Here is a 57,671-nt window from a genome sequence, read left to right as displayed (position 1 = left end):
GAACTGGTGCGATTTGTTGTAATTTTGCCCGCAGCTGATAGGGAATATAGGCTTCCATTGCATCCATATCTTGTGACCTTATGTTGGATGATACAAGTGATTTTTAACCGCTGTTCTACACCACATTTAAAGCGTGATTATTATAGTGAAAACCCTAGATTTTTTGTGACTTATTTTACTTTTTTTTGACGAGTTGTTGGTTGTGTTGGTTTTTAACAGGAAAAAGAAAACCCGATCATATAAAACAAAAAGACAGAATTTGACGCGTTGTGATTCTTAATGCCCTTGTGCCCTATGCCGATGCGGCATAGCATAAGGCTTTCCTCCTATAATGATGAATCAGGATTATTGGTTGTTATGACGAGCCTTGCGCATCATGCGACAGAAAACCGTTCCGTAGCCGAGTTTACCGAACAAGCGTACCTCAACTATGCCATGTATGTGATCATGGACCGTGCTTTACCGCATATCAGTGATGGTTTGAAGCCGGTACAGCGCCGGATCGTTTATGCCATGAGCGAGTTGGGCTTGAAGCATAGCGGAAAACCTAAAAAGTCGGCTCGTACCGTCGGGGATGTACTGGGTAAATACCATCCGCATGGCGATTCGGCCTGTTATGAGGCGATGGTGCTGATGGCACAGCCATTTAGCTATCGTTATCCCTTTATTGAGGGACAGGGGAACTGGGGTTCGCCAGATGATCCGAAATCCTTTGCCGCAATGCGTTATACCGAAGCCAAGCTGTCGCAGTTTAGTGAGTTGCTGTTGTCTGAATTGGGTCAGGGCACCTGTGACTGGCAGGATAACTTTGATGGTTCACTCAAAGAGCCGGTGACTTTACCAGCCCGTGTACCCAATATCCTGCTGAATGGTACGACAGGCATTGCTGTGGGGATGGCAACCGATATTCCACCGCACAACCTGCGTGAAGTGGTGAAAGGCACCATCGCCCTGATTCGCAATCCGCAGTTGAGTGACAGCAAACTGGCGGAGTTTATTCCGGGACCCGATCTGCCTACGCAGGCGGAAATCATTACACCACCAGATGAATTGTTGAAAATTCAATCTACCGGCCGTGGCAGCTACCGTATGCGTGCGGTGTATACGGTGGAAAAAAATGAAATCATTATCAGTGAATTGCCGTATCAGGTGTCTGGTTCCAAGGTGATTAGCCAGATCGCTGACCAGATGCAGGCGAAAAAGTTACCTTTGGTCACCGACATTCGTGATGAGTCCGATCATACTCAGCCAACCCGCTTGGTGATTGTGCTGCGCTCGAACCGCATTGATGCCGATGCTGTGATGAGCCATCTGTTCGCCACCACAGATCTCGAATCCAGTTATCGCGTCAACCTGAATATGATTGGGGCAGATGCCCGACCTCAGGTGAAATCGGTACGACAAATTCTGTTGGAATGGATTGAGATCCGTAAACAAACTGTCACGCGCCGTCTGCAATATCACCTGAATAAAATTGAGAAACGCTTACATATTCTCGCCGGTCTGTTAATTGCCTATTTAGATATTGATACGGTGATTAAAATTATCCGTGAAGAAGACCAGCCCAAACCGGTGTTAATGTCGCATTTCAATATTGATGACATTCAGGCTGAAGCCATTCTTGAACTGAAATTGCGTCATCTGGCCAAGCTGGAAGAAATGGAAATCCGTCAGGAGCAGGATGAGCTTGCAGCCCGGGCAGCGGTGATTCGTGAACAGTTGGCCAATCCTGAATCTTTGAAAAACCTGATTATTCAGGAACTCAAAGACGACGCGAAAAAGTTTGGGGATGATCGCCGTTCACCGATCGTGCAGCGTCAGGAAGCGGTACAAATCAAGGAGCAGGATTTACTACCTGCCGAAGCAGTGACGGTGGTTTTGTCCGAAGCAGGTTGGATTCGTGCCGCGAAAGGAGCGGAAGTTGATGCCGCTAACCTGAACTATCGTGCTGGAGACCAGTACCTGAGCCACGCATCTGGTAAGTCCAACCAGCGGGTCTACGTACTGGATCAAACCGGGCGCAGTTATGCACTGGCGATTAATCAGCTGCCATCGGCACGTGGTTTGGGCGAACCATTAAGCTCCAAACTGTCACCAGCCAATGGGGTTTCGTTTATTCAGGTGCTGATTGCCGAGGATGAAAAAGAACTGTTGGCGATCAGCTCAAATGCCTATGGTTTCAAAACTCAGGCCAAACAGCTGGATACCAGTGCCAAGGCCGGTAAAGCCTTCCTGACCGTGGCAGAATCTGCTCAGGCTCTGCCAGTGCTGCCTGTGGAGAATGAGCAGAGCCATCTGGCCTTGCTGAGTTCGGCTGGGCGTTTATTGCTGGTCGAATTGTCAGAATTGCCAATGCTGAATAAAGGCAAAGGGAATAAGTTAATGCAATTAGAGGATGGTGAATCACTGCTTTGCATGACGACCCTGAATCTCAACGAGGTACTTCAGGTGGCAGCGGGACAGCAGCAGTTAAAACTGAAGGGTGATGACCTGAGAAAATATATCGGCAAACGTGCAGGTAAAGGACAGCTTTTACCGCGTGGCTATCAGAAAGCCAATAAACTCTGGGTTCAAAGATAGTACTGGTGTATTTTTCTAGAAATAGGCTATATATGAGCTTATTCATAGGAAATGGATGTAAGAGTGAGCAGAAACAAAGCGAACAACGAAGCTCACATTAAGAAAATAGCGTTGAAAAACTAAGGATTACTGATTGGAGATTTTGGCATTATGGAAAAAATTTGGTTCGCTGAATACCAAAAAACAGGGATTCCGGAAACAGTAGAATTACCTCCAGAAAATAGCTCTTTACTCGATGTTTTCGAGCGTAATTTTCAGAAATTTGGTACTCGTGATGCTTTTATCTTCATGGATAAAACGCTCAGCTTTAATGAGTTAGAGCTGGCTAGCCGTAAATTTGCAGCTTATTTGCAAAGTCTGGGTCTGGTTAAGGGAACCCGTGTTGCAGTCATGATGCCGAATGTCTTGCAGTATCCGGTCGTGGCTTTGGGTGTGTTCCGTGCTGGTCTGGTGTTGGTTAATGTCAACCCACTGTATACCGCACGTGAGCTTGAGCATCAGCTGAATGACTCGGGTGCCGAAGTTTTGGTGATTATTGAAAACTTTGCCACCGTCTATCAAAGCATCATTGGAAAAACACCGGTCAAGCACGTGATCATTGCGACCGTGGGCGATATGCTCGGCACCCTAAAAGGGACTTTGGTTAATTTCGTGCTACGTTCCGTACGTAAACAGATTCCGGCTTGGAACATTCCGGGCCATGTCAAATTCAATACAGCCATTAATAAGGTGAGCCCAAGCCAATACAAACGTCCGAACCTGACCCTCAGTGATACTGCTGTATTGCAATATACAGGGGGGACGACGGGTGTTTCTAAAGGGGCTGAGCTGACCCATCGCAATCTTGTGGCGAATATGCTGCAGTGTGATGGGATTTTCCAGAGCAAGTTTGGCAACAAAGATGGCGACAAAGACGATCGTATTTTCTGTGCCTTACCGCTCTATCACATCTTTGCTTTTATGGTGTGTGCTTTATACGGCATGTATAAAGGTCAGGCCAATGTACTGATTCCGAACCCGCGTGACTTGCCTGCGGTGATTAAAGAGCTGTGTAAATACCAGCCCACGTTCTTCCCGGCGGTCAATACATTATTTAATGCGCTGGTCAATAATGAAGAATTCCAACAGCTGGATCACAGTAAACTGAAAATGGCGATGGGCGGCGGTATGGCTGTTCTGCCATCAACGGCAGCGGCTTGGAAAAAGATTACCGGCACCACGATTATTGAAGGTTATGGCCTGTCAGAAACTTCTCCGGTTGCAACGGCGAATCCTCCAGCCTCGGAAGAGTTTAGTGGCACTATCGGTATTCCGTTGCCGCTGACTGAACTGGCGATTCTCGATGATGACGGTAACGAAGTACCCTTGGGCGAACAGGGTGAAATCTGTATCCGTGGTCCACAGGTCATGCGAGGCTACTGGAACCGTCCGGATGAAACAGCCAAGTCCATGACAGCGAATGGTTTCTTCCGCACGGGGGATATCGGGGTGATGAATGAGCGTGGCTATACCAAGATCGTTGATCGCAAAAAAGACATGATTCTAGTATCGGGCTTTAACGTCTATCCTTCTGAAATTGAAGAAGTCATCGCCAAACATCCAAAAGTACTGGAAGTCGCTGCGATTGGTGTGCCGGATGAAAAATCAGGCGAAGTGCCAAAACTGTTTGTGGTGAAAAAAGATCCATCATTGACCACTGAAGAAGTGCTGTCCTATGCCAAGCAGAATCTGACGGGCTATAAACGTCCACGTTATGTGGAATTTATGGATGAATTGCCAAAATCCAATGTCGGCAAGATTCTGCGTAAAGATCTGCGTAAATCGGCTTAATGATTTGATAAAAAAAGCGCCTCAAAGGCGCTTTTTTTATTTCCGCATTAACCAGCGATCAAAATAAGGGCGACCCACCCCAACAATTCCGACAAAAATAAACAGGGTGCCGAACTGGCGGCTAAAACCGGAGATATTAAACTGCCCATAACTGAGCAGATTGTCGCTCAGGCAGTAAATCAGGATAACCAGCAACCAGTGCCAAAGTGGAAGGCGTTTAATTCCCACCGCAAAAAATGCCATTACCAGTACGACAAAGGTGCCGATCAGTGAACCAATATTCATATTGGCGCAAATGACGGCAAGCAAAAAAGCGGTAATCGGCAAGACAATTTTCATGACACGGTCGACTTGAAGCTGATGCTGGCGCTGCTTTTCTAGCACCTCGAACATTTCTTGTTGTTCAGGATTGACCATGTCTATATTCCTATCTGAGCTGGTAATCAAAACACTATATTTAACAAAATTTATTTGCCAAACGCCATGCTATGATAAGGCGCTGAAGAAAAATTGAAGAGAATAATCGACATGCAGGGCATTAGCGGCATTATTTATCTCATTCTGGCAGCCTGTTTACTGCCTTATGTTTTTGCCATCATTGCCAAGATGACAGGCGGATTTAAACCGCATGATAACCAGAATCCCCGTGAGTTTTTGGCGAAAACCACCGGTTTGGCAGCACGTGCCAATGCCGCACAGCAAAACAGTTTTGAAGGACTGCCGCTATTTATAGCCGCAATTTTGATGGCGGAATATATGGTGGTGCCACAGGCAATTATCATGAACCTAGGGATCGCCTATCTGGTTTTTCGTGTGCTCTACGGGATTTGCTATCTGGCCAACTGGGCAACCTTACGTTCCATTATCTGGTTACTATCGCTGTTGTGCCCGATTTTTCTGCTGGTCATTACTGTGAAAATGACTTAACTGTGCAGCATTGCGAAATCTTGTCAAATTTTTCCAGCTAAACGGTATAATCACTGCGAAGTTTGCAGGACTGTAATCTGCGATCAAAATTTATCTCTATCATTTATATAGTCAAAGAGTGTTGCTATGAGCTACAACAATATCCCGCCGGGTAAAGATGCACCAAACGATATCTATGTGATCATTGAAATTCCTGCCAATGCAGCGCCAATCAAATACGAAATCGATAAAGACTCTGATGCGTTATTTGTAGACCGTTTCATGGGTACCGCAATGTTCTATCCAGCGAACTACGGTTATGTGCCAAATACCCTGTCTGAAGATGGTGACCCATTAGATGTGTTGGTTGTAACTCCACATCCAGTCGCACCAGGTTCAGTGATTCGTTGCCGTCCAGTGGGCAAATTGAACATGGAAGATGATGGTGGCGTTGATGCGAAACTTGTAGCTGTTCCACACGAAAAATTAACTCCGTTGTATAAAGATGTTCAGGAATATACGGATCTTCCAAAACTGTTGATCAGTCAAATTGAACATTTCTTCCAACACTACAAAGATTTAGAGCCAGGCAAATGGGTGAAAATCAGTGGTTGGGAAGGTGCTGATGTTGCGAAAGCTGAAGTATTGAAATCAATCGAAGCTGCGAAAAAATAATCATGAATTAACTGTTTGGTTAATTTTATGGTGTTATAAGAGGTTCGCTTTTGCGAGCCTTTTTTTATTTAAATAAATTAACCATTTGGTAAATAAATTCACTTGAGCATATTTTAAACTGTATTTTTTCTGACTATAATCGCGCCTTCTTCGCTGTTCCTCTCTTTTTCGCTCATGAATAAATTTTCTGTTTTGCTTGGCAGTCTTGCCTTAAGCCCTGCATTGCTGTTTGCGCAAGAACCGGAATCACAAGATCAGGTTAAATTTTCTGGTTGGCTCAGTGTTGTTTCTGCCTATGTCTCTCGTGGTGGTACCAATAGTCCAGAAAATGATGACACCGTGTTGCAAGGCTACGTCAATGCCAACTACAAAGGTCTGTATGCAGCGTATTGGATGTCAAAACTGGGTTATTCATTTAGTGAAATTCAGGACAAGGCGGCAATTGGCTCCGATTCACAATTGTCGGATAAGCAGAAACAACAGTCCTTGGCAGATTTAAAAACACCATCTTCCGACTACTATGAACATGATTTCTTTGTCGGTTATAGCAATAAATACAAAGACTGGAATTATGACCTGAATGTCGCGACTTATTATTATCCAGGCAGTGACCATACGACGGGTGTCGAAGCAGGTGTCAGTGCAGGTCGCACCCTTAATCCGGCAATTGGTAACAGTTTCCGTGTCGGAGCACAAACCTATTTCAATGACACCGTGTATATGAACCAATGGGACAGTTATTTTAGTCTGGACTACAGTCATCCATTGCCGCAGGGCTTTCAGCTGGATTTATCCACTGGTGTTTCGTATTACCAGGATGATGGCAAGTTTGAGGGTGGAACCTTTTTGAATACTGAAAAAGACTGGGTTTTCCGTCACGCATCAGCACAAGTGTCACATTCCTTGTTTAATAATGACAAAGCACGTGGCTGGCTCAAATATGTCGTAGGTGGTGAAAACCGGGCGGGTGTAGACCAGAAAAATATGCTTGTTGCGGGAATGCGTTACCATTTCTAAGACGGTTTTTTCGATCAGTGCATAAGTTGAATAAAATTTATGCACTTTTTTTATGCATAAAAAATGGCATGGCTCAAAAAAGAGCAACAATAGTTCAAGAAAAGCCTTTTTGTGATAGCGGATCCCTGGCTGAACTTGGCACAGCAATTGCTAATACTAGAGTGGATAAACCACTTTTCGCAAAAACAGCAAAAACCAATGATTAAAATTGGGGGAGAGCAAAAATGAAAAAATTGGCATTGAAAACACTGAGTTTAGGTGTCTTGGCGAGTACTTCAGTGATGGCAATGGCCGAAGACAAACCATCGCTTTATGGGGTCACCGCTTCAGGTAACGTTGCGGTCACTACAGATTATCGCTTCCGTGGTATTTCACAATCTTCGAATGATGCCGCTATTCAAGGAGGTTTGACCTTTAACCACAAATCTGGTGCTTATTTGGCTTTATGGGGCTCTAGTATTAAGTTTGATGGTTATGAAGGGGTGTCTACTGAAACTGATGCAACTCTCGGTTATACCAACACCCTGAAGCTGTCGGAAAGTTTTGCACCAACCTATGATGTTGGGGTTACTCACTATGGCTATATTGGCTCGGATTCTGAATTTGAGAACAATGGCGATACCGGGATGGCCTTTACCGAAGTGTTCGGTAAGTTAACCTTTGCGGAAACACTGTTCAAAGGGGATGCCTTAAGTCTGGGTGTAGCCTATTCTGATGATTATTGGGGTCACAGCGATGAATTCTGGTATTTTAACGCAGGTTATTCAGCACCAATCGCCAATACCGGGTTTAATGGAGTTGCTTCTGTCGGCTACAATAAATTGAAAAATAAGGAATCCTTGCTGGTCGTTGCGGGTGGTCCAGGCAAAGACGATGACTATATCGATTATAAAGTGGGCGTAAACTATAACGTGCTTGGAATTACCGCGCAATTAGATGTGGTCGGTACCAATATCAGTACGACAGGGATGACGGATGCACAGAAGAAACTATATGACACGGGTGCTGTCTTTACCTTGACGAAAACCTTCTAATTCTTGGTATTCAATGAAAGCGAGAGTTGAACTCTCGCTTTTTTATGCCTGGCTGCCGCGATAGGACAACGCTTCACTTAAATGCACATTCTGGATCTGTTCACTTTCTGCCAAATCAGCAATAGTACGGGCGACACGCAACACCCGATGATAGCCACGAGCGGATAAATTTAAACGCTGTTGGGCGAGTTCAATTAAATGTAGTGCTGCTGAATCGAGTGAAGCGAAGCGCTGTAGTTGCTGCGGAGAAAGTTGATGATTCAGCCCATTTTGTCGCTGTATTTGTCGTTCATAAGCCTGCACGACACGGCCACGAACGCTGGCTGAGCTTTCTGCCGGAGCGGTTGATTGTAACTCCTGACTAGAGAGTGGCGGGACATCAATATGCAAATCGATTCGATCCAGAAGCGGTCCCGAGATCCGGTTCTGATAGCGTTTAATTGCCTCGGTTGAACATTGGCAACGGTTGTCCTGATGAAAGGCATAACCACAAGGACAGGGGTTCATGGCGGCAATTAACTGAAAGTTGGCCGGAAAGGTCATTTGTCGCGACGCACGTGAAATGATAATTTCCTTGGATTCTAGCGGCTGACGTAAGACCTCAAGTACCTTGCGATCGAATTCTGGCAACTCATCCAGAAACAGCACACCTAAATGGGCCAAAGTGATTTCTCCCGGTTTGGGGGAAGAACCTCCGCCGACCAAGGCAATTGCAGAAGCCGTATGGTGTGGTGCACGGAAAGGACGTTGCCCAAAACGGTAGGGAGTATTAGCAATTGAATAGATACGGGCCACCTGCAAATTTTCCTGTGCAGAGAGCGGTGGCAAAATACCGGCAAGTCGTGAGGCTAGCAAGGTTTTTCCAGTGCCAGGTGGGCCGCGAAAAAGCAGTGAATGGCCCCCAGCGGCTGCTATTTCCAGCGCACGACGCGGCCGTAACTGACCTTTGACATCGGCCAGATCGGGTGCTTGTGGTTCTTCGACGGATTGCGGTGGTGCACTAACGGCACAAATTTTTTCTTGTTTTAAGAAATGTGCACAGACTTGTTTCAAGTGCTGAACCGGATAAACCGGAAAATCCGGTAATTGTGCTGCCTCACTTGCATTCAAAGCGGGCAACATCAGTTGGCGACCACTGTGCTGACAGGCCATCGCGATACTTAAAATCCCGCTGACCGGACGGAGGTGCCCATCAAGGGCCAGTTCGCCAATAAATTCAAACTCATCTGTCACTCCTTCAGGTACTTGTCCTGAAGCGATCAGGATGCCCAACGCAATCGCCAGATCCAGACGTGCACCTTCTTTGGGCAGATCTGCAGGTGCCAGATTAATCGTCAGGCGTTTACTCGGAAACTGAAAACCACTGTTCAAAATTGCCGAACGTACCCGATCCTTACTTTCACGCACCGCTGCTTCTGGCAATCCGACAATTGTTAATGACGGTAAACCCTGGCTGACATGGACTTCAACCTCAATTGGAGGGGCTTGCAGCCCCAACAGGCTGCGTGTCTGAATTTTGGCAAAAGACATATTATTTTTCCGTTATTCTGCTTTATTTTTAATCGGTTTTGTCATATTGCACTTATTCGGTGCTTAATTTTTGTTCTGTAATAAGCTTTCGAGGGTTTTAATTTGCTCGTTGAGATCATTGAGACGTTGATTGGCATTTTGTAACGCTGTTTGTTGGCGTTCCAGTTCTTCTTTAGTCACCAGATCCATTTTGGTGACAGCTTCACTGAGTAAAGCACGCAGGTTGTGTTCCAGATCTTTTTTCGGTTGATCCAGCTGTTGCAGAATGGCTTGTAATAAGGTTTCGATCATAACATGGGCAATCCGGTGAAATTTTCAGGCTTGAGTTTAACACTGCTCTACCTGCGACCATAGCCCTGATGAGGAAAAGAAAATGTAGATCTGAACGCAGGAAGAATGTTGAGTCTAAAGGTCGAATTTTTAAAAAGCCGCTACATTTCCCGTCACAAAATAAGGTATAAAGAGCTTTCATGTACACCGCTTCTAATCTCCCCCAACTTTTAGAAGTCTTGGCATGAATATTGAACATAAAACCTTACTGGTGAAACAAGCCGAAGGAAAACAAAGATGAAGCTTATAACTGCAATTGTAAAACCATTTAAATTGGATGACGTGCGTGAAGCGCTCTCCGACATTGGCGTGCAAGGGATTACTGTCACTGAAGTGAAAGGTTTCGGGCGTCAAAAGGGCCATACGGAACTGTACCGCGGTGCAGAGTATGTGGTTGATTTTCTACCAAAAGTGAAAATTGAAATCGCGATCAGCGATGAAATGGTTGATCAGGTGATTGAATCGATTACCCGTGTTGCAAGCACTGGCAAAATTGGTGATGGCAAAATTTTTGTCACCAACCTTGAGCAAGTGATTCGTATCCGTACCGGAGAAACTGGACCGGATGCCGTGTAATTTGGCACGAAGCTTGCTGAGTACCAAGTAACACAAAAACTTGAAGTTGGGGGACACGAATGAAAAAAATGCTATTTGCACTCAGCCTGTCTGGTGCATTGTTAGGTGGTTCAGCCACGTGGGCCGAAGAAGCGACAAGCTCGGCGCCAGTGACGACCATTGTGGCGTCAGAAGCAGCCTTAACCGATTCCACACAAGCAGCCACTATCCCTGCAGAAACGGCCACTACGCCTGCCGAAACACCGGCAAAAGCGGATACCGGTGATACTGCCTGGATTCTGATTTCAACCGCTTTAGTGTTGCTGATGACGATTCCTGGTCTGGCGTTATTTTATGGCGGCATGGTGCGTAAGAAAAACGTCCTTAGTACCATGGCGCACAGCTTTATCGCCGCAGCTGTGGTGAGCCTGGCTTGGGTTGCAGTGGGATATACCCTGGCTTTTAGCAGCGGTAATGCCTTCATGGGAGGCTTTGAAAAACTCATGCTGGCCGGTATCGGGACAGATGCGGTCACGGGAACCATTCCTGAAATTCTTTTTGTTATCTTCCAAATGACTTTTGCCATTATTACCGTTGCGATTATTAGCGGTTCGGTGGCAGAGCGCATGAAATTTGGGGCTTTTGTTACTTTTATTGCTATCTGGGTGATTGCCGTTTATGCACCGATTACCCACTGGGTCTGGGGTGGCGGCTGGTTAGCGAATGATGGCGCGCTGGATTTTGCGGGTGGTACGGTCGTTCATATTAATGCTGGTGTTGCTGGTCTGGTTGCAGCATACATGCTCGGTAACCGTATGGGCTTGGGACGTGAGTCTATGGCACCGCATAACTTGACACTCACCGTTCTGGGCGCAAGTTTGATCTGGGTGGGCTGGTTTGGTTTTAATGGCGGATCTGCACTCGGTGCAAATGGTTCAGCAGGTTATGCACTGGTAACAACCCAAGTGGCAGCAGCAGCAGCGGCGATCTCCTGGTTAATGACAGAAAAACTGATTCGCGGTAAGGCCTCAGTGTTGGGTGCAGCTTCCGGTGCGGTCGCGGGTTTGGTGGTGATTACCCCAGCAGCCGGTTTCGTGACCGTGAGCGGTGCTTTGGTGATGGGGTTAATTGGCGGTGTGGTCTGCTTCTGGGGGATTACTGCACTGAAACGTGCATTGAAAGCCGATGATTCACTTGATGCTTTCGGTTTGCATGGTGTTGGCGGGATTGTGGGTGCTATCCTCACCGCGGTATTTGCCAGTGAATTCATCATGGGTGATAAAGTACCTGCCAATATGATGACGCAACTTTGGGTGCAAATTGAAGGTGTTCTGGCCACAATCGCTTATAGTGCCGTGGTGACTTTTGTGATCCTTAAAGTAATTGACGTCGTGATTGGAATTCGTGTCAATGCCGATGATGAACGTATGGGTCTGGATCTCAGCCAACATGGTGAACGCATCGAATAATCAATTAAAACAATTAATCGCTATATATTGTGTAAAACAGCCTGAAAAGGCTGTTTTTTTTCTATATGTAGCGTAAAACTCTACAAAGAAGCGAAATTTTGCTACACTCGGAAATCCATGGGGATTTGTTCAATTAAACCACTATGCATTGTCCATTTTGCAACGCCGCAGACAGTAAAGTGATCGACTCGCGCTTGGCCGCCGAGGGTTGCCAGATTCGCCGACGTCGTGAATGTATCAGTTGTGGGGAACGTTTTACCACGTTTGAAAGTTATGAAGTGGTGATGCCGCGTGTCATCAAGTCCGATGGCAAAAATGAACCCTTTGATGAAGCCAAATTGCGCCGCTCGCTGATGCATGCCTTGCAAAAACGTCCGGTGACGCAAGAGCAGATTGAAGCGGTGTTGAGTGATATTCAGCTACAGATTCGCCGTTTGGGTGAGCGTGATGTCAAGTCACGGGTGATTGGTGAAATTGTCATGCAGGCGCTGTATGCGCTAGATCACGTGGCCTATGTCCGTTTCGCTTCAGTCTATCAGGACTTTCAGGACGTAGAAGCCTTCCGCCGTCAAATTGAACAAATGCAACAGCGCTAATTGGGAATAAAGATGTCTGAGCTGACGCAAGATCAATACTGGATGCAACGGGCAATTGAACTAGCCCAACGTGGACAGTATTCCACCAAACCGAACCCGAATGTCGGCTGTGTCATCGTTAAAGATGGACAGGTGATTGGTGAAGGGTTCCACCCCAAAGCAGGGCAACCGCATGCTGAAGTCTTTGCCTTGCGCCAGGCAGGTGCGGACGCACAAGGGGCGACCGCTTATGTCACGCTGGAACCTTGTGCACATTATGGCCGGACCCCGCCTTGTGCAGAAGCACTGGTTAAAGCCCAGCTGAAAAAAGTGGTAGTGGCCTGTCCAGACCCTAATCCTCTGGTGGCTGGAAAAGGCGTGCAGATTCTGCGTGATGCCGGCATTGAAGTAGAAGTTGGGGTTTTACAACAGCAAGCACATAGCTTGAATTTTGGTTTCCTGAAAGCTATGGCAACGGGGTTGCCTTATGTGCGCTTAAAAATTGCAGCCAGTCTCGATGGCCGTACCGCAATGGCGTCGGGAGAGTCGAAATGGATCACCGGATCCGCTGCCCGTCAGGACGTGCAACATTGGCGTGCAATTTCCGGTGCTGTGATTACGGGTATTGATACAGTATTGGCGGATGATTGCCAGCTCAATGTGCGTGACTTGCCAAATGTAGATTTAACAACTGTGGTACAGCCGAAGCGAGTAGTTCTGGACCGTCAGGGCCGTTTACCATTAAGTGCCAAAATATTGCAACAGCCGGAAACTGTAATGGTCATGGGGCCATTTCGTCAGGAGTTGGCCGATTTAGGGGTCATCCAGTTGGAGATTCAGCCTTTAAACGCCCTGTTACAGACCTTATCTCAGCATTACCAGATTTATGATGTGCTGGTGGAAGCCGGTTCGACTTTGTCTACCGCCTTCTTACAGGCACATTTAGTCGATGAAATGATCTATTATGTTGCACCGACCTTATTGGGGCAGTCGGCACGTGCCATGTTTAATGCTGACTTGATCCGTCTGGCCGAGCAACTCCGTTTTAAGTTTGAACAGTTTACCCAGGTAGGGGATGACTTACGCTTAAGGCTAATCCCTACGCAAGAGACAATATGAATCCAGAGTCTTCGGTTTATCACAAACGTCGCCATGCAGCGCGCACCACGGATGAATACCTTTTTCACCAGCTGGTGCCTTATCTGGGCAACAAGCGCCGATTGCTGCATCTGATTCTGGAAGCTCTGGAAATTACTGGAACGCTTAATCCCAAAGCTAAGCGTGCGCCGATTTTTGCGGATTTTTTTGCCGGGAGTGGTGTGGTTTCACGTCTGGCCCGGCAAAATGGCTACCGGGTGATTGCCAATGACTGGGAACCGTATAGCCACGCGTTAAACAGTGCGATTTTATCCTGTGTAGAGGCACCTGCATTCAAGGAACTTGGCGGTTATCAGAAAGCCATTGATTACCTGAACCGTTTGCCCGAAGTCAAAGGCTGGGTGACGCATAATTTGTGTCCGCGTAATGATGAGATCTATGACCCGACACGTGACCGGTTGTTCTTCAAACGCCGTAATGGCATGCGCATTGATGCCATCCGCCAGCAGATTGCCACTTGGCAGGCACAAGGGGCGATCGATGATGTCGAAATGAGTGCCTTACTGGCACCGTTGTTGTATTCCGCCAGTTTTGTCAGTAATACCAGTGGGGTATTTAAAAGCTTCCACCATGGCTGGGGTGGAAAAACCCAGACTGCGCTGGAGCGGATTGAGTCCTTGTTGTGGCTGACCCCAAGCCGTTTTTGTGAAATCGGCGACCCGAAACGTCCGGCAGCGGAGATGTGGTGTGTGGATGCCCAGCATCTCGCGAACCAGATGAGTGGTTTCGAGGTCGATGTCGCCTATCTCGATCCACCATATAACCAGCATGCCTACAGCAGTAACTATCATGTACTGAACGCATTAACCTTGTGGGATCAGGTGGACTTACCGAGTCCGGATACCAAAGGTTATAAAAGCGGGATTGACCGGGCGTGGCGTAAAGAACGACCAAGTCCTTATAATTCCTCAAAATATGCTAAAGAAGCATATGAGAAATTACTGTCTACCATTAATGCTCGTTACATCCTGACCAGTTATTCCACTGATGGCAATATTTCCCCACAGGACTTGCTAAAAGCCAATCTGGCACGCGGTAAAGTCACCTTGTTAACGCAGGATGTACCACGTTATCGGGTCAGTAAACAGCGTCAGTCAGAGCGGGCACGCGTACTTGAATTTATTGTGATTACCGATACCCATGCCAAGGCAGGGCCACCGTTACGTCAATTATTAGGACAACTTTATCATTTTGCCGAACTCGGTGGTGTCGATACCTCAGGTGTGAGCACCCAATTGGCTTTATGGTAAATCCAACCCCATAGAGAGCGTCGTTATGTTTACAGGGATTATTGAAAGCCTCGGCAAAGTGCAAAGCCTGCAAAGTGTGGGGGGGGATATCCGTTTGCGCATCCAGACTGATCTGGATATGTCAGATGTGCATTTGGGCGATTCAATTGCCACCAACGGTATTTGCCTGACCGTGATCGAATGGGGCGACAACTGGTATGCGGCGGATGTATCGCGCGAAAGTCTGAACCGCACGACGCTCGGACAGTGGAAAGTGGGGCAACCGGTCAATGTGGAAAAGGCCATGCTGCCAACTACACGTTTTGGTGGCCATATTGTCAGCGGTCATGTCGACGCAGTGGGCGAAATTACCCTGGTGCGTGAAGATGCACGATCCCTGTATTTTGAAGTGACCGCACCGGCTGAAATTGCCAAGTATCTTGCTGAAAAAGGCTCAGTGACCGTCGATGGCATTAGCCTGACGATTAACCATTTGCGTGGCAATATTCTCAGTTTGAACCTGATCCCGCATACGGCAGAACGCACCAATATTGGCACCTGGAAAGTGGGCAGCAAAGTCAATCTGGAAGTGGATGTGCTGGCACGTTATATCGAACGTTTACTGTTGGGTGACAAAGCCGCCGAAACGCATACCGAATCAAAAATAAGTATGGCTTTTCTCGCGGAAAATGGGTTCTTGAAATAAGCGTTAAAACGGAGATAGCCCATCGTGATGAGCTATTTCCACCCTCTGTCTTTTTAATGTTTAATAATGGTTAAAGAAGTGCTGCCTAACCAAGGCTTGACGCTTTTGGGAGTGGAGACGGAAAAGTCTCCTTGTTCTTGGGCCTTTCGAGAGAAATAAACCGAGATAGACTGAAAATCAGCGCGGCTGAGTAATAAGTCTTCTGCGGATATTGTCCATTTTTCGCCAGAATGTAGTTTACTAATCCGTGCCGAAATCTGGGTCAATAGATCCATCATTTTCTTCCTCATGCTACTGTAGAGTCACATGCTAAGTGCATGATCTTTAAACACAATGATTTAAAGATGTGACCATATTGTTGCATTTTTATGTCATTTTGATGACAAGGGCGGAAAGAAATTTGAAAATTAGGTCAAATTAATTTTTGAGTGGTTGGTCAGAAAAACTGGAATTCTGCAGTATGTAGCTAATCTCTTCCTGTGCGGCTGCCTGCAGCTTGTTTCTAAAGGCGCTTACTGCTTCTTCAATCAGGGTTTCAGCTTCGAGTTCCAGGCGCAGGCGAACGCTTTCCAGTTCTGACAGGATCTGTTCGTCTGAAATCGCGAGACGTCGTGGATGGCTGTAATCAATCGACGGCTGTGCCGGATTCTGCTGGTAGCGTTGCGTGTAGTCTTGGATTTCCTGATCGAGCTGTGCACGTAATTGTGACAGGAGCAGGGTTTGTTCAGTGAAATGCTCAATTTCATGTTGTTGCAAAGCTGCAGCGTATGCAGCCTGGGCGGCACGCTTGTCCTCAAGGCTTTTTTCTAAAGCCAGTTGGCGACGAATCCGAGCCTGTTCGAGCAGTTCTGCTTTTAAGTTGGCATAGGCAACGGCAATTTTCTGTTCAGAGGCTTTCTGGGCCAGCTGATCGGCAGTGAGCCATTGTTGGATGTCACCACTGGGTTGCAGCAGATCACAGATGCGGGCGAGGTCATCAAGAAAAGCTTGACGTACAGCTTCAGGGGCCTGAAGCCAGCGCTTTTTAAAATCTTGACCTACATTAAGTGCCACTACACATCTCCTTGCCGGGGTAAAATTAAGCGGGTTTATAGTTTAAAGGTGCGCGGTTGAATACCCGAGCGCCGATATTGTTTGAATTTTTCTCGGCCAATCTGTTTGGCCGTTTCATCATTTTCGATAATTTCAATAATGTGACCAAATTTGTCCGTTTGTTCAAGCGCCTGATTGTTAAAATTAAATACCAGCCACGCTGCACTGTCAGGAAGCTGTGCTGAAATACAGACGGGTGCATTGGTCTGCTCGATACCATGTGGGATAAAACTGCTGGGATCAAAGCTCCACAGGCGCTCATCCAGTTGCTGCTGTAAGTCAGGATCTGGACAGTACAGCCAGATTTTGCCCTGCTTGGGCAGCAGCTTGCGACATAAACGGCAAGCACTTTCGACTTGCCGTTCCGGGCTTTTTTCAAACAGATAAAAGCTGACCTTAGCCATTGGCAACCGCGCGGTTGGCCAGGAATTGCATTAACAAAGGTACTGGTCGACCCGTTGCACCTTTGCTGGTGCCTGACAGCCAGGCTGTGCCTGCAACATCCAGATGCGCCCAGCGATAGTCACGGGTAAAACGCTGCAAGAAACAAGCCGCTGTCACAGAGCCTGCGGTTGGACCCCCAATATTGGCAATGTCGGCGAATGGAGAGTCTAATAATTCCTGATAATCATCAATCACCGGCATACGCCAGACACGGTCAAAGCTCTGTTCACCGGCTGCGCTAATTTCACTGGCCAGTTCATCATCGGGTGAGAACAGTCCACTGAGTACTTTACCGAGTGCGACCACACAGGCGCCGGTAAGAGTCGCAATATCAATGACCACTGCTGGATCAAAGCGTTTGATGTAGGTCAGGGTGTCACATAGTACCAGGCGGCCTTCAGCATCGGTATTGAGAATTTCAATGGTTTGGCCACTCATGCTGGTCACGATGTCGCCCGGACGGGTGGCATGACCGGATGGCATGTTTTCTGCCGCTGCAATCGTACCGACCACATGGATCGGCAGACGTGCTTCACAAAGTGCACGCATGGTACCCAAGACGGAGGCTGCACCGCACATGTCGAATTTCATTTCATCCATGCCCAGGCCTGGTTTCAGTGAAATGCCACCAGTGTCAAAGGTAATGCCTTTACCCACCAAGACGACAGGTGCTTGGTCGAGTTGCGCTTGATAGTCGAGGGTAATGATGCGACCTGGGCGCTCGGAACCTTTGCTGACCGCTAAAAAGGCATGCATACCCAATTCTGTCATTTGCTGCTCATCTAGCACATTGACCTTGAGTAAGTCTGGAAATTCTGCGGCCAAAGCCTGTGCCTGCTCTGCCAGATATTCCGGGAAACAGATATTGCCCGGACGGTTACCGAGGTCACGCGCCATACTCTGACCAGATTGGATAGCATCCACTAGGGTGAGTTGTGCTTCAGTTAATGGCGTCTGGCTGGCAATTAAATCGATCTGTTCGAGCAAAAATTCATTTTTTTTGCTTTTGAATTCATCAAAACCGTAGGCAGCCTGGGTCAGATTCAATGCGAACAGGTAATGCAGTTCCTGTGGCAAAGCGGAAATATCCAGACTAATTTGTTTAAATTTCTTTTGTACGCCTTGCACAATTGTTTGTGCCAGCTTGGCCAGTTTTGCGGGCTTAAGCTCCGCAGTTTTATCGAGGCCGATCAAGGCTGCATTGGGTGCGGCTGTGATTTTCCCAATCAGCGGTAAGTTTTCGTTGAGGCTCGCTTTAAACTGGGTCGCGGCAATTAAGTTTTCTAATTCATTGACTTGATAGGCTGCCGCTGCGTTTTCCAAATGCTCTGCATCAACCAAAATCAACAGATACGGGGTTGAGCTAGTCGCAGCGAGTGAAGTTTGAAGGGTAAGTTTCATTGCGGTATTCATGCCTTATAAAGGTTTGCAAATCATTCAACCATTGAAACATTTCCGGTGATAGAGTTGCAATGTACAACGGTGGGATAGGTTTTATATTTTTAACATTCGGGTAAACTAGCGCTAGTCCTGATGAACCCTTTTGGAAGAATTAATTTGATTATTCGGCGTTATCTCGTCAAGCAAGTTGTATCCACTTCTCTGGTGGTGATTGCCTTATTGACCTTGATCATGATGGGTGGCCGATTGATCAAGTATTTTGGTATCGCTGCGCAAGGTCGTTTGGATGCCAGTATCCTGTTCAGCATTATTGGCTACCGGATGCCGGAATTCCTGACCCTGATCTTGCCGTTAGGATTTTTTATCGGTTTGATGCTGGTGTTTGGCCGTTTATATGTCGATCATGAAATGGCAGTACTGAACAGCAGTGGCGTGAGCCGGCATCAACTGGGCCGTTTACTTATTCCGCTAACTTTGGTCTATTTATTGGCACAGAGCGGGTTAATGCTGTGGATGTCACCTTGGGGTTTGCGCCAATTTGAAGAGCTGACCACCAATCAGGCGGTGCGGACCGGTTTTGATCTGGTGCGACCAAAAGAATTTATTTCCTCGGGGCCATATACCATTTATGCCGGTGATCTTTCCGATGACCGCAAAAACCTGAAAGATATCTTTTTCTATCAGCGTGCTGAAAGACCCGGTAAGCCGGATGTGATGATTCTGGCACGTGAAGCGACCCGGGTTGAAGTGGCGAATGATACGGCCAATGTGGTTGATCTGGTTGAAGGCCGCCGTTATGAAATTTATCCGGGCAAGCCACAGTATTCACAAGCTGAATTCGCAAGCTATCGTTTGCGTCTGGAAAATGACAAGGCTGCCCAGTTTGAAAGCGCTGAAGTAGAAGCCTTACCTACCGCGAAACTCTGGAAAAATCGCCATGATCCCGTGGTGGTCAGTGAGTTGGGCTGGCGTTTCTTTGTGCCGTTTGCCCTGATTGTGGCTTTGATGCTAGCCGTGGCCTTGTCCGAAGTGAATCCACGTCAGGGACGCTATTTCCGCCTTTTTCCGGCCATTCTGATTTTTGCCAGTTTAATTGTGGCCTTGATGGCAATTAAAACCCGCATCAGTAAAGACGAGCTTGGTGTATGGGCTTATCCAGCGGTCTTGATCGCCTATGCGATCGCTGCAGCGCTGTTCTCGCGTAAGCAGAAATTGGGCCCTAAAATCCAGAAACACATTGAACGCGTGAGGTCTTAACAATGTTTGCACGTCGAATAGTCGCTAAACATGTGACCAAAACTACCGCACTCGCAATGCTGGGGGCGACAGCCGTCTTGTCTATGCTGCAGGTCCTGTTTACCTATCTGGGAGAATTGAGTGACCTAAACGAGCACTATAATGCCTGGCAAGCATTGCAATATGTGCTTTGGGGGGCACCGCGTTACCTGTATGAGATTTTGCCGATCTCGGCTTTGATGGGGGCGGTGCTGGGTCTGGGCACTATGGCATCCAACAGTGAGCTGATCGTGATGCGTTCAGTCGGGATTAGCCTGTGGCGCATTGTTGGCTGGGTGATCCGCTCCGCGATGTTGTTGGTGGTGCTGTCTTTTGCCTTAAGCGAATGGGTGATTCCATATACCAATGAGCAGGCAAAAAGCGTGAAAACCCATCAAAGCGTCGCCACTTTAGGTGAAGTGAAAGGCTATTGGACACGTGAAGGCCAACGTTTTATTTATATTGATTACGCCAATTCACAAGGCAATCTGCGCAATATTCAGGTCGTCGATTTTGACCAGAATTATCGGTTGCAATCGGTGCTGAATGCGGAGCAAGGGCAATTTGTCAGCGATGGGCGCTGGAATTTAAGTACCGCCCAGCAGGTGGATGTTTTAGCGAATGGTAATGCCGTCCATCAACGGGCAGATCAACAGGCTCTAGGACTCGCTTTACAACCGAAATATGTGCATATGGTGACGATTGATCCTGAAGACCTGTCACCCAGCCAGTTGATCAGTTTCATGCGCTATATGCATGAATACAGCCAGGTACCAAAAACCTATCAGTTGGCGTTCTGGCAAAAAGTTGGTGCGCCGTTTGCTCTGATTGCCTTGGTTCTGATTGCCTGCTCGTTTATTTTTGGGCCATTGCGTCAGCAGTCGATGGGTTTCCGTTTGGTCATCGCGCTGTTTATCGGGTTAGGTTTCTTTTATCTGCAGGATTTCCTCGGTTATGCCAGCTTGGTGTACTCGCCATCGCCAGCGTGGTTCGTCTTTATCCCGATTGTCCTGATGTTTATTGCCGGTGGTTATTTACTGCAGCGCGTCCGCTAAAAGCGTATAACACTTTGCCAGTTCGTCTATTTCTGTGCGTGAAAGCCCGCACAGAATATAGAGTCTTGCAGCAAAATTCGGTAAGATAGCATGCTGAATTTGTAAACAAATGAAAGAGTGAAAATCATGACGGATGCAACTGCTGGCAAAATCCCTCACGTTCTGGTGATTATGGATGGTGTGGGCCATCGTGAAGCGGTCGAGGATAACGCTTTTCTTGCAGCGAAAACTCCAAATTTGACAGCCATCACACAAAAGCATCCGCATGGTTTGATTTCTGGCTCTGGTGAAGATGTAGGTTTGCCGGATGGCCAGATGGGTAACTCGGAAGTGGGTCACATGAACTTGGGCGCAGGCCGAGTGTTGTACCAAGACTTTACCCGGATTACCAAAGATATTCGTACTGGTGCGTTCTTTGAGCATGAAGTGCTGGTGGATGCGGTTGAAAAGGCCAAAGCATCTGGTGGCGCTGTGCATATCCTGGGGCTGTTGTCGGAAGGCGGTGTGCATTCTCATGAAGACCATATCGTGGCGATGTGTGAACTGGCGCTAAAACGTGGTGCGCAAGTTTATCTGCATGCTTTCCTTGATGGCCGTGATACACCACCGAAAAGTGCACAACCTTCGTTAGAAAAACTGGATGCGCTGTTTGCCCAATATCCGGGTCAAGGCCGTATTGCATCGATGATTGGCCGTTACTATGCCATGGACCGTGACAATCGCTGGGACCGTGTAGAACAAGCCTATCGCCTGTTGACCGAAGGTGAGGCAGTCCGTACTGCAGCCACTGCGCTAGAAGGTCTGGAACAGGCCTATGCAGCGGATGAAAGCGATGAGTTTGTCAAGGCGACCCGTATTGGTGAGATTGCCAAAATCCAGGATGGCGACAGCATCGTCTTTATGAACTTCCGTGCTGACCGTGCGCGCGAGATCACCAAAGCCTTTGTGGAAAAAGACTTTGCCGGTTTCGAACGTAAAGTCGTGCCGAATTTAGCCAAATTCGTCATGCTCACGCGCTATCAGGCCTCGATTGATGCACCCGTGGCGTATATGCCGGAAGAGCTGAAAAACTCGATTGGTGAATACCTGTCAAACTTGGGTAAAACGCAGTTACGTATTGCTGAAACCGAAAAATATGCGCATGTGACGTTCTTCTTTAGTGGTGGTCGTGAAGATGAATATCCAGGTGAAAAACGCATCCTGATTCCATCTCCGAATGTGGCGACATATGACCTGAAACCAGAAATGAGCGCTTATGAAGTGACCGATGAACTGGTCAAGGCCATCAATTCTGGTGAGTATGACCTGTTAGTCGTGAACTATGCCAATGGTGACATGGTGGGGCATACCGGTGTCTTTGATGCTGCCGTGAAGGCAGTTGAAGCGGTGGATACGTGTTTGGGCCGTGTTTACGATGCTGTCATGGCCAATAAAGGCCATATGATCATCACGGCAGACCATGGTAATGTGGAGCAGATGCAGGACTACGAAAGTGGTCAGGTGCATACTCAGCATACCACTGAGTTGGTGCCATTTATTTATGTTGGTCCAGGCGCAGCTACGATTGCCGAAGGCGGCGTGTTGGCCGATGTCGCACCAACGCTGTTAAATTTGATGCAGCTGCCTGTACCTGCAGATATGCAGGGCCGTAATTTGATCACGGTTGAGGCTTAACCCCCAAGAGGACGGAATGATGCAACAAGGAAAGACCCTGGCTCAGATTCTGGGGATCGTGTGCTGTTGTTTATTTTCCGTTCCGGTTCTTGCAGCAGAGCGTCCGAACACTGATCTGGATTCGGACGTCGTGCAAGAGGATTTTACTGAGGTGCCAGTAGAATCCATCCAGCAATTTGTACAGATCTACGGTCTTGTACAAAAAAACTATGTGGAAGCAAAATCTGATGAGGTTTTGTTCCAACAGGCGATTAAGGGGCTGGTCAGCGGACTGGATCGTTATTCGCGTTATTTATCTCCTGAAGAATATCAACAACTGCTGCAATATACTGAAGGTGAGCTGGCAACGGTCGATTTTGGTTTGCGTTATGATGTTCAGCATCATCAATGGCAAATCCAAAACTTAAAAGAAGGGGCTGATTCCAGCAAACTGGGCCTGCGCAATGGTCTGGTGGTCGACAAGATTGACCATCAAAGCTTAAAAGAGCTGAACCATGTTCAGGTGCAGGAATTGCTCACCGGTTCGATTGGCTCCACCATGCTGGTACAACTGGATGAGCAACGTCCTCCGGTGAGTATCGTCCGTAATAAAAAGATTGAAGCCGATACCCAAGCTCAGTTATTGCATAATCAGGTTTTGCTGATTAAAGTCCGGGTCTTTCAGCAGGATACTGCCAACCAGATTAAGCATCTCATCGAAGATCATGCCAGTAATCGTTTGAAAGCAGTCCTTATCGATTTACGTAATAATCCGGGGGGGCTATTGTCTGCTGCGGTGGAGTCTGCGGACCTGTTTTTAAATCAAGGTGTTATTGTCTCAACCCGCAGTCGTTCCGAAGGTGATCAGCAGTTTCAGGCCTTGCCGAGCAATGACTTTCAGAACCTGAAAATTGGCATTTTGATTAACCAGCGCTCTGCTTCTGCCGCTGAAGTTTTTACCATGGCTTTAAAGGAGCATGGTCGTGCTTGGGTGGTGGGTGAGAAAAGTTATGGTAAGGGCGTGGTACAAAAGCTCTTTGCCCTCCCCAATGGTGCTGCACTGCAAATGACCGTCTCACATTACTACACGCCTTTAGGTCACATGATTGAGGGGCAAGGCGTTACGCCAGATTACCTGTATCCGATTTCTGGCGAGATCCGTGATGAAACCTATCTGGAAAATGTCACTGAGTTATTGATCAAGCACAAATAGTTTTATTCGACCTCGGAATCCAGGCCCAGTTTTTTGAGCCGGTAGCGTAAGGAACGGAAACTCATGCCGAGTTTCTTGGCCGCTAGCGTACGGTTCCAGTGGGTCATATCAAGCGCCTTTAACAGCAGCTCTTTTTCGATTCTTTCCAGATAATGCTCTAACCCTTCAGCTGGAAGTTGACCATAGAGAATACCCGGAACATGGACAGTCGTGGCTGAAGCAGATTCCTGTTGAGGCAGCATCGCTGGTTGTAGAGGGGGGGAAATGCTGTTTTGCAGATCTTCCACTTGCAATTCTGTCTCGTCGCAAAATGCGATGGCACGTTCCACCATATTGCGCAATTCACGCACATTGCCCGGGAAATGCTGCTGTAGCAAAAACTGCTGGGCTGCTTTACTCAGCGATTTCACGGGCAGATCCCACTCATCACACACCTGCTGAATAAAATGGTCTGCCAATAATAGAATATCCTGTCCGCGTTCCCTTAAGGGAGGAAGTACCACATCAATCACATGCAGGCGGAAGAACAAATCCTGACGGAATTTCCCCTGTTGTACGAGACCGGTCAGATTCTGATGGCTGGCACTGATGATGCGAAAATCGACATCAATTTCCTGATCACTGCCGAGTGGGCGAACCTGTTTGTCCTGGAGCACTCGTAGCAGTTTGACCTGCATGTTGAGCGGCAATTCAGCAATTTCATCCAAGAATAAACTGCCCCCATTCGCTGCCTGGATCAGCCCCTGTTTGTCCTGTGCTGCCCCGCTAAAGCTGCCTTTCTTATAGCCGAACAGCTCACTTTCCATCAATTCTGCCGGAATTGCCCCACAGTTAATCGCAATAAAAGGTCCCTGATTACGGTTGCTGAGCTGATGAATCAAACGTGCGACCACTTCTTTGCCACTGCCGGATTCCCCGGTAATAAAAACAGGTGCCTGAGAACGGACAATTTTATTCAGGTCTGCCCGTAGCTGTTGGATGGGTTCGGAACGGCCGATCAACAGGCGATTTTCGGGACGATCTTCAGCGGCAGGACACCAGGATTTCGGCAGATTGAGGGCTTTTTGTAACAGTTGGGTTAAATGCGTCTGATTAATCGGTTTACTGACAAAATCAAAGGCTCCGGCTTTTAATGCACTGACTGCAATATCCATACTGCCATAGGCGGTCAGTACGGCAATCGGTGTGTTGGGATAACAGCGTGTGACCAGTTCGACCAACTCCAGACCGTTACCATCTGGCATGTTTAAATCGGTCAGGCAGGCATCGTACTGGTATTGGGTAAAGAAATAGCGCGCACGTTGTAAACTATGCGCAATATGCGTCTTGATGCCCATACGTGCCAGAGTCATCTGCATCAGCGTACATAAGTCTTCTTCATCATCCACCAATAAGACGAGGGCTTGTTTTTCTGTCATGATCCCTGCAAAACCTGATTCAAATGATTTGTGGAGCATTCAATGCGGAAACATGCTCCTTGTGGTTGTTCAACGTAGCTCAGTTTGGCTTGATTGGCTTCGCATAAACTGCGAGATAAGTATAATCCTAAACCAGTTCCGTTAATTTCGGTACTGAAAAATGGCTGGAATAAACGTGAAATATCCTGTTTCTGAACGCCTGAGCCAAAATCAATCACATCTATCCAGACCCCTTGCTCATGCGTACTGACCCGTAATTGAATAAAGTCTGATGCACGATTATGTCGAATCGCATTACGGATCAGATTGACTAAAACCTGACGGAGTTGCAGGGGATCAAACATGACCGAGCAGTCTTGTTGCAAGTCTAAATGAATCTGCTGCTGTATATCAGCAAAGTCTTCCTGCAGGCATTCGGTGAGGAAGAGTTTTAGTTGCAGCGTTTCTGGAAAAGTCCCTTTGTGTCGTGCCATATTGAGCGTGTCTTTAATAATGACATCGATACGATTGGCCTGTTTGGCAATCATCTGTGTGAGCATACGCTGCTGTTCAGCATCACTATCCAATAACAATTGATTGGCCTGAGTAATGGCGGCTAAAGGATTGCGTATTTCGTGTGCAATGCTGGCGGTCAGTTGTCCTAGGGCGGCGAGTTTGAGTTGTTGAACCTGCTGGTTGATTTTTTGTGCATCCTGTAGCACCAATAAACTCAGACTTTGCTGGGGTGTGATCAGTTTCTGTAACTGAATCTGGATGGTGTAGTGCGAAAATTGTGATTCAAACTGAAATTTTTCCCCATGTTTAAAATGGTCAAATTTGAGCAGTTGCCATAGATCAGGTTGGACTTCAGACAAAGGTTGTTTTTGATGGGCGAACGTGGGTAGGATCCCGAGCAGATGACACGCTGCTGGATTCACCAGCACAATATGGCAGGTTGCATCGAGCACCAGATAACCCACCTCAATTTGTTCCAGAATATAGCGGTTGATATTCTGCAGTTGATGAAATTCCTGTGACTGATGCAGATGCAGGTTTTGCAGAATCTGGAAGCGTTGTACGGCCAATTGACTCAAGCCATACACCACAAAAAACAAAAAAGCCAAAAGGGCATTGTGACCGACATTATTAAGACTAGAAAAATCCAGCACACTGCCGACAAAATGTTGATAAACCACGCTAATGACGGCAATCAGCGTGATAATCAGGGCCTTACGCTGATCCAGCAGGAGGCTAGCTGAAAAGATGGTAATCACAAAAAGCAGACTGATATGTAAACTTGGACTACCGACCGCAAAGGTCAGGATGCTCAGCATCAGAACATCACAAGCTAGAATGAGTACCAGCTGTCGTTGTGTAGAAAAAGGCAGAAATTTGAGACTGACCAGCTGGAATAAGCTAATCAGGGCATAAAAAACTGCAGTATAAAAATATAAGGTAGGTTGCTGATAATAATTCCCGAGTTGCCCTTGGGTGAACATAAAAATGAACGTCAGGCTTAGGGCAATAATCAGACGATAAATACTGTAATGGATAGCTAAACGATAAATCGTCTGAAATAGGGAAGCTGGAATCGCAAGCATCAGGTTGGTCTGGATTAAGGCTTAATTAAGCCATAGCGAATCGCCAAGTGAGTCAGTTTAACGTCACTGTCGATGCCGAGTTTTTCAAAAATCCGATAGCGGTAGGTATTAACGGTTTTTACACTGACAAACAGCTTATCGGCAATCTCTTGTGCACTGATACAATTGACGACCATCATGGCCACCTGCATTTCACGTTCAGATAAGGCATCGAAAGGGGACTGCTGGGTGTCAGACAGATAGGAGCTGGCGAGCTGCTCGGCAATATCAGCACTAAAATATTTACCACCTTGCATGACTTTTTTAATTGCCCGCACCATTTCAGAAATGGGAGCACCTTTCGTGATGTAACCTTTAGCACCTGCTTTGAGTAATAAGGACGGGTAAGGTTCTTCGGCAAGACCACTGACCGCGAGTACTTTTGTCTCCGGTGTAGACTGTAGCAGACGGCGCGTGGTTTCTACTCCACCAATACCGGGCATGTTGACATCGAGTAAAACCACGTTCGGATGATGTTGGCGAACCATAGCAATCGCTTCTTCACCCGATTCAGCTTGACCAATAACCTGGACATCAGCGTGATCTTCTAACATGCGACAAATCCCTGTACGTACCAGCTCATGGTCGTCGACAACTAAGACTGTGATCACGTTTCTCTCCTTTCTTTAAAACTCTTTTTTTTGTTACATAAAGCAAATTAAGCTTGCAATGAAACGACAAAATTAGCAATGCTATTCATATCCTCAATGCATTGTCTTGTACAAAATCGTGGCACTGGAAATGCCTGATTGCTGTGCAAATGTAAGGTATATTGTAGGTAATAAGCAACTTTCTCTTATTCTCCCCGAGTTGAGTGTCGAATGATGAAAACTTCTAAAAAGTCTTTAATGCATGTGTTGAGTATGTCTATTCTACTCAGCCTGAGTTCAACGAGCTTTGCAGAACTCGTCATGAATACGGCTCCAGGGGAAAATGGACAGGCTTCTCTCACTTGGTCAGCTGAAGAGGCCGACCAGTTTCTGAACGGTGAAGTAACCGTAGCACAAGACGTGACCCCGCCGGGTTCCACCAAGGTCACGACAACACTACGCAGCAGTACTCAGGCACCTGCAGCGACCGTGGCTAAAAAAGTCCAGATTCTGGATACTTCAAGCAATTATCGTAATCAGCCTGTTGTCAATGCCCGTTCGGCCTTGGTTCTTGATGCACAAACCGGTGAAGTGCTGTATAGCAAAAATACCAACACCGCTTTACCGATTGCATCGATTACCAAATTGATGACAGCCGTTGTGACTGCAGATGCACGTTTAAACATGTCTGAAGAAATCACCTTACAGCCTGTTGATTTCGCTGGAGCAGGTGGTAAAAACTCAAGCTCTACATTACGTGTCGGCGATAAAATGAACCGTGCCGAGGCGTTATTGTTTGCTTTGATGAAATCAGAAAATCCGGCTGCGGCTGCGTTAGCGCGGACGTATCCAGGCGGTAAGCCAGCCTTTGTGGCTGCAATGAATGCTAAAGCCCGTGCTTTAGGCATGACCTCGACCAAATATTATGAATCGACTGGGCTAGATCCACGTAATGTGGCATCCGCGCGGGATTTAGGTATTTTGGTCAGTGCGGCCTCACAGTACGGATTGATTCGCCAGTTCTCCACAACAGCGAGTTATGACTTTAACCTTGGCTATCGTGTCTTGAAATCCAATAATACCAATGCCTTGGTGCGTAATGGTGGTTGGAATATTAATCTATCCAAAACTGGTTATATCAATGAAGCTGGTCGTTGTGTAGTCATGCACACGACGGTAAATTCACGTCCAGCGATCGTCGTATTACTTGGTGCAAGCACCACGCAAGCACGTAACAGTGACGCGACTAACTTAATGACTTGGTTAGGTAATTTGCCAAAACGTATCTAGTTTCTTACTATCAGCCTGACAAAATTTATTTTTATCAGGCCATAAAAAAACCCTGCTGAAGCAGGGTTTTTTATTCTTTCATGCTGGAAAAATATTATTCCATATTTGAAAGAATTGAAGTTTTTACATCATTCATGGTGGCATCGATGGTCAACATGACTGCATCAGAGCATTGTTTGATGGCAGTATCTGGATCTTTCAGACCATTACCGGTTAAGGTGCAAACGATTACAGAACCTTCAGGAATCTTACCGTTTTTCACGTCACGGATGGCACCGCCCAAGCTTGCTGCAGAAGCCGGTTCACAGAACACACCTTCATACATCGAAAGCATACGCTGTGCTTCAAGGATTTCGCTGTCCTGAAGTTCATCAAACCAGCCGCCAGACTCTTTCATTACCGCATGCGCGTGGTTCCAGCTTTGTGGGTTACCAATACGGATTGCAGTCGCAATGGTTTCAGGATGTTCAACAGGAGCACCACGTAGGAAAGGTGCAGAACCGGCTGCTTGATAGCCGATCATTTTAGGTCGCGCTGCTTGTGCTGGTAAACCAGTGAAAGCATCGGCTTCACGATCATATTCACAACGGTTAGTCGCATATTCGCTTGGATCAACCGCTTGCTCTGAATAGCCCATCCAGTGCGCTGTAATGTTACCCGCGTTACCTACTGGCAAGCAGTGATAATCTGGTGCACGGCCCAAAGCATCAACAATTTCAAATGCCGCAGTTTTTTGACCTTGTAAACGGTAAGGATTGATCGAGTTTACGATGGTCACCGGGGCTTGATCAGCAACTTCTTTCACTAGGCGCATACCATCGTCAAAGTTGCCGCGGATTTGCATGGTGATCGCACCGTACATCATGGCTTGTGCCATTTTACCCATGGCAATCTTGCCTTCAGGAATCAAAACAAATGCTTTGATGCCCGCACGTGCTGCATACGCCGCAGCTGCTGCAGAAGTGTTACCTGTAGAAGCGCAGATAATCGCTTTTGAACCCGCTTCAACCGCTTTGGTTACCGCCATGGTCATACCACGGTCTTTAAATGAACCTGTCGGGTTTAAACCTTCATACTTCACATAGATTTCAACATCTTTGCCAATAATGCGTGGAATGTTCTCCAGTTTAATGAGCGGGGTATTCCCTTCACCTAAAGAGATAGCACGAGTCGTTGCTGAAACTGGCAAACGGTCACGATAACGATCAACAAGACCGGTATAACGATTGGCATTAGACATGATGGTGTTCCAAATGTGAGTAGAGCTGGTGAGGAGAGTTGCCCCTCAACCCGATTAACTGTCCAGCGATTCTAAACGAATTCGCACGATTTCGCCACGAGTTGCTGGCAATGCTTGGATTTTTGCCAGAGCCTCGTCCATTTTTGATTCCAAAATTGGATCGGTGAGAATCACAATTGGAATAAGATCTTTTAAGCGCGGTTGCTGCATGATTGCATCAATACTGATACCGGCACGACTTAAAATAGTGGTGATGTCGGCAAGTACACCAGTTTGGTCTTCTACATCCACACGGATGTAGTAACTGGTGGTCATATCCTCACGGTTCAGGATCGGAGTATCCGTCAAGGCTTCAAAGGCCAACTGAGGAATCGTACCTGAACCATCTTCCGTGTAAGAAATGTCACGTACGATATCCACGATATCTGCGACAACCGCTGAAGCTGTTGGGCCTGCACCTGCACCTGCACCATAATACAGTGTTGGACCGACTGCATTGGCCTGCACCAGCACGGCATTTTTAACGCCGTTGACATTCGCAATCAGCTGTTCTTCAGGAATTAAGGTCGGGTGTACGCGAAGCTCGATGCCATTTTCAGCACGGCGTGCAATGCCCAAATGTTTAATACGGAAACCGAGTTCTTCTGCATATTTTACATCTTGCGCTGTAATCTTACTGATGCCTTCGGTATAAACCTTGTCAAACTGCAATGGAATACCGAATGCGATAGAAGCCAACAAGGTAAGTTTGTGTGCAGCGTCAATCCCTTCCACGTCAAAGGTTGGATCGGCTTCGGCATAACCCAGTTCCTGAGCTTCTTTGAGCACATCGGCAAAAGCACGGCCTTTTTCACGCATTTCAGTCAGGATAAAGTTACCTGTACCGTTAATAATGCCCGCCAGCCATTCAATTTTGTTGGCAGCCAGACCTTCACGAATCACTTTAATAATAGGAATACCGCCGGCTACCGCCGCTTCATAGGCGATCTGGACTTTATGGTCATCTGCTGCTTTAAACAGTTCATTACCATGTTCAGCTAATAGCGCTTTGTTAGCGGTCACGACTTGTTTGCCATGTTTGATGGCTTCCATGATCACTTCATAGGCCGGGTGAATGCCACCCATGACTTCAACGACCACATCGACATCTGGTTGGCGTACGATGTCCATCAAATCGCCACTTTGCTTGATGCCTTCAAGATTTAAGTCTGGACGAGGGCGACGGGTACCTACATGGGTAATTTGAATTTCACGACCGGTGCGACGTTTAATTTCAGCAGCATTTTCTTGTAAAAGTTTTAGGGCTCCACCACCGACGGTGCCAAGACCAAGGATTGCCAGGCGAACTGGTTGCACGTCACACTCCATATATCACGAATTCAATTAAGTTTAAGATCATAGCTAAAAAAAGCGCCAGACTCTAGGGTGTAGATGCGTTATCTACACCCGATCCGGATTAATTGCCCAAACGCTGAATTAACTCTTGTGGCGACAGATAACCACCAAGATACTGACCTTCGACATTATAAATGGCCGGGGTGCCATTCACCCCCATTTTTTGGCCTAACCGGTACTGGGCTTTGACCGGATTCTGGCATTGTGCTGCTGGTAATTGTCCACCATGAATGGCTTGTTCAAAGGCAGCATGACGGTCTGCACTACACCAGACGCTTTCCATGGCCGGGAATAATTGCTCGCCGCGTGGCCAGGCAATGTAACGTACCTCGATACCGGCAGCATTGATTTCGGCCATATGGCTATGCAGTTTCTGGCAATAAGGGCAGCTGATATCGGTAAAGACATAGATCACATGTTTGGTTTGACCTTTGGCCGGATAAACCAGCAGATCTTCTGTTTTGAGTGCAGCCAGATGTTTTTTGTTTTCCGAGGACTGGAAGCTCTCACTGACATTATGCAGCTGTTTGTCTCCTAAACGGATGACATCACCTTGAATGATGTATTTGCCATCACTCGTTGCATATACCGCACCCATGCCTTCAAGATTCACCCAGTACAAGTTTGGTACTTCAGTACTTTTGACATCGAGTACTTTGGCATTGATATTGGCAGTTTTGAAATGTTGCTGCAGGGTCTGGAGCAGATGTTCCTGAGTCTTGCGTTCCGTCAGGGGAGAGGCTTCACCCGTCGCAGGTGCCGTAGCAGTTAAGGTATTTTGTTTTTTGTCGTCATTATTGCTATTGGAGCATGCAGCAAGCAGAATGCTGGTCGTTAGTGCACAAGCCAACGCCAAACGGGAACGGGTAAACAGCATAAAAGACCCTTTATTATGTAAAGATTAGGGAAAGGATAGCCCGCAAGCATAGCAAAAAAATATCCATGGATTGATTAAATTTATTGATCTAGCCAGGGCTTTTTCACAGTTTTCTAGGTTGTTAAGCGCGTGGATGATGCTGTGCATGCAGCTGTTGTAAACGTAGCTGTGCCACATGAGTATAAATTTGCGTGGTGGACAGGTCACTGTGCCCCAGCAGCATTTGTACCACACGTAAATCCGCACCATGGTTCAATAAATGCGTAGCAAAGGCATGGCGTAAAGTATGCGGCGAAAGTTCAGTTTCGATGCCGGCCTGTAAAGCATAACGTTTAATCGCGTACCAGAAATTTTGCCGGCTCATGATGCCGCCGTGTTGCGTCAGAAACAGATAGTCTGTTGCCGAATGGTAAAGTTGTGGGCGCGATTCTGCCAGATAACGCTCAATCCATTCACAGGCCAACTGTCCCAAAGGCACCAGCCGTTCTTTATTACCTTTACCCACAATCCGTAAATAGCCCTGTTTGAGATTAATCAGTTCCAGACGTAGATTGAGTAATTCTGTGACCCGTAAACCACAGGCATACAACACTTCCAGCATCGTACGATCACGCAGGCCGAGTGCAGTTTCAGTATTCGGTGCCTGAATCAGGGCTTCGACATCCTGTTCGGACAAGTCTTTGGGTAAGGCTCGACCAATTTTGGGTGTTTTGTGTGTGGCCACGGGATTATCAAAACGTAGTTTGTGTTCGCGCAAAAATTTATAAAAAGACCGTAACGCCGAAAGACAGCGGGCAATTGAACGTGGACTCTTGCCTTGTTTGGTCAGTTGTAGCAAGACATCAGCCACTTGATCGCTGTTCCAGTCGATGAGCGGTATGCTGCTGCATTCACTGCATTGGATCAGATCGGAAAGATAGGCGTTGCGCGTATGGGGACTGACGGTTTGTGCAACCAGATAATCGCGGAAGCCCTGCAAGAAGCTGAGGTGTGCAGGAATCTGGACGGGTGCAGGGATACGGGGCTTTTTATTTAACATGTTTTCATCTGATAGGATTTAATAAACCGATGCTTTGTATTGGTTTTTATTCACTGTAGAGCAATTCTTTTCTGCTGTCGATGTGATATAAGAAGATGAGAATTGGAATTGAACCTTATTTGGTAATTATTCTCATTTGCTAGTATACTGTAGAAAATGTTTTAGGATCGGATGCGGTGCGTTTATCAGAGTTAAAAGTTAAGCAAGCTGCCATCATCACCAAGGTCAACCGGACTTTGGATGGCAATTCGGGTCAGCCTGACCTTGTCGCAAGTCGACTCGAAACTTTGGGTTTCGTGCCGGGTACACGCGTCGAAGTGATTACCAAAGGTATTTTTGGTGGAGATCCTATTCTCATTCAGATCGGATTTACCCGTTTTGCCCTGCGCAAAGTGGAAGCCGAAAAAATTGAAATTCGCGTCGGAGAAGGAGCGCCCGCATGAGTGATGCGCTGCGTATTGCCCTTGTGGGAAACCCAAACTGCGGTAAAACCTCATTATTTAACCATCTCACCGGAACGCGCCAGAAAGTGGCCAATTATGCGGGTGTGACGGTTGAACGCAAGGTCGGTTTTTTTAATTTGCCTTCAGGACGACAAGTTCGTGTCTTGGATTTGCCCGGCACTTACAGTTTAAATGCCACCAGTCCGGATGAAGCGATTACCCGAGATGTGTGTCAGGGAAAAATTGCTGATGAGCAGCAACAGGATGCATTCTTGTGTGTCGTCGATGCGACCAACCTGAAGCTGCATTTGGGTCTGGTTCTGGAAGTTATTGATCTCGGGCGCCCGATTCTGCTGGTGCTGAATATGATGGATGAAGCACGCCGTCGCGGGATGCAGATCGATGTGCAGAAATTGTCACAACGTCTTGGTGTGCCGGTGATTGAAACCGTCGCAGTGCGTAACGCGGGCATTGAAAACCTGATGGCTGCACTCGATCAGGCACAATATAGTGTCGCGGATACTGAGCTCAGCGATTTAAGCAGCAGTGCCCATCATAAAATTGATGCCATCTTAAAAGATGTCGTGAACTTTGTGGATCATGAAGATAAACGCTCTGATTTCCTAGATAAAATCTTTTTACATCCAGTCCTGGGACTGCTCAGTCTGGCCTTGATGATGTTTGTGATCTTCCAGGCAGTCTTTGCCTGGGCAGCTCCGTTTATGGATGGTATCGAGGCACTGTTTGGCTGGCTCGGTGAAACCGTAAGTGGATATATCCAGCAGCCGTTGCTGAACAGTCTGGTGGTGGATGGGATTATTGCCGGGGCTGGCGGTGTGGTGGTGTTCCTGCCGCAGATTCTGATCCTGTTTTTCTTTATTTTAGTGCTGGAAGAATCCGGCTATTTGCCACGTGCCGCTTTCTTACTTGATAAGTTGATGTTTAAAGCCGGTTTGAGCGGTCGAGCTTTTATTCCACTGCTTTCCAGCTTTGCTTGTGCTGTGCCGGGTATTATGGCAACCCGTAGCATTAATGATCCGCGTGACCGTCTGACCACCATTATGGTGGCGCCGTTGATGACCTGTTCAGCACGTCTGCCGGTGTATGCCTTGCTGATTGCAGCTTTCATTCCCGAGAAAATGATCTGGGGTGTGTTGAACTTGCAAGGTTTGGTGCTGTTTGGCTTATACATGGCAGGGATCATCAGTGCATTGTGTGTATCCACCGTGATCAAAATTTTCCAGAAAGATAAATCACAACATGCCTTGCTGATGGAATTGCCGAGCTATCGTTTCCCAGACATCAAAAGTGTTTGGATCGGTTTGCTGGATCGTGCCAAGATTTTCTTGAAACGGGTCGGTGGTATCATTTTCGCCTTGTCGATTCTGCTCTGGTTTCTATGTACTTTCCCACAACCACCGGAAAATGCACTAGCACCCGCGATTGATTATAGCTTTGCCGGGATGTTGGGGCATCTGATGCAGCCGCTCTTTGCGCCGGTAGGTTTTAACTGGCAAATCTGTATTGCCTTGATTCCCGCGATGGCGGCACGCGAAGTGGTGGTTGCTGCGCTCGGAACCGTATATGCCTTGTCTGCAACCGATGAAGATGCGGTAGCCCAAGGCTTGGCCCAATTGATCAGTGCTGATGGTACAGGATGGTCGTTGGCAACAGGTCTATCCTTGCTGGTCTGGTTTATTTATGCACCACATTGTTTGGCAACTTTGGCAACTGTTCGTCGTGAAACCGGCTCATGGCGAACCATGAGTATCATGACGGCTTATCTATTTGGTTTGGCGTATTTGATGTCATTCCTGACCTATCAGATTGCGTCTTATTATCTCGGTTAACACCCGAAGGAGGTCGAGATGGTTGAGTGGATCATCATTACGGCGCTGGTGAGCTGGAGTGCACTCGTCGTATTTAAAAAGGTCTTTCCGAAAACGGCCTATGCAGTTTTCTCGCGTGCCGCGCGAGGGTGTGATCAACGCGGCTGGCCGCGTTTGGCAAAATGGTTGCAACCGGCCATGTCGGCTGGTTGTGCGGGTGGCTGTGGTTGCAGTACCAGTGATACACCCTCCACAAAAAAAGTGGAAGTACAGTCGGTAAAATGGCGCTAATCTCCATCTCACCGGTTTTATGACTTAAGCCGCCCTTAATGGGCGGCTTTTTACGCGCTGACACAAAAAAAGTGCATAGAAAATTAAAACAGAAAAAGCATTCAAAACCTCAAAGTGCTACCATTTTGCCAGTTTAAAAATACCTCATCATGCGGAGCGAAAATGTTAATACAACGTGGTGGACTCAAAGTCGTCGCAGGCCTAGGAATTTCCGGTGTATCGGCAGTTAATTTTCTACATCAACAAGGCTACCAGGTTGCAGTAACAGACTCACGCACAACGCCTCCGGGACATGATCAGATTCCTCCTGAGGTGCAAACCAGTTTTGGTCAACTCGATCGCGATTTATTGCTCAAAGCTGAAGAAATCATTTTAAGTCCTGGCCTGGCACCGCAACTGCCAGAAATCCAGGAAGCTATCGCGCAAGGCATTCCAGTGATTGGTGATATCCAGCTACTGCGTCGTGCGACAGATGCTCCCATCGTGGCGATTACCGGTTCTAATGCGAAAAGCACCGTGACGACCCTGATCGGTTTGATGGCCAAAGATGCAGGCAAAAAAGTGGCGGTTGGCGGTAATTTGGGACGCCCTGCGCTAGATTTGCTGAAAGATGAGCCGGAGCTGCTAGTTCTGGAGCTTTCCAGCTTTCAATTGGAAACCACTTCTAATTTAAATGCTGAAGTTGCGGTCGTGCTGAATATGAGCGAGGACCATCTTGATCGCCATGGCAATATGCTCGGTTATCATCAGGCTAAACACCGTATTTTCCAAGGAGTGAAAAAGGTGGTCTTTAACCGTGATGATGCGTTGTCACGTCCTTTGGTACCTGATGCGATTTCCATGCAGAGTTTTGGTTTGAGTGCACCGGATCTGAACCAGTACGGTATTTTGCGAGACTTGGATGGCACAATCTGGCTGGCGCGTGGCCGTGAACGTCTGATCAAGAGTTCGGAACTGTATATTCAAGGTACACACAATGTGGCCAATGCCTTGGCTTGTCTGGCTTTGGGTGAAGCGATTGGCTTGCCATTAGAATCAATGCTTAACACGCTAAAACAGTTTAAAGGCCTTGAGCACCGTTGTGAATTTGTGAAAGAAGTCAACGGCGTGCGTTATTATAACGATTCCAAAGGTACTAATATTGGAGCAACACTGGCCGCGATTGATGGTCTAGGAATGGCGATTCAGGCCCAACACGGTAAAGTGGTGATTATTTTAGGTGGACAGGGTAAAGGGCAGGACTTTAGCGCTTTACGTCAGGCCTTGCAGCAGTATGTTAAAGTGGCCGTGTTAATGGGTGAAGATGCAGCGCAGATCGCTCAAGCGATTGAGGGTACAACAGAGATCCTGCATGCGGACAGCCTGCAGCAGGCTGTGGCATTGTGTCAGGAAAATGCGCAAGCACAGGATGTGGTATTACTGTCTCCAGCCTGTGCGAGTTTTGATATGTTCAAGGGCTATGAAGACCGTGGTCACCAGTTTGTGGCTTGCGTGAACGCCCTGCGCTAAAAACAACAATAAGGAAGAATTATGGCTGGGTTTGCTCAGACAACCATTGAAAAGATGCAGCAGGTTTATACGCGGTGGGCACCGCGGATCCCTGCGGAAGTCACGCCTCGTAATGTGCTGATTTTTTGTGTCCTAGCCTTATTGTGCTTAGGCTCAATCATGGTGGCTTCGGCATCTATGCCCTATGCTGAACGTATGCATGAAAATCCCTTCCACTATGTGGTGCGTCATGGAATCTCGATTGCCGTGGCCGCGGTGGCTGCCTTTTTGACTTATAAGATTTCGCTAAATCAATGGTTTAAAAATGCCTTTCCATTGTGGCTGATTACCATTCTGTTGCTTTTTCTGGTACTGATTGCCGGTTCCGAGGTCAATGGTTCGACACGCTGGATCAGGATTGCAGGGTTTACCCTGCAGCCGACTGAGGTGGCTAAGGTGGCCATGGCAATTTTTACGGCAGATTATGTGGTGCGCCGTGCTGAAGAAGTCCGTAATAATATCAAAGGGTTGGCGCGCCTTGCTGCAGTCATGATCCTGACGGTGGGGCTGATCATTGCCGAACCCGACCTCGGTGCGACAGTGGTGATTGCGTTGATGATGTTGGGAATCTTTTTTCTCGCGGGGGCACCGATCATTCAGTTTGGCATCGCCTTTGGTGCGATTGTCATGGCCTTTGTCTTCTTGATTATCTTTGAGCCCTATCGATTTGAACGGTTAATGTCATTTTCCAATCCATGGGCCGATCCTTTAGGGACGGGCTATCAGCTATCCAATGCACTCATGGCCTTTGGCCGTGGCGAATGGTATGGCGTGGGTTTGGGACACAGTATCCAGAAAATGTCCTATTTGCCCGAGGCACATACGGACTTCATGCTTGCAGTACTCGGGGAAGAATTCGGCTTTTTGGGAATTACTACTGTCCTGATCCTGTCGTTTGGCATGTTGCTGAGCTGCATTAAAATTGGCCATCGTGCTTTGCAAAACCAGTACTTACGTGCCGGTTATCTAGCCTATGGGATTTCAATTATTTTCCTGCTGCAGATCATGGTAAATGCCGGCATGAACATGGGCTTGATGCCAACGAAAGGTTTGACTCTGCCATTTATCAGTTATGGGGGAACCTCATTGATGATGTGTGCGGTCATGGTCAGCCTGATTCTGAAAATTGATGCTTCGACACAATTAGCCAATCCAAATAAAGAAGAATCCAGCTTTTAAACCGGTTGTCCCGTATGCAGAGGACTGCTGCGGGACGGGTTGTTTGATTGCTTGTACGTTTGTAACTGCAAAACTCATTTTGACGCTATCCCTGGCTATTCCCTTAGCTCATTTTACGGATCGTCATTTAGAGATAATGACCCGGTAAAAGTGTGCCTTTAGGAATCTTGTGTATATCCCATTGCGTAACGGCCTGAACCAGCATACGTGCAGGTGTATCCAGATCCACTGGGGCTTGACCCAATACCTGTAAGGCCTGTTGTAACAACAAGGACGCTTGGCTCAGATCAAGCGCCTGTGCCAGATTTTGTTTGGAAAGTTTCTGGCCCTGATCATTCATGGCCAAGGGGAGGTGCATATAGTTTAAAGTGGGATAGCCGAGCAGTTGGCTGAGCCAGATCTGTCGTGCGGTGTTGTCGAGCAAATCAGCACCCCGAACGACATGAGTAATACCTTGCAAGTAGTCATCGACCACCACAGCAAGTTGATAACTGATAATGCCATCACGGCGACGGAGTACAAAATCTCCCAGTTCATGCTGTAAATTGCTGCAGTGCAGGCCTTGTAGACGGTCTTCAAAGCAGATGTCCTGATTCGTGACTTTGACCCGAATCGCCTGATCCTGAAAATCCAGACCCAGATCACGACAGGTTCCGGGATAGATCGCATTCGAACCGAGCATCTTGCGGGTACATTGACAGGCATACACCAGATGCTGTTGTCTCAGCTGTTCAATGACCGAGTGATAAATGTCTAAGCGATCTTTTTGAAATAGAATTTCGCCATCAGGTTCGAACTGGAAAGCCTCGATTGCGGCCAGAATATGCTGTTCACTGCCGGGATAGATGCGAGGAATATCAGTATCTTCAATGCGCAGCAGCCATTGACCTTGGTGGGCTTTGGCATCGCAATAGCTGGCGACCGCTGTAATGAGTGAACCAAAATGCAAAGGACCGGTTGGCGATGGCGCAAACCGGCCTGAGTAGCGCATCAGCGACACATCATTCTGCTGCTGCACAGGAGCAAAGCTGTCTGGCTTTGCCGGGAAAGATTTAACAGTCACTGTTAACCGTTATTTTGTTTCTCTTTGATTTCCGCTAAGGTCTTGCAGTCGATACACAAGGTTGCGGTTGGACGCGCTTCGAGACGACGCAGACCGATCTCGATCCCGCAAGTTTCACAAAAACCGTAGTCATCATTTTTGATGGCTTCAAGCGATTGCTCAATTTTGCGGATCAATTTACGTTCACGGTCACGCGTCCGTAGTTCAATTGCAAATTCTTCTTCTTGCGTTGCACGGTCATTCACATCTGGCAGAGCGGTATTTTCATCCTGCATGGTGTTGAGTGTACGATCAACTTCCGACATCAGCTCTGCTTTCCAAGCCTCTAGAATCTGGCTGAAATGCGCAAGCTGACCTTCTGACATATATTCTTCATTCTTTTTCGGCTGATAAGGTGCGATACCGAATAAGCTTGCTGTAGAACCACCTTCAGAAGCCTTTGGCTTGGTTTTACGTACGCGTTTAGCGGCCTTGTCAGCATCAGCGATTTCTGTTTGTTCGTCCAAGACTTGATTTTGGTTGTCATTCGCCATATAGGGCATTCCTCATCATATGCATATATAGATACGCAAAAAATATGGTGATATGCAAGTGTTTTTATCCAATTCCGTCAGGGTAATTTGTCCTTCGGGGGCGCCATCATATAGGCTTTTTTGCACATATGATAGTCTTTTAAGGTTTGGATTTGACTCTTGGCTCGTCCTTTTTTAGATGCCCTAAATTAATGGAAAAAAACCGGCTTGAAAAGTTAATAGCCGGAAATTTTTGCGTTTGTTGCGGTTCGCTGGTATTTCACACGGTAGACTTGGCTGTCGAATTGACCATCCTGATGCAAATAGAGTACCCGGTAGCCTGGTTCACACTCATCGAGCGCAAAATCCTGGCTGAAAGGTTTGAATTGTACGCAGGTTGATGGAGTCGATAAAAACTGGATGCCTTCCCATTCGGTAAATGCATCCTGATGTACATGACCATTTAACACAGCTTTCACGTTGCTGTGTCGAGCCAATACATCTGTCAGGTCTTCACTGTTCTTCAGCTTATGCTGATCAATCCAGTGCGACTGCATGGCAAAAGGGTGATGATGACAGGCCACAATCACATGTTTGTCCGCATACTGTTCGAGCAAATCATGTAGGCATTGCAGGTCGGCTGCCTTGATATGGCCATCAATTCTACCTTTGACTGCACTGTTTAATAAAATTAAACACCAGTTTCCAGACTCAATCGCTGTGGGTTGTGATTCTCCCGATGGGAAGGGGAAAAGGCTTAATTCATCATGATTCCCAGGAATTTGGAAAAAAGGTATACCGAGCTGTTGCATATAGGCTTGATAGCGTGCATAGGTTTCAACCACAGGGACTTGCGCTACATCTCCCGTATGAATAATCGCGTCAATCTGAGGATGATGTTTCAGGATGTGTTGCATCACGGTATGAAAACTCTGTTCTGGATTCATCCGGACAAATTCGAGATCCGCCCGATCCATCAGATGTGTATCGGAAATCTGAATGATCACATAGGGTTGCTGCGGGGGTTGTGAAATAGATAAAGACATACCTGACCTCGGACACCCTTATTTTTTAATTGTATTGATCTGTTGCTGTAACCACTGCAACGCCATAATCACGGGTGAATTACGTAAACGGCCTTGGCTGAACAAAGCGGCAATGTCGCTATATTCAAACAGGTGGAGCTTGATATCTTCACCTTCATCGCTCATGCCAAAGATTCCGCCTGCTGCAGTTAAATCGGCTTTCGCTGCATACAGATGAAAAAGCTCTGAGCAGGCACCGGCAGAGGGGTAAAAGCTGAACAGGTGTTGTAGATCAAAGATCTGACAGCCCGCTTCTTCAAGACTTTCACGACAGATACAGCTTTCTGGTGACTCATCGCCATCAAGGACGCCGGCGATGACTTCAAGCTGCCAAGGGGAGCGCTGATCATCGAGTGCACCAACACGGAACTGTTCAATCAATGCAAATTTTTGTTGTTGATCATCATAAATCAAAACGCCCGCTGCTTCTGGACGGTGAATGAGTTCACGAGTTAGGACAGGAGTATATTGCGCATCGGCAAACTGACGGTGGCGTAGATGAACCTTCTCGACCTGAATAAAGCCCCGAAAGAGTGACTCACGTGAAGTGATTTCGACATCTTGGTAACTAAAACTGGCTTGATCGAGAATATTCATAAGTCAATTAGGATGAAATCTGCTGATTTCATCCTAACTGAGATTATGCTGAACACAAATGTTTTTTTTGAACTTTTAAACTTTGTGGTACAGTTTTTGACCATGTTCCTGGTAAGCATTTTTCATAGCTTCCAGACCTGCTTCCACTTCATCATCTGATTGTTTTTCAACCTTGGCATTCTGTTGATTTTGTGCGTAATCACGCACATTTTGTGTGATTTTCATCGAACAGAACTTAGGGCCACACATCGAACAGAAGTGTGCAGATTTATGCGCTTCTTTTGGCATGGTTTCATCGTGCATGCTACGTGCCGTATCTGGATCCAGACTCAGGTTGAACTGATCTTCCCAACGGAATTCAAAACGTGCTTTCGACAGGGCATTATCACGTGCTTGTGCACCCGGATGACCCTTGGCCAAGTCTGCAGCATGGGCGGCAATCTTGTAGGTAATAATCCCGTCTTTCACATCTTTCTTGTTTGGCAGACCCAAATGTTCTTTTGGTGTCACATAGCACAGCATTGCTGTACCGTACCAGCCAATCATCGCCGCACCAATCGCCGAGGTGATATGGTCATAACCCGGTGCAATGTCGGTCGTCAATGGGCCAAGCGTATAGAACGGTGCTTCTTTACAGACTTCTAACTGGAGATCCATGTTCTCTTTCACCATGTGCATTGGGACATGGCCAGGACCTTCAATCATTACCTGAACATCATGTTCCCAGGCACGATGGGTCAATTCACCGAGCGTTTTCAACTCAGAGAATTGAGCTTCGTCATTGGCATCTTGGATACAGCCTGGACGCAAGCCATCACCTAGACTGAACGAAACGTCATAGGCTTTCATGATTTCACAGATTTCATCAAAATGCGTGTACAGGAAGTTTTCCTGATGATGTGCTAGGCACCACTGTGCCATGATTGAACCACCACGCGAGACAATACCGGTGAGACGGTTTGCCGTCATAGGGACGTAACGTAACAGTACCCCGGCATGAATGGTGAAGTAGTCCACCCCCTGTTCTGCCTGTTCAATCAGGGTATCTTTAAAGATTTCCCAAGTGAGGTCTTCAGCCACGCCGTTGACTTTTTCCAGTGCCTGATAGATGGGCACGGTACCGATTGGCACTGGCGAGTTACGGATAATCCATTCACGGGTTTCATGGATGTTCCTGCCGGTTGATAAGTCCATGATGGTGTCTGCACCCCAGCGGGTGGCCCAGGTCATTTTCGCCACTTCTTCATCAATTGAAGAGCCCAATGCGGAGTTCCCGATATTGGCATTAATTTTCACCAAGAAATTACGACCAATGATCATTGGCTCGACTTCAGGGTGGTTAATGTTAGCTGGAATAATCGCACGACCGGCAGCAATTTCCTGACGGACAAATTCTGGTGTAATTTCACGCAGATTTTGTGCACCAAAATTTTGGCCTGGATGCTGACGCATATCCACACCTTCACGCTGGCGCTGGTTTTCACGGATGGCGATATATTCCATCTCTGGGGTGATAATGCCTTGTTTAGCATAGTGCATCTGGGTCACGTTCTTGCCAGCCTGGGCACGACGCGGGTTCTGGATATGCGCAAAACGTATTTCCGCAGTACGGATATCTTTCAGGCGTTCCTGACCAAATGCAGAAGTGAGGGTTGGTAATAATTCGGTATCACCACGTTCCTCAATCCACGGCGTGCGTACTGCAGGTAGACCTTTTTTTAAGTCGATTTGCACATTCGGATCGGTATAAACACCCGAAGTGTCATACACCATGATTGGCGGGTTTTTCTCGCCGCCTAAACCTGTTGGGGTGTCAGTGAGTGAGATTTCACGCATTGGGACCTGGATATCTGGGCGTGAGCCTTCGATATAGACTTTGCGTGATGCGGGTAAAATACGGGTCAGATCTTTGGCATCTTGCTCATGTTGGGCAAGAGCTTGTTCTTCTGGGGATAGATTCGTTAATTGGTTCATGGCTATGATCCTTGGGGATAGTCATCAACGAATCAAGCTCGACCAAAAACGAAGGCAGGGGGTAAAGGCATTCAAGAGCAACTTTACACTGAAGCAGTGAGTTTTTAGATGGCTTGATTCCTACGCAGGTGTTAACCTGATCAGGTTCAACGGTACTTGCATTCAAAATCAAAGACTTATTGCAATCTCAGCGAGTTTTTACTCGCGCTCCGTCAAGCATGGCTAAATCTTAGCATGGATTTTCAGAATAAAAAGCGCTGCTTGTGGCGGTGGGTCAAATCTCTGTCCGCTTTCTATTCGTCAGTAGTAGGGTGAAGGGAGGGATAAAAGTTGTATTTTGATGCATTGCAACAGATGAGCAACGCAATGGCACAAAAGCGAGAATGATGGAAAGGAAATACCATGCTACGCTTGATCTTTTTCATTCGATTGTCATAAATTTTTCATAATTGTTGTGATTTAATAGACAGCAAACTTATATTCGTCCGTCGCTGTGTTGGAGTGCTAACCTTGAGTCCAAATAATCCTGTATTAAGCCATCATATTTCTTCCCAATTTAATGAAGATATGCAGGGTGTAAGTACCAAGTTTATGAGCATGGGAGGCTTGGTCGAACAACAGGTAGCAAATGCTATTCGTGCGCTCTTGGATACCGATGCTAACTTGGCGATTGATGTACAGTTTCAAGATAATGTCGTGAATCAGCATGAACGCGATATTGATGAAGCCCTCACCTTAATTCTAGCGCGTCGTCATCCAGCTGCGATTGATTTGCGTATGGTGATTGCGATGAGCAAGGCCAATACCGATTTGGAGCGTATTGGTGATGAGGCTGCGAAAATTGCCCGTATTGCACAGAACCTCTGTGAAGAAGGGGGGTCACCACGCGGTTATATGGAAACCCGTCATATCGGCAATCAAGTTCGTGTCATGATCCATGATGCCCTAGATGCTTTTGCACGTTTAGATGCAGAGCAAGCTTTACGTGTGGTGCTGGCAGATGCTGATATCGACCGTGAATATCAGTCAGCAACGCGTACCTTAATGACCTATATGATGGAAGATCCACGCCACATCTCACGTGTATTGAACGTGATGTGGGTATTACGTTCACTTGAACGTATTGGGGATCATGCACGTAATATCTGTGAACAAGTCATTTATATGGTGAAAGGCCTGGATGTACGTCATACCAGCTTGGCTGAAATTGAGCAGAAAGTACAAGGAACCCCAACTCCACCTGCACAGTAACATGCGGAATGGTTTGAGCCATACCTGAAGAAAAAAGCCCTGGTATAAACCAGGGCTTTTTTCATTCTGCGACAAAGATAGCTTATTCTATTTGCTTCACAGCAATTCTTTATTTTATTGTTTTTATTTGATATTTTTTGCTTCTTGTCGCTGTATGGCCTTAGAATAGAATACTCGACTAAAGTCGTATATAGGCTAAAAACTGATCCTTGTGTCAGTGATAACGTACAAAAATCATGCATCTGTTTATCAATGTCGCTATTCGGAAATAATAAGTCAGGTCAAGAGGGATCGGTTTGATGCAGCGTAGCGCGGCAGTGCGATTCATCATTAATGATCAGCAATAAAAAAACCTCGCAGGGTGCGAGGTTTTTTTCTTAACTAGAATTAAGCTTCCGGCTTCCAGCCCTCGGCTTTTTCTACCGTTTCATCATTGCTGAGGAATTTTTCACGCTGTTCTTCCAGGAATTTTTTTGCTTCTGGTTCGAATACGTTTAAACGCTTTTCATTGATTAGCGTGGTTTGATGTTTTAACCACTCCTGCCAGGCCTGTTTAGAAACCGTATTCAAGATTTCCTCACCTTTGGCACCTGGAAATGGTGCAAAGTCCAAACCTTCCATTTTCTGCTGATATTTACGGCAAAATACTTGTCGAGACATCTCAGATCCTTAAGCGTAAAGTTGTTCTAGGCGTGCATGGGCACGGGCAATCGCAGCTTCAACCTGTGCAGGTGCTGTTCCACCAATATGGTTGCGGGCATTCACAGAGGCTTCTAAAGTCAGTGCTTTCTCAAAAACATCGGCTTGGATCAGGTCGGAGAACTGCTGTAATTGTTCAAGTGTCAGCTCGGAAAGATCTTTACCTTCCTGTACCCCTAAAGCCACCGCTTTACCGACAATTTCATGTGCATCACGGAAAGCCACGCCATTTTTTACCAGATAATCTGCCAAATCTGTTGCGGTTGAGAAGCCACGTAACGCCGCTTCGCGCATAATTTCGATATTCGGCACAAGGGCTGGAATCATGTCAGCAAAGGCCATCAATGATCCGCGTACGGTATCAATTGCATCAAATAGTGGCTCTTTATCTTCTTGATTGTCTTTGTTATAAGCTAATGGCTGACCTTTCATTAGGGTGAGCAGACTGATCAGGTCACCAAACACACGGCCTGATTTTCCACGGATCAGTTCAGGAACATCCGGGTTTTTCTTCTGCGGCATAATTGATGAACCGGTGCAGAAGCGATCTGGAATATTCACGAACTTGAATTGTGCAGAAGTCCAAAGAATGAGTTCTTCAGACATGCGAGATAAATGCATCATGATGAGAGAAGCCGCTGCATTAAATTCAATGGCGAAATCACGATCTGAGACCGCATCCAGCGAGTTTTCAGCAACTGCTTCAAAACCGAGTAATTCAGCGGTATAGGCACGGTCGATTGGATACGTTGTACCCGCAAGCGCAGCAGAACCGAGTGGCATACGGTTGACACGTTTACGGCAATCAAGCAGGCGCTCGGAGTCACGGACCAGCATCTCAAACCAAGCCAATAAGTGATGGCCAAAGGTCACAGGTTGCGCCGTTTGTAGATGGGTAAAGCCCGGCATAATGGTGTGGGTATTTTGGGCAGCGAGTTGCAGAATACCTTTTTGTAATTTTTTCAATAATTCTAAAATAGCATCGATTTCGTCACGCACATACAGGCGGATATCGGTGGCCACTTGGTCATTACGGCTGCGGCCTGTATGCAGCTTTTTACCGCTGATGCCGATGCGTTGCGTTAGACGTGATTCGATGTTCATGTGCACATCTTCGAGGTCAATGCGCCATTCAAACTGACCTGCCTCAATTTCGGCCTTGATGGTGTTTAAACCATTGATGATATCGTCATGTTCTTGTGTCGTCAGTACGCCAACTTTGGCCAACATGGTGGCATGTGCGATTGAACCGGCAATATCTTGTTTATAAAAGCGTTGGTCAAATTGCACAGATGCGGTAAATTCGGCAACAAAAGCATCAGTGGCTTCGGTAAAACGACCACCCCACATACCTGAAGTTTGGTTTTGGGCAGACGTTGTAGAGGAATTAGAAGATGTGGTCATGTCAGCTCAGTAAAATAAAAAAGAGTATAGCAAATTCGTTACCGGATGCCGAAACATATCGCAATACGCCTGATGCCCGGCAAACTCATGCACAATCCTCCTATTTTTTTACGAAAACCAGCCGATGGCAACATTTATTTGAGTTGTTTATTGCAGGCAATATTCTGGCTCTGGTCTTGGCGCTTGCTGAAGCACAATCCTGGTCTCATTTGAATGGGATACGTCTGTTTCAATACATGGCGTATATCAGCTGGGTGTTGCTGTCTTTTGCCGCGATTACCGATGCTTTCAGTGGGGTTTTTCGCCGTTGGACCTATTCTGCAGTGCTGGTCGCTGGTTTTACTATTCTGCAGGTTGTCGTGGTGTTGACGACCATGAGTTTGAATGGACTATTGGCTTTTGGACGCAGTTTTTCCTGGACATCATTATCTGCTGCGGACTGGCTGGATGGTGTGGTCTTGCATCTGAGTTATGGCCTGTTACTCGGTGCTTTCTGTTTGCGTTATTTGTATCTACAGGAACAGTGGTTGCGCCAACAGCAAAGTGAGTTGCAAGCCCGTATTCAGGCAATGCAGGCCCGGATTCATCCGCATTTTTTATTTAATAGTCTGAACAGTGTGGTGAGTTTGATTGCGATTGATCCAGATAAAGCCGAAGCCATGTTAATTAATTTGTCACGTCTGTTTCGTGCCAGTTTTCAGGAACTGAAGCTGGTGAGTCTGGCTGAGGAAATTCGCTTATGCCAGCATTATTTGGAAATCGAACAAATCCGCTTGGGAGATCGTCTTAGTGTGAACTGGAAAATACCCGAACCGCAGGATTTACAGCGTATACAGATTCCATTGTTGACCTTACAGCCTTTACTGGAAAATAGTATTTTGCATGGTGTTGAAAAAACGATCAATTCGAGTAATATCAGTGTATTGATTGAAATTGTTGAAAATAAAGTCAATATTGTCGTTACCAACCCCTATAGCACAGAGAAAACCAAGCGCCATCAGGGGCATGGGATTGCACTCGACAATATCCGACAACGATTAAAAGCCTATTATGGTGATTCCGTACAATTTCAAACTTATGCGGGGCAGGCATTATTTACCACTGTCCTGCAATATCAATATCAATAATAAAATTAAAGTTTGCTTTATAAGAAATAAAGCAAAGTGAATTGGGGGTAAGGAGAGAACATGGATATCCTGATCTGTGATGATGAAGCACTCGCAGTGGAACGCTTATCTCGTTTGGTGACCAATTTAGGGCATCAGGTCGTGGCCACCGCACAACATGGCCAGCAAGCACTCGAACTGGTCAAGCAATGTGAGCCGGATGTGGTGTTATTGGACATTCAAATGCCAGAGATGGATGGTCTGAGTTGTGCTCAACAATTGAGTCAATTGGAGCCGATGCCAGCGATTGTGTTCTGTACTGCCTATGATGATTATGCACTTGAAGCATTCAAATCGCAGGCGGATGGTTATTTGTTAAAACCGATTGCAGCCAGTGAGTTGCAACAGGTGCTGGATAATCTGACCAAGCTCAATCAGGCACAGGTAAGCCATTTGAGCCAGCAAGCGACAGATATATCCTGTTCTAAAGCTCAACGCCATCAGATTTCAGCCAAAACGTATCGTGGTGTGGAGCTGATTCCCGTTGAAAACGTTTATTATTTTCTGGCAGATCAGAAATATGTTACGGTACGGCATAAACATGGCAGTGTCCTGATTGACGAAACCTTAAAAGAATTAGAACAGGAATTTGAAGAGCGTTTTATTCGGATTCATCGCAATGCGCTGGTTGCTGTGGATTATCTGGATGGTCTGGAACTAGTGGGTAGCGGCCAATATCAGGTTCGTTGTCGTGAGCTGGCTGAACGTCTTGCAGTCAGCCGTCGCCATCTCCCAGGATTGCGTGAGCGTATTCATAAGCTTTAATCATGTGACTACCTTTAGATGAACCCGCATAATTTACTTGCATTTTTGAGTCAGCAGGTTAATTTTAGAGTCTGTTTATTTCACCTGTCTCAGATTTATGAAAACCTTGAAGATCGCAACCCGGCAGAGTCCATTGGCTTTATGGCAAGCTGAACATATCCGTGCCCGTTTAATGGACCTGTATCCTGATCTGACAGTTGAGCTGGTGACTTTTGTCACGCAAGGGGACAAAATTCTGGATACCCCTTTGGCAAAAATTGGCGGTAAGGGGCTATTCGTAAAAGAATTAGAAGCAGCTTTGCTCGATGGTCGTGCTGATCTGGCCGTGCACTCCATGAAAGATGTGCCGATGGCATTACCTGAAGGGTTAATTTTGGGAGGGATCTGTGAGCGTGAAGATCCGCTCGATGCTTTTGTTTCCAATCATTACTCCCATTTTGATGAATTACCTGCGGGTGCCAAAGTTGGTACATCGAGTTTGCGCCGTAAATGCCAGATTCTGAAGCAACGCCCGGATTTAACGATTATTGATTTGCGTGGCAATGTCGGCACACGCTTGTCGAAGCTGGATGCAGGTGATTATGACGCTATTATTTTAGCCAGTGCGGGATTGAAACGTTTAGGCTTGGCCCAGCGTATCCGTCATACCTTGGCTGCTGAAATTAGCTTGCCAGCTGTTGGACAGGGTGCCTTAGGACTGGAATGTCGTGCAAATGATGTGGCTGTTCTTGATCTGATTGCACCACTGCTACACAGCGAAACCTCTGCCTGTGTGCGTGCCGAGCGTGCCATGAATGCCTATTTGGAAGGAGGGTGTCAGGTACCGATTGCGGGTTATGCTACATTGTCTGAAGGACAATTGTCTCTCGAAGGTCGAGTGGGAAGTGCTGATGGCCAAACACTCTTGGTCGCACAAGTCACAGGTCCTACAGCAGAGGCTGAACAGTTGGGGCAGCAACTGGCGAAGAACTTGCTGGATCAAGGAGCTGGGGAATTGTTGCAGGCGCTATACCAATCTTAAGCATGTGGTTTATTAATACGCGTCCACAAGATCGTGCGGATAACTTAACTTCTGCGTTGACTGCAGAGGGTATTCGGGTCAAAAGTCTGCCGCTCCTAGAGTTGAGTGCTTGTGCGTGGACACCTGCCTTGGCCACACTTTATGCTGAGCTGCCGCAAGCGGATATGGTGGTGGTAGTTAGTCCTACTGCGGTACGAATCGGAATGCAGTACTTGCAACAGGCCGGAATCAGTCTACAGCAACTCGCATCTGTACAATGGATTGCTGTGGGGAAAGCTACGGCGCAGGTTCTCGCTGAATACGGAATTTCCAGCCATGTGCCCGAGGTTGAAACTTCAGAGGGCATGTTGAGTCTTCCCTTGTTTCAGCAGGCATCAGTCAATACCATCGCGTTCTGGCGTGGAGAAGGTGGACGGCAGTTTATGATGCAGCATTTGCAGCAGCAAGGTGTGCGTATTCTGAATTTTGTGTTGTATCAGCGTGTTTGTCCGAAAGAAGCGCTCACTACCTGGCAGGAGTGGTTGCCTATCCTGCATCAGCAGCCGGCACCGGTCTGGATATTGGTGACGAGTGAAGCGAGCTGGCTAAACTGGCTGTCTTTGATTGATCGTGATGAATTGCCATGGTCTAATTTTCACTTTTTAGTCTTGGGGCCGCGTTTATCTGATTTACTGCAACAGGCAGATGTCCCGCAGCCTTTACATGTATTGCAATTAGCCAATTTACAACCGGAAACCATTTTACAGCAGATTAAAGTGTGGCAAGAGGAAGCATGAAGAAAGTTGTTGGCGTGTTGATTATCCTGAGCTTGGTCTGGTTGGGCAAAGTATCTTACGATGTGTTTCAGATCCACGGAGAGTGGGTTCAACTACAAGATAAACTCGTAAAACTTGAGCAAAACAATGCTGCCTTGAATGATGAAGTAGTGGCCTTGCAGCGACAAGTACCATCTACAGTGACGTCCGTACCTTCTTCAACCACTTCCTCACAGCAAAATCCATCAGCGGCTCAGCTCGTTACACTTCAGGGTGTGGAACCCGTACGTGTGATTCAACAGCACAGTGAACTGATCCAGTTTGCCTTGCAACAACAACAGTATATTTATGCGATTGAGCAATTGAACCGCCTAGATCGCGAGCTGGAAACGTATGATTTATCTCCCGCACTCAAACAAAGCTTGCATCAAGTTTTAGCGAAAGATCGCATGACGATACAGCAATATGTTGTTGCACGTAACGCCCAGCAAAATACACTGGATGCTTTGTTAGGGCAGATAGACCGTTTGTTGACGCAAACTTTGCAAAATTCTGTGCTTAACCCAGGTCAACTGGAGCCACAGCATTTTTGGCAGAAATGGCTACAAGTTGAACGTGTAAAACAGCCAAATGTTGAGCTAGCTAATCGTTCACTGATTTTAAAAGAAGCTCAACTGCGTTTGTTATTGGCTCGACAGGCTTTATTAAAAGGACAATATTTAGAATATCAACAAATTTTGAATACTGTGATTCAGCAACTAGAAATGTTACCTGACCAGGGCAGCCAACAGTTAAAACAGCGATTGCTCAAAGCAAAAAATTTACCCGTGTTACCTGCCCCTAAATTAGCAGTGCAAGCTGTATTGGGTGGAGCATAATGCAATGAAAGCGATTTTGCTGGCCTATGCCTTTATTGGTTTGTTGTTAATCGCGTTGCTCAGCCTATTGAGTTATGGGTATGGTCCAGGTTATGTCTATCTCCTATGGCGCGATTGGCAGATTCAAAGTAATTTGTGGGTGCTATTTTTTACTTTGGCCCTATTTAGTTTGCTTTTACAGCTCTGTTGGTTAGCTTTGAAACGTTATTTAACCCGCAAGCAACGTGAAACTGAAAGTGTACTCAATTTCAAGAACCTACATCCCTATGAACAGCTTGCCGTGATTTGGTTACTCGATGCGGGACGTGATCAGCAGTCTTTTATTGAACAGATCTTTGCACAGTCTGGTTTATTGAAAGGTGTAATGGCTGCTCGTCTGGCAGTCATGCAAGGTCAGTATGAGCAGGCATTAAAAAGTTTAGAGCAAACGCCTGCGATGGCTTTTGAATTAGTGGAAATACAGCGTATAGAAATTTATTTGATGCAAAAAAATGCTGAGCAGGCATTAACGCATCTAGAGTTTTTAAGTCAGCATGTTTTATCGCCGTGGTTACAGGAGATACAGGTTGCTTATCAGCAGCGTTTAACGGTGCTCTGGGGAATGTTTGCAATCCAACATCCGTGGGCGTATTTGCGTTCGACGCGTTATGGTCATTTAGAAGCGGAAACCAAACAGCTCTGGTTGCAACAGTTATTACAGCAATTTGATCAAGCTTCAATCGATGATTTGCAGGCCTTGCAACAACGCTATCTAGATTTGGGAGAACAAATCGAACAACGTAGCTACGCGACTCGGATGCTCTGGCTGAAGCTCTTGGCCCGGATGCCAGAAATGGCGGCTGCACATGAGCATCTAGCACTGCAGTTGCTGAATGAGCAGTTTAATCAGGAAGTATTTTATCTGTGGTTTCAGCAACAGTTACTTAAACAGCAACCAGATTATATGCGTATAGAAGCCTATATTCAGCAACTTCAAACCCGATATCCAGGTGTACCCGTATTAACTTTTGCCGAATGGTACATTTATGATGCGACAGGCCGTAATGAGGCTGCGGATCAATTATTGGATCGCTATCCTGATAATGTTTTGATGAGTTATTTGCGTATTAAATCAGTGTTAAAAGGTCGAGATGATTTGATTGTGCAGTTAAATTATATCTTTGAAAAAGATGCTAATTTTATAGAAATTAAAATATAATTTGAGTGATTAATAAAAATTATAAGCGATACTGGGTTGGTTGTTTTAATTAAACTAACTGCGTACCTTATGCATATATTTTGTTTTTATATTGTATAAATATGAGAACAGTGTTTATTTTTATAACTTGTTTTATGAATCATTGTTCATTAATTTGGTTGAGTTTTTATATACATTATTGGTCGAACTCTTTACTTGGAAATTTATCGAAATATGAGATACGGCTATGGTTTTACCTATTCTTACCAATGAGAATGAAAAATTAAGATAAATGTTTAGTATTGGAAGGAAAACAGATGAATCTTAAAATTATCTTAATAGTCATTTTTATTTTTGAATAACTAAAAAATAGGAATTCAGATTAAATTAAGCTTTTAAATCATATGGTATTAATTAATCGATGCCATTATTTTTGTTAATTATTGTTATGCATAAAATATTTAACTCTTGATTATTTGATTTAATAAAAATATTATTGCGGTGAAATTGATTTCACCGTGCATAATTATTATGAACTGTATTGGGAGTGTTAACCAAAGATGAAACCGGATTTAAGTAACCTTTCTGTCGATGAATTAAAACGTTTACAGCTTGAAGCTGAAGCTTTAATTGAATCGAAAAAAGATCAAGCAATCGAAGATGCTTATAATCAGATCATGGCAATTGCTGAAAATGTTGGCTTAAGCATCGAACAGATTATGGAAATGGGTGCGCAAAAGCGTAAACAAACCACACGTAAATCTGTAGAGCCTCGCTACCGTAATCGTAATAATCCAGAAGAGACCTGGACTGGTCGTGGGAAACAACCACGCTGGTTGGTTGCTGAACTGGAAAAAGGTGCAAACCTTGAGGACTTTCTGATTTAACCTGGCTGTTTTATCTGTTGACCCTTTTTATTTTAAAAGCCGAGTGGAAACACTGGGCTTTTTTTATTTGTGATGAATTTTATACAATTTAAACTATCTTTGTGCAATTTGCTGTGTACAAACTATGGGATAGTGTCAGATTAAGTTCGACCAGTGTCGTAACAGATCGAACGCAGCACTGTTGCGATAGCATGTTATGATAAATGCAAATCATAAACTGAAAGAGAGTTTCATGACTTGGAAATTGCAAGCAATTACCGGTGAATTTGCGGGGCAGGAAATTAATATTGATCGTGATATGTTGGTCGGACGTCATCAGGATGCTGATATTCTTTTGCAGTCCGCTGAGATTTCACGTCGCCATGCGGCTTTTTTGCTAAAAGAGCAGGGCTTATGGTTGCAGGATTTGAACTCATCGAATGGTACTTTTGTGAATGAAGTCCGTATTCAGAATGAAACTTTGCTGAATAGTGGTGATACCATTCAGTTTGCCAGCCTGAAATTTACAGTTTCTGCAGCAGCTTCAGCCTTAGAGGTGCCAGAAATTGAGATTGAACCTGTTGTTGAAACTACAAAAACCGCGGCAGAGCAGATGGCTGATCAAGGCATGCCGAGTCTGAATGAACGTGTAGCGGAAGTGTCCGTGAATCGTGATGGGATGCCACAGCGTGTTGCTGTACCTAAACCAGCACCAATTCCTGAAGGTATTGATTTAAATGCCAAGACAGAACCAGAGCCGATAGCTATTCCTGAACCTGTGTCTCGTGTTGCGCAGGAAAAAGAACAGCAGAAAAATGCCTCTATCGGCTTAATTACCATTATTAGTTTGGTGATTTTAGCTGTCTTGGCGTGGTTGCTATTAAAGTAACCCATCTAGTGGGCTTAAGGCATGCTTGGGCATGCCTTTATCTTTTTGAGGATGTGTATATGTCAATTGCTCAGTTGGCTCAGCGTGATCTAATTCTGTTTGACCTGGATGGCACGCTGGTTGATTCAGCCGCAGATTTATTTCGGGCGCTCAATATCAGCCTAAACAGCATGCAAATGCCGCTAGTGACTGAAGCGCAGGTACGTGTCTGGGTGGGTAAGGGAGCTGCAAAACTTTGTGAAGCGGCATTGCAACATATCACAGGTAAGGTAGAAGCTTTGCAGCATCAGCAATTGTTGCAAAAGTTTATGCAGGTTTATGCTGCGGATCTCTGTGTAAATACCCAAATTTATCCGGGTGTAGCTGAGTTTCTGGACTATTGTCAGGGACAGCAGCTGAAAATGGCCTGTGTCACCAATAAACCGCGACATTTGGCAGAAGGGCTATTGCAGCAATTAAAGCTTTCGCATTACTTCCAGCTGGTATTGGGAGGTGACAGTCTGCCCCAGAAAAAACCGCACCCATTGCCGTTATTACATAGTGTCGAGGTCTTACACAGTCATCTCCATACGACTTTAATGATTGGTGATTCGAGCAATGATGTTGAAGCTGCACGCCAAGCCGGTATAGATTGTATTGTGGTCAGCTATGGCTATAATCATGGTGAAGATATTTATTGTTGTCAGCCACAACAAGTAATTGATGACTTAAGAGAATTAATCAGTACCTCTCAATAGAGGGGTGTTTCAAATGTGGAAGGAAATAGGAATGCAGCATTGTACGGTTTTTCGATGGCGTCGCTCAGATTCATAACGCGAACATCACTTGATCCATCGAACCCGATTAGAGATTCCCTATGACAACACTTGCACAATTTGAACAGCTTCAACATGCCGGTTATAACACCATTCCGGTTTACCGTCAGCGCTTGGCCGATACCGAAACCCCGTTATCCGTTTTTGCACGTTTAAAAGACCATCCTCAAGCCTATTTATTTGAATCGGTCGAAGGGGGTGAAAACTGGGCGCGCTATTCCATTATTGGTTTGGGTGAGTCCACGATCTTCTCTTGCAATGAAGGCGTACTGACTATCCAGCAACCGGATGGTGAGTTGTTGACTCAGGAGTGTCAGGATCCATTTCAGTTTATCCGTGATTTTCAGCAGCAGTATAAAGTACCGGGTCATGATTTAATTCCGGGTTTACCCAGCTTTACCGGAGGGTTGGTCGGCTATTTTGGCTATGATGCTGTACGTTATATTGAGCCTAAGCTGAAAAATATTCCTGAAGCAGATCCGGTGGGTTTGCCGGATATTTGGATGATGCTGTCCAAGACGGTGATTGTCTTTGATAATTTAAAAGACACGTTATTCCTGATTACCCATGCGGATACTCGTCAACCGAATGCTTATGCTCAGGCAGAGCAAGTGCTGGATCAGATTGAAGCGTTATTGGCACAGCCGGTACGGTTGCAGGCGAAACCACACACCCCGCCGCATTTTGAATCCATGACGGGCAAAGAGAAGTTCATTGCTACGGTCAATAAGGTGAAAGAATACATTCGTGCCGGGGATGTCATGCAGGTAGTGCCAGGGCAGCGTATGGTGTCGGATTTTGATGGTGATCCGATTTCAGTTTACCGTGCCTTACGACATTTGAACCCCTCGCCGTATTTGTTCCTAGTACAAGGACAAACGCTGGAAAACAAGAAGCCATTTTATATCGTGGGTTCCTCACCCGAAATTCTATCTCGCCTGGAAAATGGCATTGCGACGGTACGTCCGATTGCAGGGACTCGCCCACGCGGTAAAACCAAAGAAGAAGATCTGGCGCTGGAAAAAGATTTACTGTCGGATGAAAAAGAAATCGCCGAGCATCTTATGCTGATCGATTTAGGGCGTAATGATGTCGGACGCGTGGCCAAAATTGGTAAAGTGCAAGTCACTGATCAAATGGTGATCGAACGCTACTCGCATGTCATGCATATTGTGTCAAATGTACAGGGAGAAGTGCGTGATGGCATTGATGCACTGGATGTTTTTAAAGCAACCTTCCCAGCAGGTACGCTCTCAGGTGCACCTAAAATTCGTGCCATGGAAATTATTGATGAAGTGGAACCCTTAAAGCGTGGTGTTTTTGGTGGAGCAGTCGGATATTTGGGCTGGCATGGTGAAATGGACATGTCGATTGCCATTCGTACCTGCGTGATTCGTGAAAATAAGGTCTATGTACAGGCAGGTGCAGGGGTGGTTGCAGACTCAAATCCTGAATCTGAGTGGAATGAAACCCAAATAAAAGCTCGCGCAGTGATCAAAGCGGTTGAATTATCATCAAATGGTTTGATTTTATGAGTTTTTAGCGGTTTTTTTTGAAAAACCGCTTGCATGCGCTGAAAGTTTTGCTAAACTGCACACCGTTCCGATACGAAACGTACGAAACGATAGAAAGAGCCGGCATAGCTCAGTTGGTAGAGCAACTGACTTGTAATCAGTAGGTCCACAGTTCGAATCCGTGTGCCGGCACCATCTTCTAGAGTGTGTAAAATCGTAAAGAACTGCACTGAAATAAGTGTGATATGGTGAGATTCCCGAGCGGTCAAAGGGAGCAGACTGTAACTCTGCCGCGTAAGCTTCGAAGGTTCGAATCCTTCTCTCACCACCAACTTTAACTTCGAATGAAGTGTTATTGTACCAACACTGTGCGGGAGTAGCTCAGTTGGTAGAGCGGCAGCCTTCCAAGCTGCATGTCGCGAGTTCGATCCTCGTCTCCCGCTCCATCCGAAGATTATCGCTCTTATAGCTCAGTGGTAGAGCACTCCCTTGGTAAGGGAGAGGTCTCGAGTTCAAATCTCGATAAGAGCTCCAGATATACAGCTTAGTAGTTTTAACTACAAAATTTTTAAAGAAGCAGGCTTTTAAGTCTGCTTTTCAAGTATTAAGCGTCTGATTTTTTTAGGTGATATGTCGGAACTGAGTGGTCTCAGGGTTTTGTTCGACGTAAACGAGGATGATCATCATGGCTAAAGCCAAGTTTGAACGTAATAAACCACACGTAAACGTGGGCACAATCGGTCACGTTGACCATG

General features: G+C 46.4%; 56 protein-coding genes, 4 tRNA genes, 1 pseudogene and 1 riboswitch (1 of these 62 running past the window's edge). Of the genes and pseudogenes, 39 read left to right on the top strand and 22 right to left on the bottom strand.

The window, feature by feature from the left end; all coding sequences use genetic code 11:
- Positions 1-67 carry the beginning of a hypothetical protein gene (locus tag PAE54_RS06950; RefSeq protein ID WP_326518903.1) on the bottom strand. 1,676 nt of this gene lie to the left of the window's left edge, so only the first 67 of its 1,743 coding nucleotides appear in the window; its start codon is at positions 65-67; its stop codon lies beyond the left edge, outside the window.
- 290 nt (positions 68-357) lie between these two features.
- Here PAE54_RS06950 and parC point away from each other — a divergent pair, with 290 nt between their 5' ends.
- Both parC and PAE54_RS06940 read left to right on the top strand, forming a co-directional pair.
- On the top strand, positions 358-2,580 hold the full coding sequence (gene parC / locus PAE54_RS06945) for a DNA topoisomerase IV subunit A (protein WP_326518902.1): 2,223 nt from the start codon (positions 358-360) through the stop codon (positions 2,578-2,580).
- A gap of 150 nt (positions 2,581-2,730) precedes the next feature.
- Positions 2,731-4,410 carry a long-chain-fatty-acid--CoA ligase gene (locus tag PAE54_RS06940; RefSeq protein ID WP_326518901.1) on the top strand — a complete coding sequence of 560 codons (1,680 nt, stop codon included), beginning with the start codon at positions 2,731-2,733 and terminating at the stop codon, positions 4,408-4,410.
- A gap of 36 nt (positions 4,411-4,446) precedes the next feature.
- Here PAE54_RS06940 and PAE54_RS06935 read toward each other — a convergent pair whose 3' ends face one another.
- Positions 4,447-4,827 carry a hypothetical protein gene (locus tag PAE54_RS06935; protein ID WP_326518900.1) on the bottom strand — a complete coding sequence of 127 codons (381 nt, stop codon included), beginning with the start codon at positions 4,825-4,827 and terminating at the stop codon, positions 4,447-4,449.
- Between the two features lie 111 nt (positions 4,828-4,938).
- Here PAE54_RS06935 and PAE54_RS06930 point away from each other — a divergent pair, with 111 nt between their 5' ends.
- The 5 genes from PAE54_RS06930 (at position 4,939) to PAE54_RS06910 (ending at position 8,042) form a co-directional block, all read left to right on the top strand.
- Entirely contained in the window at positions 4,939-5,337 is a 399-nt protein-coding gene (locus PAE54_RS06930) for an MAPEG family protein (RefSeq protein WP_326518899.1), read from the top strand.
- A gap of 126 nt (positions 5,338-5,463) precedes the next feature.
- A complete protein-coding gene (gene ppa, locus PAE54_RS06925) occupies positions 5,464-5,991 on the top strand; it encodes an inorganic diphosphatase (RefSeq protein WP_326518898.1) in 528 nt (175 codons plus the stop codon).
- Between the two features lie 174 nt (positions 5,992-6,165).
- The gene (locus tag PAE54_RS06920; protein WP_326518897.1) at positions 6,166-7,008 is read left to right on the top strand and encodes a TorF family putative porin; all 843 of its coding nucleotides are present in this window, start codon (positions 6,166-6,168) and stop codon (positions 7,006-7,008) included.
- 26 nt (positions 7,009-7,034) lie between these two features.
- Positions 7,035-7,214, top strand: a complete 180-nt coding sequence (locus tag PAE54_RS06915) for a hypothetical protein (RefSeq protein ID WP_326518896.1) — start codon at positions 7,035-7,037, stop codon at positions 7,212-7,214.
- A gap of 18 nt (positions 7,215-7,232) precedes the next feature.
- Entirely contained in the window at positions 7,233-8,042 is an 810-nt protein-coding gene (locus PAE54_RS06910) for a TorF family putative porin (RefSeq protein WP_326518895.1), read from the top strand.
- 42 nt (positions 8,043-8,084) lie between these two features.
- Here the strand turns inward: PAE54_RS06910 and PAE54_RS06905 are convergent, their stop codons facing one another.
- Both PAE54_RS06905 and PAE54_RS06900 read right to left on the bottom strand, forming a co-directional pair.
- Entirely contained in the window at positions 8,085-9,572 is a 1,488-nt protein-coding gene (locus tag PAE54_RS06905; RefSeq protein ID WP_326518894.1) for a YifB family Mg chelatase-like AAA ATPase, read from the bottom strand.
- A gap of 63 nt (positions 9,573-9,635) precedes the next feature.
- Positions 9,636-9,863, bottom strand: a complete 228-nt coding sequence (locus tag PAE54_RS06900; protein ID WP_273778193.1) for an accessory factor UbiK family protein — start codon at positions 9,861-9,863, stop codon at positions 9,636-9,638.
- A 276-nt stretch (positions 9,864-10,139) separates the two neighbouring features.
- On the opposite strand from PAE54_RS06900, the gene glnK reads away from it, so the two are divergent.
- From glnK to PAE54_RS06870, 6 genes are all read left to right on the top strand, one after another.
- The gene (gene glnK, locus PAE54_RS06895) at positions 10,140-10,478 is read left to right on the top strand and encodes a P-II family nitrogen regulator (protein WP_273778194.1); all 339 of its coding nucleotides are present in this window, start codon (positions 10,140-10,142) and stop codon (positions 10,476-10,478) included.
- Between the two features lie 59 nt (positions 10,479-10,537).
- Positions 10,538-11,926, top strand: a complete 1,389-nt coding sequence (locus PAE54_RS06890) for an ammonium transporter (protein WP_326518893.1) — start codon at positions 10,538-10,540, stop codon at positions 11,924-11,926.
- Between the two features lie 143 nt (positions 11,927-12,069).
- On the top strand, positions 12,070-12,522 hold the full coding sequence (gene nrdR / locus PAE54_RS06885) for a transcriptional regulator NrdR (protein ID WP_273778197.1): 453 nt from the start codon (positions 12,070-12,072) through the stop codon (positions 12,520-12,522).
- Positions 12,523-12,534: 12 nt separating this feature from the next.
- Positions 12,535-13,620 (top strand): bifunctional diaminohydroxyphosphoribosylaminopyrimidine deaminase/5-amino-6-(5-phosphoribosylamino)uracil reductase RibD, encoded by a 1,086-nt coding sequence (gene ribD, locus PAE54_RS06880; protein WP_326518892.1) that lies wholly within the window; start codon positions 12,535-12,537, stop codon positions 13,618-13,620.
- Positions 13,617-14,909 (top strand): DNA adenine methylase, encoded by a 1,293-nt coding sequence (locus tag PAE54_RS06875; protein ID WP_273778199.1) that lies wholly within the window; start codon positions 13,617-13,619, stop codon positions 14,907-14,909. Before ribD ends, PAE54_RS06875 begins: the two co-directional genes overlap by 4 nt.
- Before the next feature lie 25 nt (positions 14,910-14,934).
- Positions 14,935-15,594, top strand: a complete 660-nt coding sequence (locus PAE54_RS06870; protein WP_326518891.1) for a riboflavin synthase — start codon at positions 14,935-14,937, stop codon at positions 15,592-15,594.
- Positions 15,595-15,647: 53 nt separating this feature from the next.
- Here PAE54_RS06870 and PAE54_RS06865 read toward each other — a convergent pair whose 3' ends face one another.
- The 4 genes from PAE54_RS06865 to PAE54_RS06850 form a co-directional block, all read right to left on the bottom strand.
- Positions 15,648-15,872: a hypothetical protein gene (locus PAE54_RS06865; RefSeq protein WP_442784386.1), complete on the bottom strand. Its 225-nt coding sequence runs from the start codon at positions 15,870-15,872 to the stop codon at positions 15,648-15,650.
- Positions 15,873-16,011: 139 nt separating this feature from the next.
- The gene (blhA, locus tag PAE54_RS06860; RefSeq protein ID WP_326518890.1) at positions 16,012-16,647 is read right to left on the bottom strand and encodes a cell division protein BlhA; all 636 of its coding nucleotides are present in this window, start codon (positions 16,645-16,647) and stop codon (positions 16,012-16,014) included.
- Between the two features lie 35 nt (positions 16,648-16,682).
- Positions 16,683-17,090 carry a DNA polymerase III subunit chi gene (locus tag PAE54_RS06855; protein ID WP_326518889.1) on the bottom strand — a complete coding sequence of 136 codons (408 nt, stop codon included), beginning with the start codon at positions 17,088-17,090 and terminating at the stop codon, positions 16,683-16,685.
- A complete protein-coding gene (locus PAE54_RS06850; RefSeq protein ID WP_326518888.1) occupies positions 17,083-18,531 on the bottom strand; it encodes a leucyl aminopeptidase in 1,449 nt (482 codons plus the stop codon). Before PAE54_RS06850 ends, PAE54_RS06855 begins: the two co-directional genes overlap by 8 nt.
- 156 nt (positions 18,532-18,687) lie before the next feature.
- Between PAE54_RS06850 and lptF the strand changes: the two genes are divergently transcribed.
- The 4 genes from lptF (at position 18,688) to PAE54_RS06830 (ending at position 23,727) form a co-directional block, all read left to right on the top strand.
- Complete coding sequence (gene lptF / locus PAE54_RS06845; protein ID WP_273778208.1) at positions 18,688-19,788, top strand: LPS export ABC transporter permease LptF; 1,101 nt, start codon at positions 18,688-18,690, stop codon at positions 19,786-19,788.
- A gap of 2 nt (positions 19,789-19,790) precedes the next feature.
- Positions 19,791-20,861, top strand: coding sequence for an LPS export ABC transporter permease LptG (gene lptG, locus PAE54_RS06840; RefSeq protein ID WP_326518887.1), 1,071 nt, complete (start codon positions 19,791-19,793; stop codon positions 20,859-20,861).
- Positions 20,862-20,987: 126 nt separating this feature from the next.
- Positions 20,988-22,535, top strand: a complete 1,548-nt coding sequence (gene gpmI, locus PAE54_RS06835; RefSeq protein WP_326518886.1) for a 2,3-bisphosphoglycerate-independent phosphoglycerate mutase — start codon at positions 20,988-20,990, stop codon at positions 22,533-22,535.
- A 16-nt stretch (positions 22,536-22,551) separates the two neighbouring features.
- Complete coding sequence (locus tag PAE54_RS06830) at positions 22,552-23,727, top strand: S41 family peptidase (RefSeq protein ID WP_273778211.1); 1,176 nt, start codon at positions 22,552-22,554, stop codon at positions 23,725-23,727.
- A 2-nt stretch (positions 23,728-23,729) separates the two neighbouring features.
- Here the strand turns inward: PAE54_RS06830 and PAE54_RS06825 are convergent, their stop codons facing one another.
- The 3 genes from PAE54_RS06825 to gacA are packed head-to-tail and all read right to left on the bottom strand — an operon-like array spanning position 23,730 to position 27,375.
- On the bottom strand, positions 23,730-25,145 hold the full coding sequence (locus PAE54_RS06825; protein WP_326518885.1) for a sigma-54-dependent transcriptional regulator: 1,416 nt from the start codon (positions 25,143-25,145) through the stop codon (positions 23,730-23,732).
- A complete protein-coding gene (locus PAE54_RS06820) occupies positions 25,142-26,728 on the bottom strand; it encodes a sensor histidine kinase (RefSeq protein ID WP_326518916.1) in 1,587 nt (528 codons plus the stop codon). The genes PAE54_RS06825 and PAE54_RS06820 overlap by 4 nt, the downstream gene beginning before the upstream one ends.
- 11 nt (positions 26,729-26,739) lie before the next feature.
- Entirely contained in the window at positions 26,740-27,375 is a 636-nt protein-coding gene (gene gacA, locus PAE54_RS06815; RefSeq protein WP_273778213.1) for a response regulator transcription factor GacA, read from the bottom strand.
- Positions 27,376-27,588: 213 nt separating this feature from the next.
- On the opposite strand from gacA, the gene pbpG reads away from it, so the two are divergent.
- The gene (gene pbpG, locus PAE54_RS06810; protein WP_326518915.1) at positions 27,589-28,644 is read left to right on the top strand and encodes a D-alanyl-D-alanine endopeptidase PBP7/8; all 1,056 of its coding nucleotides are present in this window, start codon (positions 27,589-27,591) and stop codon (positions 28,642-28,644) included.
- 94 nt (positions 28,645-28,738) lie between these two features.
- Here pbpG and thrC read toward each other — a convergent pair whose 3' ends face one another.
- The 4 genes from thrC to xerD all read right to left on the bottom strand — a co-directional run bounded on the left by thrC (position 28,739) and on the right by xerD (position 33,195).
- Entirely contained in the window at positions 28,739-29,884 is a 1,146-nt protein-coding gene (thrC, locus tag PAE54_RS06805; protein WP_273778214.1) for a threonine synthase, read from the bottom strand.
- Positions 29,885-29,938: 54 nt separating this feature from the next.
- A complete protein-coding gene (locus PAE54_RS06800) occupies positions 29,939-31,240 on the bottom strand; it encodes a homoserine dehydrogenase (RefSeq protein WP_326518884.1) in 1,302 nt (433 codons plus the stop codon).
- Positions 31,241-31,340: 100 nt separating this feature from the next.
- A complete protein-coding gene (locus tag PAE54_RS06795) occupies positions 31,341-32,156 on the bottom strand; it encodes a DsbC family protein (protein ID WP_326518883.1) in 816 nt (271 codons plus the stop codon).
- 121 nt (positions 32,157-32,277) lie between these two features.
- Positions 32,278-33,195, bottom strand: a complete 918-nt coding sequence (gene xerD / locus PAE54_RS06790) for a site-specific tyrosine recombinase XerD (protein WP_326518882.1) — start codon at positions 33,193-33,195, stop codon at positions 32,278-32,280.
- A gap of 176 nt (positions 33,196-33,371) precedes the next feature.
- Between xerD and PAE54_RS06785 the strand changes: the two genes are divergently transcribed.
- The 5 genes from PAE54_RS06785 to ftsW all read left to right on the top strand — a co-directional run bounded on the left by PAE54_RS06785 (position 33,372) and on the right by ftsW (position 38,485).
- Positions 33,372-33,638 (top strand): FeoA family protein, encoded by a 267-nt coding sequence (locus PAE54_RS06785; RefSeq protein ID WP_273778218.1) that lies wholly within the window; start codon positions 33,372-33,374, stop codon positions 33,636-33,638.
- The gene (feoB, locus tag PAE54_RS06780) at positions 33,635-35,488 is read left to right on the top strand and encodes a ferrous iron transporter B (RefSeq protein WP_326518881.1); all 1,854 of its coding nucleotides are present in this window, start codon (positions 33,635-33,637) and stop codon (positions 35,486-35,488) included. The genes PAE54_RS06785 and feoB overlap by 4 nt, the downstream gene beginning before the upstream one ends.
- An 18-nt stretch (positions 35,489-35,506) precedes the next feature.
- Positions 35,507-35,758, top strand: a complete 252-nt coding sequence (locus tag PAE54_RS06775; protein WP_326518880.1) for a DUF6587 family protein — start codon at positions 35,507-35,509, stop codon at positions 35,756-35,758.
- Between the two features lie 162 nt (positions 35,759-35,920).
- Entirely contained in the window at positions 35,921-37,267 is a 1,347-nt protein-coding gene (gene murD / locus PAE54_RS06770; protein ID WP_326518879.1) for a UDP-N-acetylmuramoyl-L-alanine--D-glutamate ligase, read from the top strand.
- A 21-nt stretch (positions 37,268-37,288) separates the two neighbouring features.
- Positions 37,289-38,485, top strand: coding sequence for a putative lipid II flippase FtsW (ftsW, locus tag PAE54_RS06765; protein WP_326518878.1), 1,197 nt, complete (start codon positions 37,289-37,291; stop codon positions 38,483-38,485).
- Positions 38,486-38,612: 127 nt separating this feature from the next.
- On the opposite strand, the gene gluQRS is transcribed toward ftsW, so the two are convergent.
- The 5 genes from gluQRS to thiC form a co-directional block, all read right to left on the bottom strand.
- Entirely contained in the window at positions 38,613-39,476 is an 864-nt protein-coding gene (gene gluQRS / locus PAE54_RS06760) for a tRNA glutamyl-Q(34) synthetase GluQRS (RefSeq protein WP_326518914.1), read from the bottom strand.
- Between the two features lie 74 nt (positions 39,477-39,550).
- The gene (gene dksA / locus PAE54_RS06755) at positions 39,551-40,081 is read right to left on the bottom strand and encodes an RNA polymerase-binding protein DksA (RefSeq protein ID WP_326518877.1); all 531 of its coding nucleotides are present in this window, start codon (positions 40,079-40,081) and stop codon (positions 39,551-39,553) included.
- 215 nt (positions 40,082-40,296) lie between these two features.
- A complete protein-coding gene (cpdA, locus tag PAE54_RS06750) occupies positions 40,297-41,106 on the bottom strand; it encodes a 3',5'-cyclic-AMP phosphodiesterase (protein WP_326518876.1) in 810 nt (269 codons plus the stop codon).
- A gap of 18 nt (positions 41,107-41,124) precedes the next feature.
- Positions 41,125-41,742 carry an NUDIX domain-containing protein gene (locus tag PAE54_RS06745; RefSeq protein WP_326518875.1) on the bottom strand — a complete coding sequence of 206 codons (618 nt, stop codon included), beginning with the start codon at positions 41,740-41,742 and terminating at the stop codon, positions 41,125-41,127.
- A 75-nt stretch (positions 41,743-41,817) separates the two neighbouring features.
- Complete coding sequence (thiC, locus tag PAE54_RS06740) at positions 41,818-43,716, bottom strand: phosphomethylpyrimidine synthase ThiC (protein ID WP_326518874.1); 1,899 nt, start codon at positions 43,714-43,716, stop codon at positions 41,818-41,820.
- A gap of 100 nt (positions 43,717-43,816) precedes the next feature.
- Positions 43,817-43,938, bottom strand: a riboswitch (TPP riboswitch).
- Between the two features lie 288 nt (positions 43,939-44,226).
- Between thiC and phoU the strand changes: the two genes are divergently transcribed.
- Positions 44,227-44,967: a phosphate signaling complex protein PhoU gene (gene phoU / locus PAE54_RS06735; protein WP_273778229.1), complete on the top strand. Its 741-nt coding sequence runs from the start codon at positions 44,227-44,229 to the stop codon at positions 44,965-44,967.
- 387 nt (positions 44,968-45,354) lie between these two features.
- Here phoU and PAE54_RS06730 read toward each other — a convergent pair whose 3' ends face one another.
- Positions 45,355-45,627, bottom strand: coding sequence for an oxidative damage protection protein (locus PAE54_RS06730; RefSeq protein ID WP_326518873.1), 273 nt, complete (start codon positions 45,625-45,627; stop codon positions 45,355-45,357).
- 9 nt (positions 45,628-45,636) lie between these two features.
- Entirely contained in the window at positions 45,637-47,070 is a 1,434-nt protein-coding gene (argH, locus tag PAE54_RS06725; RefSeq protein WP_326518872.1) for an argininosuccinate lyase, read from the bottom strand.
- On the opposite strand from argH, the gene PAE54_RS06720 reads away from it, so the two are divergent.
- The 15 genes and pseudogenes from PAE54_RS06720 to PAE54_RS06650 all read left to right on the top strand — a co-directional run.
- Positions 47,061-48,197 (top strand): sensor histidine kinase, encoded by a 1,137-nt coding sequence (locus PAE54_RS06720; RefSeq protein ID WP_326518871.1) that lies wholly within the window; start codon positions 47,061-47,063, stop codon positions 48,195-48,197. The genes argH and PAE54_RS06720 overlap by 10 nt on opposite strands.
- Positions 48,198-48,257: 60 nt before the next feature.
- On the top strand, positions 48,258-49,001 hold the full coding sequence (locus PAE54_RS06715) for a LytR/AlgR family response regulator transcription factor (protein WP_326518870.1): 744 nt from the start codon (positions 48,258-48,260) through the stop codon (positions 48,999-49,001).
- Between the two features lie 97 nt (positions 49,002-49,098).
- Positions 49,099-50,022 carry a hydroxymethylbilane synthase gene (hemC, locus tag PAE54_RS06710; protein WP_326518869.1) on the top strand — a complete coding sequence of 308 codons (924 nt, stop codon included), beginning with the start codon at positions 49,099-49,101 and terminating at the stop codon, positions 50,020-50,022.
- Between the two features lie 2 nt (positions 50,023-50,024).
- The gene (locus PAE54_RS06705) at positions 50,025-50,798 is read left to right on the top strand and encodes a uroporphyrinogen-III synthase (protein ID WP_326518868.1); all 774 of its coding nucleotides are present in this window, start codon (positions 50,025-50,027) and stop codon (positions 50,796-50,798) included.
- Positions 50,795-51,655 carry a hypothetical protein gene (locus PAE54_RS06700; RefSeq protein ID WP_326518867.1) on the top strand — a complete coding sequence of 287 codons (861 nt, stop codon included), beginning with the start codon at positions 50,795-50,797 and terminating at the stop codon, positions 51,653-51,655. Before PAE54_RS06705 ends, PAE54_RS06700 begins: the two co-directional genes overlap by 4 nt.
- Before the next feature lie 4 nt (positions 51,656-51,659).
- Positions 51,660-52,853: a heme biosynthesis protein HemY gene (locus PAE54_RS06695; RefSeq protein WP_326518866.1), complete on the top strand. Its 1,194-nt coding sequence runs from the start codon at positions 51,660-51,662 to the stop codon at positions 52,851-52,853.
- Between the two features lie 539 nt (positions 52,854-53,392).
- Entirely contained in the window at positions 53,393-53,719 is a 327-nt protein-coding gene (locus tag PAE54_RS06690; RefSeq protein ID WP_273778238.1) for an H-NS histone family protein, read from the top strand.
- Positions 53,720-53,951: 232 nt separating this feature from the next.
- The gene (locus PAE54_RS06685; protein ID WP_326518865.1) at positions 53,952-54,587 is read left to right on the top strand and encodes an FHA domain-containing protein; all 636 of its coding nucleotides are present in this window, start codon (positions 53,952-53,954) and stop codon (positions 54,585-54,587) included.
- Positions 54,588-54,646: 59 nt separating this feature from the next.
- Positions 54,647-55,324 carry a phosphoglycolate phosphatase gene (locus PAE54_RS06680; RefSeq protein ID WP_326518864.1) on the top strand — a complete coding sequence of 226 codons (678 nt, stop codon included), beginning with the start codon at positions 54,647-54,649 and terminating at the stop codon, positions 55,322-55,324.
- Between the two features lie 119 nt (positions 55,325-55,443).
- Positions 55,444-56,937: an anthranilate synthase component I gene (gene trpE / locus PAE54_RS06675; protein ID WP_326518863.1), complete on the top strand. Its 1,494-nt coding sequence runs from the start codon at positions 55,444-55,446 to the stop codon at positions 56,935-56,937.
- A gap of 98 nt (positions 56,938-57,035) precedes the next feature.
- A tRNA-Thr gene (locus tag PAE54_RS06670) sits at positions 57,036-57,111 on the top strand.
- Positions 57,112-57,163: 52 nt separating this feature from the next.
- A tRNA-Tyr gene (locus PAE54_RS06665) sits at positions 57,164-57,247 on the top strand.
- Positions 57,248-57,286: 39 nt separating this feature from the next.
- Positions 57,287-57,362: transfer RNA gene (locus PAE54_RS06660), tRNA-Gly, on the top strand.
- 13 nt (positions 57,363-57,375) lie between these two features.
- A tRNA-Thr gene (locus PAE54_RS06655) sits at positions 57,376-57,450 on the top strand.
- Between the two features lie 151 nt (positions 57,451-57,601).
- Positions 57,602-57,671, top strand: a pseudogene (locus PAE54_RS06650) (hypothetical protein); the annotation flags it as partial.

Origin of the sequence: Acinetobacter minutum, assembly GCF_035916735.1 — a bacterium.
GTDB lineage: Bacteria > Pseudomonadota > Gammaproteobacteria > Pseudomonadales > Moraxellaceae > Acinetobacter.
Note: the sequence above shows the minus strand (reverse complement) of the source record. Positions and strands in the feature narration are given on the sequence as shown.

Coding starts and splice junctions, on each gene's coding strand:
- PAE54_RS06700 (WP_326518867.1), top strand. CDS start 50,795: ATGAAGAAAGTTGTTGGCGTGTTGATTATCCTGAGCTTGGTCTGGTTG.
- PAE54_RS06920 (WP_326518897.1), top strand. CDS start 6,166: ATGAATAAATTTTCTGTTTTGCTTGGCAGTCTTGCCTTAAGCCCTGCA.
- PAE54_RS06705 (WP_326518868.1), top strand. CDS start 50,025: ATGTGGTTTATTAATACGCGTCCACAAGATCGTGCGGATAACTTAACT.
- feoB (WP_326518881.1), top strand. CDS start 33,635: ATGAGTGATGCGCTGCGTATTGCCCTTGTGGGAAACCCAAACTGCGGT.
- cpdA (WP_326518876.1), bottom strand. CDS start 41,106: ATGTCTTTATCTATTTCACAACCCCCGCAGCAACCCTATGTGATCATT.
- thrC (WP_273778214.1), bottom strand. CDS start 29,884: ATGTCTAATGCCAATCGTTATACCGGTCTTGTTGATCGTTATCGTGAC.
- PAE54_RS06930 (WP_326518899.1), top strand. CDS start 4,939: ATGCAGGGCATTAGCGGCATTATTTATCTCATTCTGGCAGCCTGTTTA.
- parC (WP_326518902.1), top strand. CDS start 358: ATGACGAGCCTTGCGCATCATGCGACAGAAAACCGTTCCGTAGCCGAG.
- PAE54_RS06745 (WP_326518875.1), bottom strand. CDS start 41,742: ATGAATATTCTCGATCAAGCCAGTTTTAGTTACCAAGATGTCGAAATC.
- pbpG (WP_326518915.1), top strand. CDS start 27,589: ATGAAAACTTCTAAAAAGTCTTTAATGCATGTGTTGAGTATGTCTATT.
- PAE54_RS06825 (WP_326518885.1), bottom strand. CDS start 25,145: ATGACAGAAAAACAAGCCCTCGTCTTATTGGTGGATGATGAAGAAGAC.
- ppa (WP_326518898.1), top strand. CDS start 5,464: ATGAGCTACAACAATATCCCGCCGGGTAAAGATGCACCAAACGATATC.
- ribD (WP_326518892.1), top strand. CDS start 12,535: ATGTCTGAGCTGACGCAAGATCAATACTGGATGCAACGGGCAATTGAA.
- PAE54_RS06715 (WP_326518870.1), top strand. CDS start 48,258: ATGGATATCCTGATCTGTGATGATGAAGCACTCGCAGTGGAACGCTTA.
- PAE54_RS06680 (WP_326518864.1), top strand. CDS start 54,647: ATGTCAATTGCTCAGTTGGCTCAGCGTGATCTAATTCTGTTTGACCTG.
- argH (WP_326518872.1), bottom strand. CDS start 47,070: ATGACCACATCTTCTAATTCCTCTACAACGTCTGCCCAAAACCAAACT.
- hemC (WP_326518869.1), top strand. CDS start 49,099: ATGAAAACCTTGAAGATCGCAACCCGGCAGAGTCCATTGGCTTTATGG.
- ftsW (WP_326518878.1), top strand. CDS start 37,289: ATGGCTGGGTTTGCTCAGACAACCATTGAAAAGATGCAGCAGGTTTAT.
- gpmI (WP_326518886.1), top strand. CDS start 20,988: ATGACGGATGCAACTGCTGGCAAAATCCCTCACGTTCTGGTGATTATG.
- PAE54_RS06875 (WP_273778199.1), top strand. CDS start 13,617: ATGAATCCAGAGTCTTCGGTTTATCACAAACGTCGCCATGCAGCGCGC.
- murD (WP_326518879.1), top strand. CDS start 35,921: ATGTTAATACAACGTGGTGGACTCAAAGTCGTCGCAGGCCTAGGAATT.
- lptG (WP_326518887.1), top strand. CDS start 19,791: ATGTTTGCACGTCGAATAGTCGCTAAACATGTGACCAAAACTACCGCA.
- PAE54_RS06795 (WP_326518883.1), bottom strand. CDS start 32,156: ATGCTGTTTACCCGTTCCCGTTTGGCGTTGGCTTGTGCACTAACGACC.
- PAE54_RS06890 (WP_326518893.1), top strand. CDS start 10,538: ATGAAAAAAATGCTATTTGCACTCAGCCTGTCTGGTGCATTGTTAGGT.
- PAE54_RS06685 (WP_326518865.1), top strand. CDS start 53,952: ATGACTTGGAAATTGCAAGCAATTACCGGTGAATTTGCGGGGCAGGAA.
- PAE54_RS06905 (WP_326518894.1), bottom strand. CDS start 9,572: ATGTCTTTTGCCAAAATTCAGACACGCAGCCTGTTGGGGCTGCAAGCC.
- PAE54_RS06870 (WP_326518891.1), top strand. CDS start 14,935: ATGTTTACAGGGATTATTGAAAGCCTCGGCAAAGTGCAAAGCCTGCAA.
- PAE54_RS06695 (WP_326518866.1), top strand. CDS start 51,660: ATGAAAGCGATTTTGCTGGCCTATGCCTTTATTGGTTTGTTGTTAATC.
- dksA (WP_326518877.1), bottom strand. CDS start 40,081: ATGGCGAATGACAACCAAAATCAAGTCTTGGACGAACAAACAGAAATC.
- trpE (WP_326518863.1), top strand. CDS start 55,444: ATGACAACACTTGCACAATTTGAACAGCTTCAACATGCCGGTTATAAC.
- PAE54_RS06935 (WP_326518900.1), bottom strand. CDS start 4,827: ATGGTCAATCCTGAACAACAAGAAATGTTCGAGGTGCTAGAAAAGCAG.
- PAE54_RS06775 (WP_326518880.1), top strand. CDS start 35,507: ATGGTTGAGTGGATCATCATTACGGCGCTGGTGAGCTGGAGTGCACTC.
- PAE54_RS06830 (WP_273778211.1), top strand. CDS start 22,552: ATGATGCAACAAGGAAAGACCCTGGCTCAGATTCTGGGGATCGTGTGC.
- gluQRS (WP_326518914.1), bottom strand. CDS start 39,476: ATGCGCTACTCAGGCCGGTTTGCGCCATCGCCAACCGGTCCTTTGCAT.
- xerD (WP_326518882.1), bottom strand. CDS start 33,195: ATGTTAAATAAAAAGCCCCGTATCCCTGCACCCGTCCAGATTCCTGCA.
- glnK (WP_273778194.1), top strand. CDS start 10,140: ATGAAGCTTATAACTGCAATTGTAAAACCATTTAAATTGGATGACGTG.
- thiC (WP_326518874.1), bottom strand. CDS start 43,716: ATGAACCAATTAACGAATCTATCCCCAGAAGAACAAGCTCTTGCCCAA.
- PAE54_RS06855 (WP_326518889.1), bottom strand. CDS start 17,090: ATGGCTAAGGTCAGCTTTTATCTGTTTGAAAAAAGCCCGGAACGGCAA.
- PAE54_RS06730 (WP_326518873.1), bottom strand. CDS start 45,627: ATGTCTCGACAAGTATTTTGCCGTAAATATCAGCAGAAAATGGAAGGT.
- PAE54_RS06900 (WP_273778193.1), bottom strand. CDS start 9,863: ATGATCGAAACCTTATTACAAGCCATTCTGCAACAGCTGGATCAACCG.
- PAE54_RS06850 (WP_326518888.1), bottom strand. CDS start 18,531: ATGAAACTTACCCTTCAAACTTCACTCGCTGCGACTAGCTCAACCCCG.
- PAE54_RS06940 (WP_326518901.1), top strand. CDS start 2,731: ATGGAAAAAATTTGGTTCGCTGAATACCAAAAAACAGGGATTCCGGAA.
- PAE54_RS06865 (WP_442784386.1), bottom strand. CDS start 15,872: ATGATGGATCTATTGACCCAGATTTCGGCACGGATTAGTAAACTACAT.
- PAE54_RS06690 (WP_273778238.1), top strand. CDS start 53,393: ATGAAACCGGATTTAAGTAACCTTTCTGTCGATGAATTAAAACGTTTA.
- PAE54_RS06720 (WP_326518871.1), top strand. CDS start 47,061: ATGTGGTCATGTCAGCTCAGTAAAATAAAAAAGAGTATAGCAAATTCG.
- nrdR (WP_273778197.1), top strand. CDS start 12,070: ATGCATTGTCCATTTTGCAACGCCGCAGACAGTAAAGTGATCGACTCG.
- PAE54_RS06910 (WP_326518895.1), top strand. CDS start 7,233: ATGAAAAAATTGGCATTGAAAACACTGAGTTTAGGTGTCTTGGCGAGT.